Raw genomic sequence first — 56,320 nt, forward strand, 5'->3', positions numbered from 1 at the left:
CCGTGCGCCACTAACCCCGAAGGGTTCGTTCGACTTGCATGTGTTAGGCATGCCGCCAGCGTTCGTTCTGAGCCAGGATCAAACTCTCAAGTTTGTGTCCAATCTCACAACAGCACGGACCATAAGATCCGCAATCTGACGTAAAATTAATTCAGGGTATCAAACCCTGCACATCTAAACGTATGGTTACGTATAAGACATGCAAGCTCGACTAATTTAAACTGCCATACCGCGCCCTAAAGCCACAGCAAGCAGGCGCCGTCGCCCACATGTCCCTTCATCTATTCCTACAATGTCAAAGATCCGCAAACCCGCCACCACAGTGACAGTTTCAGGCGGACAACCAATGCTCCCCGACTTTTGACCGGGGGACTGAGTGTCCGTCTATGTTGGCGACCGGGTGGTGAGAGAGGCGGTGAAGCCGTCGTCCCGTCCGGTGAACGGGCCTATATGGGGGGGGGCTGAGTCGGTCAACACGCTTTTTGCAATTTTATTTCAAATTTGCGGCAAGCCGTTGATTTACCGATAAAATGGATCGACTTTGCGGATCTGGCACCCCACTTCATGGCGATCCGGGCCGATTCTGGTCCGCGATTCACAACCTCCTCGGCGAAGCACTTCATGGGTCCTTGGGGGTAAGCCTATGTTTAAACCTCTGCGCTAACCCGGAGCGATGCAAAGCTGGGACACTTCAAAGTCGTCATCATCGAACGCAACGCCTTCAAAGGACGCAGACAGCCCTGTCCCGGCGGTCAGCGTGGCGATGAGCGTATTCAATGGCGCGCGCTTCCTCGACGCTGCCATCGCTAGCGTTCGGCGGCAGACCTTTGCAGACTTCGAATTTCTCATTCTCGACGACGGATCGACCGACGGCAGCGTTGATATCGTGCGCCATCATGCCGCGCAGGATCCCCGCATCCGTTTGATCGCCCGCGAGAACCGCGGCCTGATCGCCAGCCTCAACGAGCTGCTGGGCCATGCGCGCGCACCGCTATTCGCACGGATGGACGCTGACGACGTCTGCAGGCAGGATCGCCTTGCACGGCAAGTCGCCTTTCTGGATGCCCATCCCGATCACGGCGTCGTCGGGACCTGGACTGAAGACATCGACGAATACGATCGGCCTTTCCGCACGAGCGCGCCCGAACACCCGGTCACCTGCGACGAAGTGCTCGCCGTGATCGAGCAACGCAGCCCTCTCAGCCATCCTACGGTCATGGCCCGGCGCGATATCCTGCGTGCTGTCGGGGGCTATCACGTTGCATACCGTCATTGCGAAGATTACGATCTCTGGCTCCGGTTGGCCTCGGTCACGAAGCTGGCGAACATCCCCGAGCGCCTGTTGAGCTACAGGCATTATGCGAATCAGATCTCGAACCGCCACGCCTTTGCCCAGCAGTATGGCGCGGCAATCGCGCAACTGGCCTATCGCGAACGCCAGCTTGGCCGATCCGACCCTACAGAGACCCTAGACCGGCTTCCCGCTGTCGAGACCCTCGACTCCGTGTTCGGCACGCCGGGCCTTTCACGACAGGTTCGCGACAAGGTTGCGCGCGGCGCTTTATATTCGCGTGACGCCATGCGAGGCGATGGGTTCGCGCTGCTGATCGACCATGTGCGTGACGGCGGAAACGGCCGCGAACTTTGGCGGACCGTCGTCCGACTTGCGCTGTTTGGCGTGCCGGGACGTGCGATGCGGCTCGCCTTCGCGCTGCTGTTCAAGGTCTGAAGCATGGCGACTTCCCCGATCCCTACGGGCGAGGCTGCGCCGCCCGTCATGTCAGTCCGAACTGCGGCCCTCTGGGCGCTGGGCTCCCAATATGCCTCGTTCGCGCTGCAGTTCGTCACTAGCATTGTGCTGGCGCGCTGGTTCATCACGCCCGAACAGCTTGGCCAGTTCTCGATCGCCTTTGCCGCAGTGACACTGGTGGCATTCCTGCAGGACTTCGGCGTAACACGCTACATCAATGGCGAGCGCGATCTGACGCCGGACAAGCTGCGTTCGGCCTTTGCGATATCGGTGCTGTTCGCATGGGGCATTGCCGTGCTGGCGCTGCTGGCGGCATGGCCGATTGCAAAGTTCTACGACGACCCGGGCCTGCTGCCCGTCACGCTTGTCATCGCCGGGTCCTATCTTCTTGTGCCGCTCGCCATCGTCCCCCAGGCGACGTGCCAGCGCCGGATGGACTATCGCTCGAACAGCATGATCGAGGTCGGCTCGTCCATAGCCAATGCGGCGACGGCGGTGACGCTCGCGGTTCTGGGCCATGGTGCGCTGGCCTTGGCGTGGGGCGCTTTCGCCCAGCAGGCAGCGAGGCTGGTCGTCAGCCAGTGGCGGGCGGGCGGCATGTTGCCGTGGCCGCTGCGCATCGGCGATGCGCGACCGATTCTGGCGCTCGGCGGGACAAACACGGTGCAAGTGCTGTGCAGTTCGCTTTCCGCGCGCGCGCCGGAGCTGGTGATCGGCCGGATGATCGATAACGCGGCGGTCGGCCTCTTCGCCCGCGCCTCGGGGCTTGCGCTGCAATTGCGTCTGCTGATCGCAGGCGCGGTGACCGGCGTGTTCTACCCCGCGTTCCGCCGCATTCGCGACAGTGGCGAGCCACTGGGCCCGCCGTACCAGCGCGTGCTCGCCGCCTATACCGGCGTCACCTGGCCCGCGATGGCAGGCATTGCCGTCCTGGCCGAGCCGATGATCCGGCTGCTCTATGGTGAGCGATGGATTGCAGCAGCACCGCTTCTGACATGGGTTGCGCTCTCGCAGATCGGCTATGTTGCCCTGCCACTCTATGCCGATCTGCCCGTGCTGATGGGCCGGTTGAAGCCACTGATGCGCTGCATGATCGTCGAGACCCTCCTCTCGATCCTGCTGATCGCGGCAAGTGCGCCCTTCGGTCTGGAATGGGTTGCGCTTTCACGGGTGGTACATGCCGTTCTGTGGGTTGCGATCTATCTGCCGCTGATGCAGCGCACGCTCGACCTGCGATTTACTGCAGTGGCCAAGGTCTGGTTGCGCAGCGCGGTCGTCACACTGGCGGCGGTGCTGCCGGTTCTGGCAGGCTATGCGCTCGGCAACGGACCTTCCGACCTGGGCTTCGGGCAAGCCGCAGCCACGGTCATTTGCGGCATCGCGCTCTGGTTCGCCACCCTTTGGCTGACCCGCCATCCGCTCCTGCCTGAGATCGTGGAAATGGCGCAGGCAGTGCTGCCAGTGCTACGCCGCAAGAGCGGTCTCGCGGGGGGTTGAGCGCTCTGGCGCAGCGGCTCCAACAGGCGTAAGCTGCGTTCCCGGGAGAACGCCGCCATGCTGCCTGTTCGCGCACCGACCCACAAGCGCTCGGCCTTTGCAAAGGCTGCAGCGCAAGCATGTGCCGCCTGCCTTGCCATCGCATTCCCGTTTCAGCAGGCCGCTGCGCAATCTGCAGCGCCTGCGCCCCTGTCACCGGCAGACGAGCTGGTCCAGATCCAGCGCGATACCCATAACCGCATGACCGTCCCGGTCAAAATCGGCGCCAGCGGACCTTACGAATTCCTGATCGATACCGGGTCCGAACGCACTGTGCTGTCGCGGCAAGTCGCCAACGCGCTTGGCATGCCCATTGCGGGCAACGGCATGGTTGTCGGCGTTGCGGGATCGCAGGCCGTGCAGTTGGTGGACGTTGATGAAATCAGCCTGGGCAAACGTACCTACTATACGCTGTCCGCCCCGCTGCTGGATGCCGATCATATCGGGGCCGATGGCATCGTCGGGCTCGACAGCCTGCAAGACCAGCGGGTGCTGATCGACTTCCATGCCAACCGCATGACCATCGGCGATGCCGCCTCGCTTGGCGGCACGCGCGGGTTCGAGATCGTGGTCAAGGCAAAGCGCCGCTCCGGCCAGCTGATCATGACCAATGCCATCGTCGACGGCGTGGCGACCGACATCGTGCTCGACACCGGCTCCGACAGTTCGATCGGCAATCCCGCACTGCGAAACGCACTGACGCGGCGCCGCAAGGCTGAGCAGACGGTGCTGTTCTCGGTCACCGGTCAGTCGGTGAACGCTGAACTCATCATGGCATCGACCATCGATATCGCAGGCCTGCAACTGAACAACACCTGGCTTGCCTTCGCCGATTCTCCGGCGTTCCATCGGCTCGGACTGGTGAAGCGCCCCGCGATGCTGCTGGGCATGGCGCAACTGCGCATGTTCCGGCGCGTCGCCATCGATTTCGCCACGCGCCGCGTGCTGTTCGACCTGCCTGTCGGCGTTGCAGGGCTGGACCCTCACCGCACGGTGTTCTGAGCGGATCAGGCCGAATTCCGGGCTGAATCCCGGCAAAGCTCTGGCATAGCGCTGCGGGTTCCCTATGTGGGAGCCTATGCCGCCAGAAACCCCGACAAGTCCCAAAGACGCCCGCCACGATGGCTGGGCCACGCTCAAGCGCTTCCTGCCCTACCTTTGGCCGAAGGATAACGCGAGCCTGCGCCGACGGGTGATGGGTGCGGTGCTGATGGTGCTGCTTGGCAAGGCGACAACGCTTGCCCTGCCCTTCGCCTACAAGAAAGCCGTCGACGCGATGACGCTCGACACCGGCAAGTCGCAGGCGGCGCTGACATTGGCGATGGCTTTCGTCCTTGCCTATGCGCTCGGCCGCTTTGCAGGCGTGCTGTTCGACAACCTGCGCAATATCGTGTTCGAGCGCGTCGGCCAGGACGCCACGCGGCATCTGGCAGAGAACGTCTTTGCGCGCCTGCACAAGCTCTCGCTACGGTTCCACCTCGCCCGCCGCACCGGCGAGGTGACCAAGGTGATCGAGCGCGGGACCAAGAGCATCGACACGATGCTCTACTTCCTGCTGTTCAACATCGCGCCGACGGTGATCGAACTCACCGCAGTGATCGTGATCTTCTATCTGAATTTCGGCCTAGGCCTTGTCGGTGCCACGATCCTGGCCGTCATCGCTTATGTCTATGCCACGCGAACCATCACCGAGTGGCGCACGCACCTGCGCGAAAAGATGAACCGGCTCGACGGGCAGGCGCTCTCCCGCGCAGTCGATTCGCTGCTGAACTACGAGACCGTGAAATACTTCGGCGCCGAGGCGCGCGAGGAAGCGCGCTATGCCTCGGCCGCGCGCGCCTATGCCGATGCCGCGGTGAAGAGCGAGAACAGCCTCGGGCTGCTCAACATTGCACAAGCGCTGATCGTCAACCTGCTGATGGCAGGCGCGATGGCGTGGACGGTCTGGGGCTGGTCGCAAGGAAAGCTGACCGTGGGCGACCTCGTCTTCGTCAACACCTACCTCACCCAGCTTTTCCGCCCGCTCGACATGCTCGGCATGGTCTATCGCACGATCCGCCAAGGCCTGATCGACATGGCCGAGATGTTCCGCCTGATCGATACGCACATCGAAGTGGCCGACGCGCCGAACGCGCCTGCGCTGATCGTCAGCCGCCCCTCGGTCACGTTCGACAACGTGATCTTCGGCTATGACCGTGACCGCGAGATCCTGCACGGCCTCTCGTTCGAAGTGCCTGCGGGAAGCCGCGTGGCCATTGTCGGCCCGTCTGGAGCAGGCAAATCGACCATCGCCCGGCTGTTGTTCCGCTTCTACGATCCGTGGGAAGGGCGCATCCTGATCGATGGTCAGGACATCAGGGGCGTGACGCAGACGAGCTTGCGCGCCGCACTCGGCATCGTCCCGCAGGATTCTGTGCTGTTCAACGACACCATCGGCTACAACATCGCCTATGGCCGCGATGGTGCGAGCCAGGCCGAAGTCGATGCTGCGGCAAAAGGCGCGGCGATTGCGGACTTCATTGCTCGTCTGCCGCAGGGATATGACACCGAAGTGGGCGAGCGCGGCCTCAAGCTCTCCGGCGGCGAAAAGCAGCGTGTCGCCATCGCGCGCACCCTCGTGAAGAACCCGCCGATCGTGCTGTTCGATGAAGCGACCAGCGCCCTCGACACCCGCACCGAGCAGGACATCCTGACAACGATGCGCGCGGTCGCCAGCCACCGCACCACGATCTCGATCGCACACCGCCTGTCGACGATCGCGGATTCCGACACGATCCTCGTCCTCGATCAGGGACGGCTGGCAGAGCAAGGCAGCCACGCCGACCTGCTGCGCCGCAACGGGCTGTACGCGGAAATGTGGGCGCGGCAGGCGCAGGAAAGCGCGGAAGTCAGCGAAGCGGCAGAGTAACGCGCTGCATTGCTCTAGATTGCTTCGTCGATGCGCTCCTCGCAATGACGATCCCCTTTTTTTCGTCATTGCGAGCGCAGCGAAGCAATCCAGAGTCGGTCAGCCCGGCGGCGCAATTTCAGCGAAAAGGTCTCGCCAAAGCGGATTCACTGCTTCGATCAGCGCCAACTTGCGTTTGCGAGACCCACCTTTCAGTTACTTCTCGCGCGCAATCGCGTGCTCCATCGTCGCGTGAAGTTCGAACCGCACCAGAAGCTTGCAGTCATGTCGCGAGGTAAACCCCTCGCCCAAACCTTCCCTATGTTGCCAAGCGCGCTGGACCAGATTGCTCGTCACCCCGGCATAGAGCGTGCCGTTGCGCGCCGATGCCATGATGTAGACTGCTGGTTGGAAGTCCCGCTGCATCTCTCTGGATTGCTTCGTCGCTGCACTCCTCGCAATGACGAGTGTTTTCGGAATGGCAGGACTACTTCACCACATCCGCCTCATGCCAGACCACGGCCTGCGCCACCTTGATGCAGTCCATGCCGCCGTCATAGGTCATTGAGGGCGAGCCATAGAGCCGCCATCCCTGCGCCAGCGCCTCGGACACGCGCTCACAAAAGGCGCGATCATCCTTGCCGGTGAGCAGGCGGTAAACCGGGCGGTCTTCGGGAGTCTGATAGGTCATCGCCGCTCCTTACTGCTCGCCCGGAAAGCGCGCAAATTGAGGCAAGGCGTGCGCCTGCGCCATCCAGCCGATACGTTCCGCAGTCTGGATATGCACTTGCGCTGGCAACTGGTCCGGATCGTCGAAGGTCGCAGACTGCACGTCGACAATGCCGGGCAGATTCTCGTCATTGGTGAAGAACACTCCCGTCCCGCATTTCGGGCAGAAGTTGCGAATCGAAGCGCCAGAAGAATTGTGCGCCGTGACCTCGCCCTGCGTAAGCTCGAATTGTCCGGCCTTGAACATGGCCCACGATACCATGGGCGCGCCGGCACTCTTGCGGCAATCCGTGCAATGGCACAGGGCCACGTGCATCGGCGCGCCATTCACCTTGTAACGCACTGCGCCGCAGTGACATCCGCCTGCCAGTTCCATCACCCTACTCCTTTGAGTCGTGATGGAACATTGGCAGAACAGTCATTTGCTCACAATATATACTTCGAAAGGTCCGCATTCCCGGCAAGGTTGGCGAGCTTCTCGGCGACATAAACCTCGTCCACCGTTACCGTCTCGCCGGCACGGTCCTCGGCATCAAAGCTCACTTCCTCGAGCAGCTTTTCCATCACCGTCTGTAAACGCCGCGCGCCGATGTTCTCGACGCTTTCGTTCACTTGCGCTGCGGTCCGGGCAATCGCACGGACGGCTTCGGAGGTGAAGTCCAGCGTCACGTTCTCCGTAGCGATCAGGGCGCGGTACTGCTCGACAAGGTTGGCGCGCGTTTCCGAAAGGATGCGCACGAAGTCATCCTCGGTCAGCGCCTTCAGCTCGACCCTGATTGGCAGGCGGCCCTGCAGTTCGGGCAGCATGTCAGAAGGTTTGGCCACGTGGAATGCGCCCGAAGCGATGAACAGCACGTGGTCGGTCTTCATCGGCCCGTACTTGGTGGCCACGGTCGTACCCTCGATCAGCGGTAGCAGATCGCGTTGCACGCCTTCGCGGGAAACCGATCCGCCGCGCACGTCGGACACGGCGATCTTGTCGATCTCGTCTAGGAAGACGATGCCGTTGGTCTCCGCATTGCGGATTGCCTCGCGCGCCACGTCGTCCTGGTCCATGCGCTTTTCGGCTTCTTCGTCGACCAGCTTGTCCCAGGCATCGGCCACGCGCATCTTGCGGCGCTTGAGGTTCTGCTTGCCGAACGCCTTGCCCATCATGTCCGACAGGTTGATCATGCCGATGCCGCCGGGCATGCCGGGGATTTCCATCGGAGCCGAGGGCGTGTCCTCAACCTCGATCTCGACTTCGACCTCGTTCATCGAGCCATCGGCCAGGCGCTGCTTGAAGCTCTCGCGCGTCGCTTCGCTGGCGCCATCGCCGACCAGCGCCTTGAGCAGGCGGTCCATGGCGGCTTTGCTGGCAGCCTCGCGCACGGCATCGCGGCGGCGCTCCTTTTCAAGCCGGATCGCTTCTTCGACCAGATCGCGGGCAATCTGCTCCACATCGCGGCCGACATAGCCGACCTCGGTGAACTTGGTGGCTTCCACCTTCACGAAGGGCGCATCAGCAAGCTTGGCGAGGCGGCGGCTGATCTCGGTCTTGCCGCAGCCCGTCGGCCCGATCATCAGGATGTTCTTGGGGCTGACCTCGTCGCGCAGATCAGCGGAGAGGCGCTGGCGGCGCCAGCGGTTGCGCAGGGCGACCGCCACGGCCTTCTTGGCATCGGTCTGGCCGACAATGTGTTCGTCCAGCGCGCGGACGATGGCTTTGGGAGTAAGCGAATCGAGCATCAGATTTCCTCGACCGTCACGCGGTCGTTGGTGAAGACACAGACTTCCGCGGCCACCTGCATGGCGCGGCGGGCGATCTTTTCGGCGTCGTCTTCATAGTCGGTGAGCGCCTTGGCAGCGGCGAGTGCATAGTTTCCGCCCGATCCGATCGCGGCGATACCACCTTCGGGTTCGAGCACGTCGCCATTGCCTGTCAGGATCAGCATGGTCTCGGCATCGGCCACGATCATCAGCGCTTCGAGGTTGCGCAGGTACTTGTCCGTGCGCCAGTCCTTGGCAAGCTCGACGGCGGCACGCATCAGCTGGCCGCGATGCTGCTCCAGCTTGCGCTCCAGTCGTTCGAACAGGGTAAAGGCATCGGCAGTTGCACCCGCGAATCCGGCAATGACCTTGCCATCTCCGATCCGGCGGACCTTGCGGGCGTTCGGCTTCATCACCGTGTTGCCCATGGAAACCTGACCGTCACCGGCTATGACGGTGCGGCCGTTCTTCTTCACCCCGATGATGGTGGTGCCGTGCCACTGGATAAGGCCGTGGCTCGCCCTGCTGTCGTCCATCCCCGGGATATGAGGGGCGCGACGGCTATTTCAAGCGGCAGCCGATCAGCTGCCGTTCGGACCGGTGCCGCCCGTAGGCTGACCTGCGCCACCCGGAATCGCACCGACGGCGCCGATGTTGCCGAACAGATCCTGGAAGAACGACCGGTCGCGGCCCAGCGTTGGCGTCTTGTCGCTCTCGGGCGAGAGGCGGACGACCTTTGTCATGCCTTCGCGGTTCAGCGAGGCGACATTGCCCTTGGCGTCAAAGTCGACCACGAGAATGGCCTGATTGTCGGTGCGGGGACGGTTGAACGGGCGCTGCTTGGTGTTCTGCGCGACGTAATACCAGGTCTGCTTGCCATAAGGGCTGGTGAAGGTCGGCCGGCCGAGCGTGCGTTCGACCGAGAGCTTGTTGTCCACGCCCGGCTGGACGGTGGCGACCAGCGCTTCGTCGATGATGTAGCCGCGATGGTCCTTGATGCTGGCGCAGCCAGATGCCGCCACGCCCAGGGCGAGCACTGACGCACCCTGTACCAACAGCCGACTGTTCCGCATTCGCAAACTCCGCTCTTCAATCTTTTGCCGTCATGCCCGTTTGCATCGGGAATGCACAGACTATATCGCCAACACCAATTGCAGGACCCTTAGGGTCCAATCGGAATTACCGCAATGCCGCCCGGCACCACTGCCCGCAAGCAGCCTGCTGGACGGCCCAGATTTAATCGGCCCTGAACGGGTCGAGCCTCAAGGATTGCCGCGATGTCCATTCTTACCAAGCTGTTCGGTCGAAAGCAGGACGACCGTGCCGTGGCCCGCCCCCTGTGGCACCGCACGGTCGAGATCGCGCGCGAAAAGGAGTGGTATCGCGACTGTGGCGTTGCCGACACGGTGGCCGGTCGATTCGACATGATCACGCTGATCCTCTCGGTCGTGCTGATCCGGATGGAGCGTGAGGCCGAACTTATCGAGCCTTCCGTGAGGCTTACCGAACTGTTTGTCGAGGACATGGACGGCCAGTTGCGCGAAAGCGGTGTGGGTGACGTGATCGTCGGCAAGCGGGTGGGCGAACTGATGAGCGTGCTTGGCGGCCGCCTCGGCGCTTATCGCGAAGCGCTGGCCGCGCGGGACGAGGAGATGATGGCGCAGGCGATCACGCGCAACGTTACCTTGCACGAGGGCACCGAACCGCTGCTCATTACCCGCCGCGTGCGGGCCTTTGCCGCCGGGCTGGACCTCGTTCCCGCCCTCCGCGTTCTCGATGCGGAGATCGGGAAATGACCATGGAATCAGAGTTTTCTCGCATAATCGACCTGCGCCAGATCAACGACGAGCTCATCGTGCTAGAGCCCACCGAGGCCGAGCGCAGGCGTCTTGCAGGACGTTTCCAACTCTCGGAGGTGAATGCCATGCAGGCGACCATCTCTCTGAGGCGAGAGGGGGACAAAGTGGAGGCAAAGGGCCATCTGAACGCCTCGATCGTGCAGCTCTGCGCGATCTCGGGCGAGGACTTTCCGGTCACCATCAGCGAACCGATCGCGCTGCGTTTCATCCCCTTCACCGGCGAACACACCCCCGACGAGGAAATCGAGATCACCGCCGACGATTGCGACGAGATCGAATACGAAGGCACCACTTTCGATCTGGGCGAGGCGGTGGCGCAGAGCCTTGCGCTGGCCATCGATCCATTCGCCGAAGGGCCCAATGCCGACAAGGCGCGGGCCGAGCACAATCTGGCCGGTGATACCGGCTCTGGCGCGTTCGCTGCACTTGCCGCGCTGAAGAAGGGCTGAGGTCTTGGCTCCACCACCCGGGCGGGGGCGCGATCTCACAAGCGGGCCGATCCTCAAGACGCTGGTCCTGTTCTCTGCGCCGACGCTGGCTTCCAACATCCTGCAATCGCTCAACGGGTCGATAAATTCGATCTGGGTCGGGCGGATGCTCGGCGAAGGCGCACTGGCGGCGACGGCCAATGCGAACGTGGTGATGTTCCTCGTCTTTGCTGCTGCCTTCGGCTTCGGCATGGCGGCGACGGTGAAAATCGGGCAGGCCTTTGGCGCGCGCGACGTTCTGGCAGCGCGGCGGACGTTCGGCTCTGCGGTCGGCTTCTGCGTTTTGCTGTCGCTGGTCGTGGGCACCATGGGCTGGGTATTCGCGCCCGAACTGCTGACCGCGATGGCCGCGCCGGGCGAGACATATGTCTATGCGTTGACCTACCTGCGGGTGATCTTCGTTGCCATGCCTGCCTCGATGATAACGGTCATGTTGGGCATGGGCCTGCGCGGCGGGGGCGATGCTGCGACACCGCTCAAATTCATGATCCTCTCGTCAATTCTGGACGTGATCCTCAACCCGCTGCTGATCGGTGGCTTCGGCCCGATACCTCCCTTGGGCATCGCAGGCGCGGCGCTCGCGACTGCGATTGCCTCGTTCGTGTCGATGGCGGGGATCGTTGCCTACGTCTATGCCAAGGACCTCCCACTGCGCCTGAAGGGTGCAGAACTCGCGTGGCTCTGGCCCCGTCGCGATGAGCTTGGCTACATCCTGACCAAGGGCCTGCCGATGGGCGCACAGATGCTCGTGATCTCCGCGGCCGGAATTATCGTCATCGGCCTCGTCAACCGCGAGGGCCTGCTGGTCAGCGCAGCCTATGGCGCGGCGCTGCAGCTTTGGACCTATCTTCAGATGCCAGCGATGGCCATCTCGGCAGCGGTCAGCGCCATGGCCGCACAAGCCATCGGTGCGGGACTGGACCAGCGTCTGGGCAAGATTTCGCGCTCGGGTGTCCTTCTCAACCTGTCGGTCACCGGAGCGCTCTGCGCCTTGATCCTGCTGTTCGATCGGCCTGCGCTGGAGCTGTTCCTCGGCTCGGCCAGCCCGTCGGTCGACGAGGCGCGGCACATCCAGTTCCTGGCGAGCTGGAGCTACGTGCTGTTTGGCGTGACCATGGTTCTGTTCGGGACGATGCGCGCAGGCGGCGTGGTCTGGACGCCGCTGATCATCCTTGCGATCGCGATGTATCCGGTGCGGCTGGGCTTCTATTATGCGTTCTATCCGCGGCTTGGTGCCGACGCACTGTGGCTGGCCTTCCCGGTCAGTTCGGCTGTGGCCGTGGTGCTGGCTGTCTATGCCTATCGCCAGCCCGCGTGGCGCGATCGGGCCCGCGCGGTTCCCGACGAAGAGTGCGAAGAGGAAACACATGCGGACGCTGACTGCGCCGGTCGCATGTCTCCAAGCATGTAGAGCGTCAGATCAGCGGCTCTGCGCGCGCCAGCGCTGCACGGTGCGTTCGACTGCCAGTTCCTCGCCGCCGCTCTTGCTCCACAATTCGTAAAACGAGGGGTCGTTCGACGCCGGGCGCTTGATCGCCTCAAGTTCATCGAACGAAACGCGCATGGGGATCGACACGCCTTCGCCCGAGATGATGCATTCGCGATTGCGCAGCGCCGAGATCGTATCGACAAAGCCGCGCGCACCTTCGGGCATGGCGGCCTTGACGAAGGCCTGGTCGCGCTCGTTGTTGAGGCGCATCGCGATGATCGTGCCGCACTGCGACAGCACGCCTTCGGCAAGGTCGGACGGGCGCTGCGTGATCAGGCCGAGCGAGACGCCGTACTTGCGGCCCTCCTTGGCGATGCGCGAAAGGATGCGACCGACCGAGGAGCCATCAGAGTTCTTCTCGCTCGGCACATAGCGGTGCGCTTCCTCGCAGACCAGCAAGACCGGCCGCGTCTCCTCGTCGCGCGCCCAGATCGCATAGTCGAACACGAGGCGGCTGAGCACAGCGACGACGGTAGTGGTGATTTCGGAAGGAACGCCCGAAACGTCGATGATGGAGATCGGCTTGCCATTGGCGGGCATGCGGAAGATCTTCGAAATGAACTCCGCCATCGTATCGCCTACGAGCATGCCCGAAAACATGAACTGGTAACGCGGATCGCTGCGTATTTCCTCGATCTTGGTCTTGAGCCGCATGTAGGGGATCGAGTTGGTGCCCTTGTCGAGCCGGCCCATCTCGTTCTGCAGCACGTTGAGCAGATCGGAGAGCAGATAGGGAATCGGCGAATCGACGGTAATCTTGCCGATCTGTTCGGCGAGGCGATTGCGCTGGCGGGCAGCGAGCAGGCACTTGGCGAGAATATCCTGATCGACCTGCCGTTCGGCCCCTTGCGCGGTCACGAAGACTTCGCAGTGTTCCTCGAAGTTCATCAGCCAGTAGGGCATCTGCAGGTTTGACACGTCAAGCAACTGCCCGGTCACGCGGAAAGCGCTGGCATATTCGCCGTGCGGGTCGATCATCACGATGTGGCCGGCCGGCGCCATCTCGCAAATACGGTGCAGTATCAGCGCAGCGGCGGTGGACTTTCCGGTGCCGGTCGAACCGAGCAGGGCGAAGTGCTTGCCAAGCAGCGCATCGACATAGAGCCCCGCGCGGATGTCGCGGGTGGGAAACACGGTGCCAATGGACATGTTGGTGCGCCCGTCGCTGGCGTATATCTGGCGCAAGTCGTTGCTGGTTGCAGGATAGACCAGCGCTCCGGGTACAGGATAGCGCGTGACGCCGCGACGGAAACCGTAGATCTTGCCGGTCAGGCGCTCCTCTTCACCTTCACCGAGGAAATCGATCTGCGCGACAATGCCGCCATCAACGCTCGTATCCTGCCGCTGCGTGCGCACGCTGGCGAGGAGCCAGGAGTTGCCAACGCGGATCTTTATCTGGCTGCCGACCTTGCCCGAAAGCGAAACCGATGGATCGAGATCGCTGGAGCACTGCTCGAGTCGGCCAAGGTCGAGAGCAATGGCAGAGCTTGAGCCGGCGATTTCGCGGACTTGGCCGATCGGGTGCCGCGCGTTTTCCGACACTACGAAAGCGGTGCGAGGATCGACGCCATCTTCGCCGATCGCCGCGGCAGGGACGAAACTCTGCATACCCATGTCGGACATCACGCTGAAAACCTCTCGGCCGGAACTGGCGAATGGTTACCGATTAGTGCTTTCAGGTTAAAAACGACTGAACCCTCGGAATATTGCCCTTTCGTTCACACCAATGCGAAGAGGCGTCCGGCTATCCAGCCCATGGCGACCGAGACGATCACCGCGAACAGCCCATAGAGCCACCCGTTGCGATCGGCAGCCACGGCAACGAAGCGTTCGAAGCCTTCCTTCTTCACCTCGACCCGGGTGATCGCCGAGGCGACCACCTTGCCGCCGCGGATGGCGAAGGTTTCGGCCGTGTAGGTCCCGGTCTGCACGCTCGAGGGCAGGCTGATCCGTGCCTGATAGAGCACCTGCCCGCTGATCTTCACGCTGCCCTGGTCCTCACGGTAGAGCCCCTGTCGGCGCATGAGATCTACCAACCCTGCGGAAAAGCGCTGCTGTTCACGCGGCTCGATCACGCCGATGGGCGAGAGCTGCAGCCACTTGAGGCCAAGCTCATAGATCGCGGCGGTCTTGTCATCGACGATCTTGGCAATGGGTCGGGACGAGGCGACTGCGAAGTAGCTGGGAGCGGAGCGGAATTCGAGCGAATCGGCATTGATCCACATGCCGGCAATCTTCTGCTTTTCGCGCAGGACAATGGACTGCACCGGGCCTTCGAGCACGACGACGATGTCATAATCCTGCGCCGCGCGGCTGCCTTCGGGACTGAGGACCGCGCCGAACAGCAGCAGATCGGCCCCGGTGAACCCCTGCCGGACCTGAATTTCGTGCTGCGAGATTTCGGGCACAAGGATGGGATCGCGCGCGCCGGTGAGGAGCAGGCACGCCAGCAGGACCAGCAATCGCCATGGGCTGCGACTGGCGACGGTCATAGCGGCACCACCGTGTAGATCTCGTCAGGACGGTAGCCAAGGCCGAGGGCCATGCGCAGGGCAACGGCGAGTACGATCACCGCGAGGATCAAGCGCAATTGTTCCGGCTTGGCCTTCTGCGCGAAGAAGGTGCCGAGTTGGGCCCCGGTAACCGAGCCCACAAGCAGCAGTCCTGCCAGGACGATGTCCACCGCCCGCGTCGTGAGCGCGTGCATCATCGTGGTGACCATGGTGACGAACAGGATCTGGAACAGAGAGGTGCCGACGACCACGTTCACCCCCATGCCGAGGATGTAGAGCATGGCCGGCACAAGGATGAACCCGCCGCCGATACCCATGAGCATGGTGAGAATGCCGGTCGCCATGCCGAGCAGCAGTGGCGCGAGCGGCGAGATATAGAGGCCCGAGCGATAGAACCGCCAGCGCAGGGGCAGGCTTGCCACCAGCGGATGGTGGCGGCGCTTGCGGGCCGGCAGGGGGACGCCCGCCCGTTGCGCGCGAAGGGCAGTGATGCTCTCGTGCGCCATCAGCCCGCCGATCCCGCCGAGCATCAGGACGTAGAGGATGTTGATCACCGTATCGATCTGGCCGAGCGCCTGGAGCAGGCGGAACAGCAGCGAGCCGATCCCGGTGCCGATCACGCCGCCTGCCACCAGCACTGCGCCGATGTGGTAATCGATCCCGCCGCGCCGCGCCTGGGCGAAAGCGCCCGAGACGCTGGCACCGGTGACCTGGCTGGCGGCCGAGGCGGCAGCGACGGTGGGGGGCACGCCGTAGAAGATCAGCAGGGGCGTCGTCAGGAAGCCACCGCCAACGCCGAACATCCCCGAAAGCAGCCCGGTGAGGGCGCCAAGGCCGATGATGACCAGACCGTTGACCGACAGGTTCGCGATGGGGAGATAGACGTCCATTGCCGTGCTGACGCTAGGCCGCGCAGGCCATGCCAGCAACCCCGCACGGGCGCATGAGTTGCAAAAAGCTGTGCCTTCAGAAGGCGGACGTCACGGTTATGGCCGGGCCACTGTCGGGGCGGGCATTTCCGGCAAGGCGGAAACGCCAGTCGAGCGCGACGCGGCTCGGCCCGGCCAAGCGTCCGGGTTCGATGCGGAAAGACAGGCGCGGGCCTGCATCGAGGCGGACAGCGCCCTCCTGTCCGCCTGCCCAGACGCCCGCGCCGACCCTCAGATCGTTGTTGCGCGGCACCACGCCGCGCAAGGGCCGGTCGAGCAGGGCCTGCGCATCGAAGAACGGCGTTGCGCCCCGCCCTCCGGCATAGCCCGCCTGTCCATAGGCTTCGGCGCGAAAGCCGAGCGGCAGGCGTCGCCATGGCAGTTCGGTAATCACTGTCGCCACCGGACGCACCTGCATCGGCGAGGCCTTGGTGTCCTGCAGGCGTGCTTCGACGAGAACCCGCAACGGAAGCTTGCGCACCGGGCGCATGCCGAAGCCTAGAGCTACCTCGCGATCCTGCCCGGGAGCGTTGATGGCGAGCGAGGTGCGCAAGTAGGCGTAGGACGAGCCGACCTCGCCCTTGCCGAGACGGTAGCGCACGATCGCGCCTGCCTGGCTTGCGCCATAGGACGCAGCGCCGGGGGCCTGCGCCGCATCGCCGCTGCCTGCGCGCATGAGCACCCAGTTCTCGCCGCTCCAGCGCGGATCGTCTTTTGCCACGAGGGGCTCGTAGAATTCGTCGTCCGGCTTTGGCGTGGACGCAAGCTGGCGATACGGTGGGATCGCCGGTGCATGTGCGGGCTTCAGCATGTTGGCCTGCAACACGAACTGCTGCGGCCAAGGCATCGCTGGCATTGCCACATACGCGGAATTCTGCGCTTCAGAACGGAGACCGGGCGCGCGTGCTGCGGCCGATCGGCGGGCGGGGGTGAGATGCCTTCGGACGGTGGAGCCGGGTGTTGCAGATGGGGGCGCATCAGCCACTGCAAGCAAAGCGTTGGAAGTGCCTTCGGGCTCAGTCGGAGTTTCCCACATCGCGATCCGCCAGGCAGTCCATCCGACGAAAAGAAGGCCGAGCGCGAGCAGCGGCTGGCCGCGCCGGTTGGACGCGGGCGGTGCCATCAGGAAGGGGCCGGAAGCGGGCGTGGCTCTTCCAGAGGGAGAGCGAGGGGCAAGACTTGCGCAAGGTGCGCGCGGTGAACAGTATGGTCCCAGCGCAAGCGACCGCCCAGCAGGACCCGGACGTAAGCCATGAGCGCGCGGCGTGCGGCCATGATCGCGATGATGTTGCCCACCGGGAAGCGCAGGACGGCAAGCAGACCTTCGCGCAGGCCATATTCGCGCGCGGTGAACAGTGCACGCATCACCAGTCTCCACAAGAGGCTGGCGAAGTTGAACACGAGCAGACCCCGCAACAGCGGCCCGTCGGGGACTGGCTCGGCCAGTCCCACCTGTTGCGCCAGTATGAGCACCGGCCACAGCAGGAGCATGAGGTAGGCTGCGCAGATCACGACGGCGACCAGCGGTCCGCGCCGGTCTCGCAGCCGCATCCACAGGTCGCACAGGCGCAGGTTCCAGCCCAGCCTGTCCCACCCCTGAAAGGCGATGCCATGAACCCAGCGCGCCTTCTGGCGGACAGATTCAGCGATGCTGGCCGGGAAGAATTCGCGCGTGGCGACGAGCGTTCCGTCCTGCGCGCGCATCCGCAGGAAAGCCGATCGTCCACCGGTGGCGTTGACCAGCAATCCACACTCGTAGTCTTCGGTCAGGCATTCGGCGGCAAAGGGCTCATCACTGGCGCGGTGCGCAATGATCCGGTCGATCGCGCGGCGTGAAAACGCACAGCCGACGCCTGCCGAGGGCAGTGCCGCGCCGATGTGATGGCCCACCACCATGTCGCGGGCGTGTGCCTCGGCAAACTCGTCACAATAGTGTCCTGCCACCCAGCGCGAGGTGGATTGGGGTTCCGGACGGACGGGAAGCTGGACGAAATCGACGGTGTCGAGCGCTTGATCCATCGCGCTCAGCGCGGCGGGGTGGACCATGTCCTCGGCATCGTGCAGGATCAGAGCCCGCACCGGCTGGCGCGCACGGCGCTCGTCCTCGCAGATGGCCCGGTACAGACGATTGAGGCAGTCGGCCTTGGTCGTCGGTCCATCACGATCATGGACAACCACGCGCAGACGAGGGTCTGGCTCCGTTCCTGTCAGCGCCTCCAGCGTTGCCGTATCGTTGCGATAGCACCCGACATAAATGCGCAAGTCGCGCTGCGGCCAGCTGCGCAAGGCGTGCGTGACCATTGCGCCGATGACTTGCGATTCATTCCAAGCGGGCACGAGCACCGCAGAAACCCCACCCAGCTCGGCATCGCCGCATCCGGACATCCGCAACGTTCGCCCATGCCCGAGCAGGCGCAACCACAACCACGCCAGATCCACAAGCAGTTCATCAAGCGCGAACAGGGCAAACCAGATGGCGGCAAACAGGAGCAATTCATGCTCCACCACCGCCAGCCACTGCAGCGCTGGATAGGACGGCCATGACAACAAGCCCCTGCCCCCGTTTGACGCACTCCGCCCTCACGGGCACATAGGGAAGGTATGCCCGTTGGAGGGCCTTCAGGAACCAAGGGATGATTCGAAAATGGCAGGCTTGCCGGACTTTAGCCGCTTCTGGCACCGCCTGAGCCATAACGAGGCAGCGCCCGGGATCGTGTTGATGGTCTGCGCTGCGATTGCGCTGGTCATCGCAAATTCGCCGCTTGCGGATGGGTGGCACGACCTTTTCCATCATGCCTTGCCATGGACCCCGGTGGCCAAGCTCGACACGTTGCACCTGTGGATCAACGACGCACTGATGGCGGTGTTCTTCTTTGTCGTGGGACTCGAAATCAAGCGCGAGATCCTGGCAGGCGAACTGTCCGACCCTCGCCGCCGCCGCCTTCCAGTGCTGGCCGCAGTTGCCGGCATGGCCATCCCCGCCATCGTCTACCTCGTGGTCGCTGCAGGCGAGCCGGCCCTACACCGCGGCTGGGCCATTCCATCGGCGACCGACATCGCCTTTGCCCTTGGCGTGCTTGCGCTCGCCGGAAAGGGCCTGCCGCCCTCCCTGCGCCTGTTCCTGCTGACGGTGGCCATCGTCGACGACCTCGGCGCCGTGCTGGTGATCGCCTTCTTCTATACGAGCGGGCTCGACCTCACGTGGCTGGGCGTGGCCGCAGCGATCTTCGCCGCCCTGGTGATCGTCAACCGCCTGGGCATCAGAGCGCTTGCACCATACATCGTCGGAGCGATAGCGCTGTGGTACGCCGTGCTACACTCAGGCATCCATGCCACCATTGCAGGCGTTCTGGCGGCGCTGACCGTGCCGCTGGCGCTGAACCGCAAGCACGACAGTCCGCTGCTGCGGCTCGAGCACGCCCTCGTCGCGCCCAACGGCTTCGTGATCGTGCCCCTGTTCGGCCTTGCCAATGCCGGCGTGGCACTGGGCGCGAACGGAGGGGGATCGCACACGCTGCCGCTGGCCATCGGGCTGGGACTGGTGATCGGCAAGCAGGCCGGAATCCTTGGCAGCATCGTTCTGGCAGAACGCACCGGGCTTGCCCGCAGGCCCGAAGGCGCAAGCCTGCGCCAGCTCTGGGGCCTCGCGCTGCTCTGCGGCATCGGCTTTACCATGAGCCTGTTCATCGCAGGGCTCGCCTTCCCATATGCCCCCGCTCTGGTCGAGGAAGCCAAGATTGGCATTCTCGGCGGCTCGGTCGTTTCGGCGCTGGCCGGTCTTGTCCTGCTTCGAGGGAGCGCAAAAGCGAATTGATCGCCTCAGTCGATCAATATCGCCATGTCTTTGCGTGAAACCTTTCAGTGAGTCCGGCGTATAAGGGGCTCATCCAACCGGACACGAAAGGGGAATGTCATGCCCGGAGACAATGCAAAGAAGGCTTTGATCGACAGCATGAACGGCCTGCTGGCCGACTATTTCACGCTCTATCTCAAGACGAAGAACTATCACTGGCACGTGGCCGGGCCGCAGTTCCGCGACCTGCATCTGATGTTCGACGAACAGGCGGCCGAACTCTTCGCGCTGACCGACATTATTGCCGAACGCGTGCGCAAGAACGGTGGCGATACGCTGACCGGCATCGGCGCGATCGCAGGCAAGGCCTCGATCAAGGACGACGACCGTTCGAAGCTCGATGCCATGGAAATGGTCCGCAACCTGCGCGACGACAACGTGGCGCTGGTGAAGACCATCCGCGCGGTCAAGGAAGCTGCGACCGAGGCAGGCGACAACGCCACCGAAGGCATGGCCGACGACTGGACCGATCAGGCCGAACAGCGCGCCTGGTTCCTTACCCAGACGCTGGCCTGACGCTCAGAAGGTTCCGCTCGTCCCGATGCCGATGCCGCCGGGACGGGCGTCGAACCCGCCTGATTTGAGCGCATCGGCGGTTTCCTGCGGCAGGCCCGTGAGCGTAAGGTCCGCCTGCCAGCGCCCGTCGCCGCCAATCTTCAGCGTCATCCGTTCCATGCCGCGCGGGCCGCGCATCGGCACGAGGAGTGCGCCCTTTTCGCAGCGCGCCTGCCCGGAAAGCGTGATCGCATCGGGAAGCAGCGGCCCGAGCGAAGCCAGCGTGAGGCTGAGCGTGCCATTGGCCTCGCTGCACTGACCGCCATCCATCACGACCGTAAGATCGCCAAAGCCGAGCGACGTGACGGGAAGGCCGCCGAGTCCATCGGGGAGAAGCACCGAACCGTTGGCATTTGCGATCCGCGATGATCCGACGGTTGCCTCAAAACCTTCACGCGCAATGGCAAAGCGCGCCTGTCCGATCAGCAGCGAAAGTGGCTGCAGCCCTGCTTCGACCGTGCCGAGCGGGAGTGGCCCTGCCTTGAGATCGGCAATCCGTCCGTCCCATACGCTGCCTTCAGCGCTGCGCGCGGTCACGCTTTCGGGCATGGTAAGGCCGAGCACCAGTCGCAGCGGCAGTAGGGCTAGCAGCGCGAGGACGAAGAGCGCCGCCAGAACCAGCCTGTCCCGGCGATCGAGCGTCCTCCCGCGCACAAAGATCCACCGTCCGATCATGATCCGGCCTTGCGCAGCGTGGCGTTGACGGAAACCGTGCCATCGGGCGCGGGCGTGATCGTGACCTGCTCGACCGCGAGTCCCTTGGGTCCAAGACCGTCGAGCCATGCCAGCACCGCAGACGGTCGCGCCGTCGGGATGACCAGCACGGCCATGTCACTACCCCGCGACTGTGCTGACTGGACAACGAAGCCTGCATCCTGCGCGCTGGCATTGGCGATCTGGTCCACCGGACCTGCCAGCGCCGCGGCGCGCGCAGCAGGTGCGCGCTTCAAGGCATCGAGACCGGCAACGATCCGTCCGGCCCGCTCGGTCGCCTCGCGATGGCGCACGGCCGCATCGTCGAGCGCGGTGCCAAGCGGCACAATCAATCCGTAGATCAGCAGGACCAGCGCAGCGAGCGACCCCGCGACGCCGACCAGCATCCGTTCGCGCTGCGTCAGCCCGAGAAACCAGGAGGAGACCTGCTGCATCATGGTGCCCTCACCGTGATTGCGGCGACGGTCGCGCCAGTGGGATCGGGAGCCAGCGCGGGCGGCACGGTGACTTTCCAGCCACCGTTCTGCAGCGCGATCAGCACGGCGTTGACGTCTTCAGCCCGCGGCGCGGCGGCGGTGAAGCGCAATGTTCCGTCCGCGCCATAGCCGAGATCGCGCAGCTTTACGCCGGGCACGGGACGCATCGCCTCGAGCAGGGCTGCGGTGGGCGCGGCAAAGCTGGCGCCGCCTTCGCCGCGCTTGCCAAGTTCCGTGGCCAGCAGGCGCTCGGCCGTGTCCAGATCGGTCGCGGCGGGGAAGCGCTTCTGCGCGAGTTCCAGCGCGCGCGATTCAACAGCGGCGCTGTCGCCATTCCACTTCACGATCCACACCAGCATCAACAGCAGGGCGAGCAGCGCCGCAGTGGCTGCCATGCGGGCAAGGCCCACCCAGTCCGCCGTGCGGAACACCGAGACCCGGCGCGGCGCATAGATGCCCTGCCGCAGGTTGAGCGGCGGCGCGGCATGGACTGCGGCAAGGCGCAGGGCGAGCGCGTCTACATCGGGCGCAACCTGCTCCAGCCCCTCTGCCAGTATCGAGACCAACGCTTCTTCAGCGGCAAATGCGGCATCGGGACTGCGTGCCAGAAGCTGCCCGCCTGCCGATGCGAGAACGAGCGCTCCCTCGGTCCGCGGCAGGATCAGTGCAGCCGGAACCAGAGCCTGCGGATCCAGCCCTTCGCTTGCCAGGCTTGCAAGCCAGTGGTCCATCGCCGATGCGGCGACCCGGCATGAGAGCAGGCGTCCATTGTCGATGCCGACGGCGACGTGCGGCTGCGTGATCACACTGCCTTGTGCCAAGGCCAGTCGCTCGGCCGCAAGCGCCTGCGCAGGCGGCATGTCGGGCAGGGCCTTGTCAGTCACCGGCGCATCGGTCGAGGGGACCAAGGCGGTCACCGTCCCTACTTCGCCCCAAGGCGACTGCGCAGTACCGGGCTCGTGATAGTGTTCCGGCCCCAGACCGTGCACACCCACGCGCCACCAGCGCCAGGGCTCTCCGGGCGTGGCTGGCAGCGCGACGATCAGGTCGTCAGCAAGAGGCGGAGTTGAAGCCACTGCCTCTGAGTCACTTCTGTCCGGCGTATATGTCGGCGTTGAGGTCGCTACCGCCCGGCTGGCCATCGGCTCCCAGCGAGAAGATCTCGAACGGACGGCCATCGCGGCCCGGCACCTGATACTGGTAGGGATGCCCCCAGGGATCGTTGGGCACATCCTTCACATAGCCGCCCGAACGGTAGTTCTGCGGCATCGACAGGTTGGCAGGCGGAGACTTGAGCGCGGTAAGGCCCTCGCCCTGTCCGGGGTAGCTGGCCATGTCGAGGCGATACATTTCCATGCCCTGTTCGAGCGTGGCAATGTCGCTGCGCGCCTTTACGACCATGGCCTTGTCCTGGCTTGGCAGCACGTTGATCAGGACGACCGTGGCCAGCAGGCCGATGATGAAGATGACGACCATGAGTTCGACAAGGCTGAAGCCGTTGCGGCGGCGCTTGTCCTCGGGATTGGGGGTCTGGTGCGGGGCGTCTTCGGTCATGATCACAGTCCGGTCAGGTTCTGGAGCTGCAGGATCGGCAGCAGGATGGCGAGGATGATGAGCGCGACCATGGTGCCCATCACCACGATGATCGCGGGTTCGAGCAATGCCATGGCGGCAGCGGTGAAGGCTTCGAACTCGCGCTCGAGATAATCGGCTGCGCGTTCGAGCATGGTGCCAAGTTGGCCTGCCGCCTCGCCACTGGCGGCAAGATAGACGAGCAGCGGCGGGAATGTCCCGGCCTCGCGCAGCGCGGTGGAAAGCGAGCCGCCAGCGCGGACCTTCTCGGATATGCCCGCCAGCGATTGTGCCTGCACCGCGTTGGATACGGTCCGCGTGGCGAGACGCAGACCGTCGACCAGTGGCAACCGCGCCTCGATCATCGTGGCGAGCGTGCGGGCAAGGCTGGCGGCGTGGACGTCGCGGATCAGCTTGCCGATGAAAGGCAGGCGCAGCAGCGCGGCGTCGAAGCGCAGCTTGAAGGCGGGCTGGCGAAGCGCGCGGACGAAGCCGATCACCGCCAGCGCGATCAGCACGAGCAGCGCCCACCACCACGCGCTGAGGAACTGCGAGATGCCGATGACCACGCGCGTCAGCATCGGCAGCTGGCGGCTGGCATTGTCGAACTGCTCGACCACGCGGGGGACGACCGAGATCATCAGGCCGGTGACGACCGCAATCGCCACGAACGACAGGACGATGGGATAAGCGAGCGCGGCAATGATCTTGCCGCGCACCTGAGCCAGCTTCTCGAGCATGTCGGCCAGTCGGTCGGCAATGGCGGGGAGGCTGCCGGAGTTCTCGCCCGCGGCGATCATCGCGCGGTAGATCGGCGGGAAGCTTGGCTCCTCGCGGCGCATTGCCTCGGCCAGCGGCAGGCCTTCGACGATGCCGGCGTGGACGTTGGAGAGGATGGCCTGCGCCTTGGGCTTCTCGGTTTGCCGCGCAATCGTGCGCAGGGTTTCCTCAAGCGGGCTGACAACCATCAGCGAGGACAGCTGGCGGGTGAACAGCGCGAGTTGCTTGGCCGAAAGCTTGGTGGCGAAGAGCGCGATGCCGCTGGTGTTGGTCGCCGCGCGGCGGGCGGAGGCGGCAGCATCGGGTTGCACGCTGACGACGTACCATTCGCGTGCGACAAGCTTTTCGCGCGCAGCGGTTTCGTTCGCAGCCTCAATCGCGCCGCGCCGTTCGGCGCCCTTTGGGTCGATCGCGTGATAGGCAAAGCGCGCCATCAGCCGTCCCGCCGCATGATGCGCGCCGCTTCCTCAGGCGAGGTTGTGCCCTCCTTGACCATCCGCCGTACCGCCTTGGCGAGGGTGGGGGAGTCCGCGAAGGCATGGCGCGCGATGGCCGCTTCGTCGGCGTTGTCATGGATCATCTGGCGGATCGCATCGTCCACCCGCAGCGCCTCGAACACGCCGACGCGGCCCTGATAGCCGGTCTGGCCGCATTCGGCGCAGCCCTTGGCGGCATGGACCATGCGCCCGGCCTTCATGCCCAGCACTTCGGCCATGCCTGCATCGAGCACGCGTTCTTCGCGGCAATGAGGGCACAGGCGGCGGACCAGCCGCTGCGCGATGACGGCACGAAGTGTGGAGGCTAGCAGGAACGGCTCCACCCCCATGTCGCGCATGCGCGTGATCGCTCCCGCAGCGTCGTTGGTGTGGACGGTGGAGAGCACGAGGTGGCCGGTGAGCGAGGCCTGCACCGCGATGTCCGCCGTCTCGCGATCACGGATTTCGCCGACCATCACGACATCCGGGTCCTGGCGCAGGATCGCGCGCAGACCTGCGGCGAAGGTAAGGCCCACCTTGGAATTGACCTGCGTCTGGCCAACGCCATCCACAGCATACTCCACAGGGTCTTCCACAGTCAGGATGTTGCGTGCGCCATCATTCAGACCGCGCAGTGCGGCGTAGAGCGTGGTGGTCTTACCCGAGCCGGTCGGGCCGGTGACGAGCACGATGCCGTTCGGTTCGGCAATGGCCCTGCGCAATGTGTCCTCGGCCTTGGCATCGAGGCCAAGCCCGGCAAGGTCGATCCCGGCGTTCTCCTTGTCGAGCAGACGCATGACCACCCGCTCGCCCGCGCGATTTGGCAGAGTGGAGACGCGCACGTCGACCAGCTTGCCGCCGAGGCTCAAAGAGATGCGCCCGTCCTGCGGTACACGCCGCTCGGCAATGTCGAGCCGCGCCATGACCTTGATGCGGCTGACCAGCACCGGCGCGACATGCGGCGGCATCCGCAGCTTCTCGGTCAGCACGCCGTCAACCCGCATGCGCACGACCAGCGCGGTTTCATACGGTTCGATGTGAATATCGGAAACGCCCTGACGCAGGCTTTCGGCGATCAACCCGTTGATCAGGCGGATCGCAGGCGCATCGTCGGCGCTGTCGAGCAGGTCCTCGGCCGTAGGCAGGCCGAGCGCGAGCGGGTCGAGCCCGTCATTGGCAATGCCCATGTCGCCTGCCACGGCGGCGGCAGCGCCATCCATGGCATAGGCCTGCGCCAGCAACTTCTCGAACTCGCCAGCACTGACGCGGTTCACGGAAAGCTCACGGCCAAGAGCGCTGCGCAGGTCGAGCAGGGCCAACGCCCTTGCGCCCTCGCGCATCGCCACCACCGCGCGATCGGCATCGACGCTTTCGACCAGCAACCCGTTATCCCGCGCGAAGGCATAGGGCACCGGCGCGTGCGGCGCAGGCGTGACGACGGTGACCGCATCGACCAGCGGCTCGTCGATCCCGTCGATGTCCTGCACGCTCTCCATCGCTCAGTTCTGCGCGCTGCTCGGCGGCAGTTCCGACTGTTCGAGCGGACCGGGCGTTGCGCGTGGACGGATCAGCGTATCGCCGGGCGCGACGACTGCGACCTGCGCGGAGGGCGCTGCGGGTAAAGTCGCCCCCATATAGTCGACGATCAGTTCGTCGATGCTCGGCTCCTGCTTGGCATTGAAGTTGATCTGCGCATTGCGCACCACGCCATAGCGCCTCGCTGCCAGTGCCGCCCGATCAGCCGCATTGCGCAGGATCGTCGGCCGGATGAACACCATCAGGTTGGTCTTGACCCGGCTGCGAGCGCGCGACTTGAACACTTCGCCCAGCAGCGGGATGTCGCCGAGGAAAGGCACCTTCTGCAACGTGCGCTGCTCGTTGTCGTCGAGCAGACCGCCGAGCGCCACGATCTCGCGGTCGCCCACGGTTACCGTCGTCTTGATCTCGCGCTTGTTGACGATCAGTTCGTTCGAAGTGCGCGAGACCGTGCCCGCGATGGAGCTGACTTCCTGCCGGAGGTCGAGCCGCACCATGTTGCCCGCGTTGATCTGGGGCGTCACGTCTAGCTCGATGCCGACGTTCTGGCGCTGGATCGTGCGGAAGCGATCGTTGAAATTGCCCTGCGACAGCGCTTCGCCGGTCGAGACCGGGATTTCCTGCCCGAACAGGATGGAGGCTGGCACGTTGTTGTTGGTGGTGATGTGCGGGGTCGACAGGATGTTCGAATTCTTGTCGGTCTGCACCGCATTGATCAGCGCGCCGAGGTAGGTGTCCTTGGACAGTTCGGTGAGAAAGCCGGTGAACGATCCGCTGGCGCTTAGCACCTTGTTGGCGGCATTCTCGCGCAGCAGGTCTCCGGCGGTGCTGTTCGTGGTGGTGGTCACGGTGCTGCCGTTCACCACGGTCGTCGTCTGGTTCAGATTGTCGGCCAGCAACCCGCCCGCGATGTCGATGATGTTGGGCGAAGAGTTGGAGAAATTGGTGACGGCAAAGGGCTTGTCCTTGCCGCCAAACAGCAGCTGGACGCCCAGTTCCTTTGCCACGTTGTTCGAGATTTCGACGATGATCGCCTCGACCAGCACCTGCTCCTGCGGCACGTCGAGTTGGCGGATCACTTCGCTGATCCGGCGCTGATCATCGGCGGGCGCGGCGATGATGATCGCATTTGCTCCCGGATAGCGCGTGATCGTCGCCGTCCCGCGTCCGTTGGCAAGCTTGATCGGCCCGGTGCCGAGCCCGCCAGATGTTGCGCCAATCGGGCTCGTCTGAGCACCGCCGGTCGTCGCGGCCTGCCCGGTTGAGCCTTGCGCGCCCGCGGTCGAGGTCTGGCTGCTGCCGACGCCGCCCAGCGAAACCGGCGCGGCGCTGGCCGAAGCCACTTCGCCCCCGCCCTGCCCGCCGAGCAGGCGTTCCAGCACCGGCACCAGCGCCGCCGAGTCCGCATAATCGAGCCAGACGACCTTTATCTCGCCGCCGAGAGCCGCCTTCGCATCGAGTTGGCGCGCCATCGCCGCCATCTTGGCAAGCGTTGCCGGTTCGCCCCGCATCAGCACGGCATTGGCGCTGTCCACCGCCACGACTGTTGCCAGTGAGCGCGCTCCTTCGCCGCCCGGTGGCACCAACTGGCTCAGCGCGGTCGCGATTTCGCGCGCGCCAGCATGTTCGAGGATCACCGTCTGCGTCGCGGCATTGTCACGATCGATGTCCGCCAGCAGCGCGCGGATGCGGCGCATGTTATCGGCATAGTCGACAACGACGAGCGAATTGCCCGCCTTGTTGGCGGTGATCGCGCCTTCCTTGCTGATCAGCGGGCGCAGCGTTTCAACGGCCTGCGCCGCATCGATCGCGCGCAGGCGGATCACTTCGGTGACCATCTGGCTCTGCGCCGCGCCCCGGCTGCCGATGCGCGAAGGATTGGATGCAGCGCCGTCCGACGGCTGGATGCGGAATGCGCCGTTGCCGGTCGGCACCGCCACAAGTCCGTTGGCACGCAGGGTTGAAAGGAAGACCTCGAAGTATTCCGACCGGCTAAGCGCCCGATCGGACACGACGCTGATCTTGGCCTGCACGCGGCTGTCGACAATGAACGTCCGCCCGGTCACTTCCGCTGCATCGGCCACGAAGGCGCGAATATCCGCCTCGCGCACGTTGAGCGTGTACTGCGCCATGGCAGCCTGCGGCACGGCAAGGGCGAGCGCGGCGGCTCCGAGGAGCATCTGCGGGAAAAGGAGCTTGCGCAAGGTCATGGTGCCAATGTGATAGCAAGAGGAAGCTGGCGGTCACCGCGACTGACGGTGACCGCAATCGAAGTTCCGGCGCGGATCGCACCGGAGAGCATGGCCGCATCGCCGGGACCGGTCACCGGCTTGCCGTTGACCTCGGTGATCACGTCACCGGGCTGGAACCCTGCAGCACGGAAGGCAGAGCCATCGCCCGAGGACAGGACCTCGACGCCTACGACCTTCCCGCCTTCGGCACGCGGACCGAAGTTCACACCGCTCCGCAGCGCATTCACGCTGACGCCTCCGCCTGGCGCGCTTGGGGGCGGTGCCGCAACCGGATTGGCTGCCACCACGCCCTGTGCTGTCGGCGCGGGGCCGGACTGGTCGATATAGAGCAGCTCCTTGGCCCCGTTGCGCGAAAGCTCGACATGGTCGAACGCAACGGCGGCCAGCGTTACGCCTGGCTGGACTTCTGCACCAACGCGATAGACCTGCTGCAGTCCGTCACCACCGGCGATGATCGCGGTGCCGCTGCCTGCCGCCGTGGCACGTGTGGCAAACAGCGTGAGCGCGAGCGAGGTCACCGCGCCCGATTGTTCAGCGGCGGCAGGGCCGGGCACGGTGCGATTGAACGGATCGACGCTGGCAAACAGTGCGGCGCGGGCCGTGGGCGACAGGGTGCGCACGCCCTGCGCAGTCCATGAGCCAAGCGGCGAGACGGGGGTGACTATGGCCCAGAACAGGGCGGCACCAAGCAGCGCTATGATCACCGCCAGCGCCCACCATGCGATCTGATACAACGAAGGCAGCCCGGGACGAGCGCCCGCGATTGCCAGCTTCGTTGCTCCGAGTCTCACGCGCTCAATTCCCCTTCCGAGCCGCAGGCATAACCTTACGGAAGCGATTCACAAACGCCTCCCGTCACTTGATCCACCAAAAGGCCAAGCAGCCGATTGCTACGGTGGTATGACAATCGCTTGGCAATCTCGACGGTTACGAGAACGCGGGTATCTGGCGGGGTGACAGGCGCACTTGTCTGGGCCAAGGATCATGCGTGCTCCGACTGCTTCCCGGTCCTTTCCACCGCAGCCTGCTGCGCAGCGCCCACGCCCTCCGGCTTTGGTGGTGGCGGCGGACCGCACGATTCGTGCGAGGCTGCAATGTAATCGTTGCAAACCCGGCAGGCCACGTGCTTCTGGTTCGCCACAGCTATCACGCCAGGAACAAGTGGATGTTGCCCGGTGGCGGATTGGGTCGTCATGAGAGCCCGCTCGACACGGCCACCCGCGAACTGTTCGAGGAAACGGGGTGCAGGCTGGAGCGGGCCGAACACCTCGGCACGATCCTGCTGGATCGCTCGGGCTGGACCAATGCCATCGAGCTCGTCACAGGCACGACACGCGACACGCCGGTCGCCGATGGGCGCGAGATCGAGGAGGCGCGGTTCTTTCCTCCCGACACTCTGCCGGAATCGGCCACGCAGGCCGTCCGCGCCATGATCGCGCGCTGGCTGGACGCTCAGAATGGCAATTCGGCCTGAAGCACCGGCGGCACAGCACCCTCCTCGGGCTCTTCCGGCTCTTCCCCCTCTAGTGCGGAAAGCGTCAGGCCCATCAGCCGGATCGGCTTGGGCAGCGGCAACTGGGCATCGAGCAATTCACGGGCGAGGGCCTCGAACTCCTGCCTGTCGGCGATCGCGCGGGGCAAGGATCTGGCCCGTGTGCAGGGCGTGAAGTCATTGAACTTCATCTTTAGCGTGACCGTCCGCCCGCTCGCGCCGCTGCGCTCGATCCGCTCCCACACGATCTCGATGATCCGCTCAAGCGTCTCGCGCAGCGCGGAGCCCGAGGATATGTCGCGTTCGAAAGTCCGCTCGCCGCCCACCGACTTGCGCGGGCGGTCTGCCTTGACCTGTCGCAGGTCGATGCCCCGCGCCGCACGATAAAGGTAGTCAGCCGAACTGCCGAAGTGTTCGCGCAGAAAAGCGAGTTCCTTGGCGCGCAGGTCCGCTCCGGTTTCGATGCCCAGCCTGGCCATCTTTTCCGCGCCACGCGGGCCGATGCCATGGAAGCGCCGCACCGGAAGCGAGGCAACGAACTGCGCGCCCTCGCCCGGGCGGATCACGCACAGGCCATCGGGCTTGTTCTGATCGCTTGCGATCTTGGCGAGGAACTTGTTGTAGGAGACTCCGGCGCTTGCCGTCAGCCCGGTCTCGGCGCGGATGCGCTGGCGGATGAGCTCGGCGATGCGCGTTGCCGACCCGATGCCGCGCACGTCGTCTGTCACATCGAGGTAGGCCTCGTCGAGCGAGAGCGGCTCGACGTGCGGGGTGAAGTGCAGGAACACGGCGCGGATCTGCTGCGACACGGCCTTGTAAACATCGAAGCGCGGCCTGCGGAAGATCAGGTCCGGGCACAGTTGCGCCGCCCGCGCCGACGGCATGGCCGAACGGACACCGAACTTGCGCGCCTCATAGCTCGCCGCTGCGACCACGCCGCGCCCGGAAGACCCGCCCACCGCGACCGGCTTCCCGCGTATCGCGGGATCGTCGCGCTGCTCGACGCTGGCAAAGAAGGCATCCATGTCGACATGGATGATCTTGCGCAGGGCGAAAGCCTGTCTGTCTGGTTCGTCATGATCCCGCGCCGCGTCCATGGCGACAAGGCTACTCCGTTTCGCACCGCAACATAAAGGGTGGGATTTCAGGTCGATCTCGTTCAAAGACCATTCATGCCCTCCAACGAATCTGTTAGCCCACCAAAGCATCGCACAATGGGTGAGCGCGAGACCATCGCGATGATGGCGCTTGTCATGGCGCTGCAGGCGCTCGCAGTCGACGCCATGCTCCCAGCGCTTGGCGACATCGCGCGCGATCTCGATGTGGCAGATCCCAACCGCCGCCAGTTGGTGGTGGGCTCGTTCCTGCTGGCCTCGGGCTTTGCATCGCTCGTTCCGGGATCGCTGGCCGATCGTTATGGGCGGCGGCCGGTGCTGCTGGCCTGCGTCGCCATCTACGTGGTGTTTTCGCTCGCCTGCGCGTTGGTCACCTCGTTCGACGCGCTTCTAACGATGCGCGTGGCGCAGGCGATGGGCTGTGGCGGACTTGCCGTTCTGCCCGGCGCCATCATTCGCGACCGATTTTCGGGCGACCAGATGGCCAAGCAGATGTCGGTCATATCGGTCGTGTTCCTTGTCGTGCCGATGCTCGCGCCTAGCATCGGGCAGGTCGTGCTGCTCTTTGCCGGATGGCGGTGGATCTTCGTTTTCCTTGCGGTGATGGCGCTCGGGATGGGTGTCTGGGTGTTCATACGCCTGCCCGAGACGATGCGTCCCGAATACCGCCAACCGATCCGGCCGATGTCCATTGCCATCAACATGGCCGCTGCTGCCACGAACCGCTCGGCCATCGGCTACGTGCTCGGTGGTGCGCTGACCTTCGGCGCGATGATCGGCTACGTGAACTCATCGCAGCAACTGGTCGGCGAGCATTTCGGCGCGGGCACGATGTTCCCGGTCCTATTCGGTTTCTCTGCGCTTATGATGGCAGCGGCAAACTTCTCGAACTCGCGCATCGTAGAGCGCTTCGGGGCGCGCCGCGTTTCGCATGCGGCGGTCATCCTGTTCATCTTCGTCAGCGGATTGCAGACCTGGTTTTCCAGCGATCCGGACGAGACCCTGTGGCAATTCATGCCGCTGATGATTACCAACATGATCCTGATCGGCTTTATCGGAGCGAACTTCGGCTCGATCGCCCTGCAACCGTTCGAGCGCACGGCCGGCACCGCCAATTCGATGCATGCATTCCTGCGCTTGGTGATCGGCTCGGTGATCGGAATCGTCGTCGGGCAGGCCTATGACGGCACCGCCCATCCCCTGGCTCTGGCCTTGCTCATGAGCGGAATTCTCAGCCTGCTGCTCGTGCTGTTCAGCGAAAAGGGCAAACTCTTCCGCCGCCTGCATCCTCCGGGGACCCCGCGCCCCATCGTGCTGGAGCACTGAAACGGTCGGCAAATGTCAGGCCCGCAGGCTGACCACGTTGTCCGAAGGTGCCTTGCCGATCAGCGCCAGTGCTTCGGACGCTGTCTGCGGCCGGCCGAGGTGATAGCCTTGCATAAGCCGGATGCCGAGCCCGCGCGCAGTCGCCGCCTGCGATTCGTCCTCTACGCCTTCAATGGTGCAGTCGATGCCCAGTTGCCACGCCAGCGAGATGATCGTGCCTACTAGCGTCCGTGCCCCCGGATCGGTCGCTAGAGCGCGAGACAGTTCCTGGTCGATCTTGATCATGTCGAGCGGTAGACTGTGCACTTGGCTGAGGCTTGACCAGCCCGCCCCGAAATCATCTAGCGCTATGCGGAAGCCACGGGCACGGAACGCCTGAAGCCGTGCCTCGGCCCGTCGGGGATCTCCGAGCAGGGCCCGTTCGGTCACTTCGAGAATGATCGAATGCGGCGGCGCGCCAAAGTCCTGCACCAGCTGCGCCAAAGCGTCTGCCGTACCCCCACGCATCACGTCGCGCGAGCAGAGGTTGATCGAGAGCCAACGCCCATGCTCCCATGCCGGACACTCGCGCAAGGCGCGTTCCATGACCATGCGAGTCAGTTCGCCAGTCCGCCCGGTTGCTTCGGCAAGCGACATGAACTGTCCTGGCGGCAACCAGCGGTGCCCGTCCGGGCTCCACCGCGCAAAGGCCTCGAAGCCGACGACACCGCCACCCTCCGCGTCAACGATCGGCTGATAGACCAACCTCAGCCTGTCAGCGAGATTGCTGTCGTTGAACAGGCGGGTGACGGCGGCACGATCCTGCAACTCCGCCTCGTCATCCGGGCTGAACACCACCACGGCACCGTCTGAGAGTTCCTTGGCCTTGTAGAGCGCAGCATCGGCCCGTTCGAGGCAATCACGAACGCTCTGGCCATCCAGTCGATGTACCCCGATCGAGCCTGAAAGACGAAGCACTGCGCCGCCATGCAGTACCGGCGCGCGCAGGCGCTCCGACAGCGCCAAGGCCAGCTTGCGCACCGCGTCTTCCTCAAGCGAAGGATCGAGTACCGCCGCAAACTCGTCCCCGCCTAGGCGCCCGAAGCAGCGCACCCGCTCGAGTTCCTCGAGGCGGTTGGCCACGGCCGCAAGCACCGCATCGCCAGCGGCATGGCCATAGGTGTCGTTGATGTGCTTGAACCCGTCGAGATCGATCAGCGCCAGCCAGGCCGGCGGACGCGTCGGATCTGTCTCGGCAAGCTCCTCCTCCAGCCGGGCCAGGATCGCGCGACGGTTGAGGCCGCCGGTAAGCGGATCGACCGTAGCCTGCAGCAGATTCTCTTGTGCCAGCCTTGCCGCTTCGCGCTCTCGCCGGGCAAGCTGCTGGCGGGAGAGTTCGAGGCGAACGAAATCGCGATGGTGGCCGTTGGTAATCAGCAGCAGCAGCGTCGTAACCACGACCTGCACTGCCATGACCGGCACGGCATTGGGATGACCGCCGAACAGGATCTGGCCCGAGGTCGGGATCGTCGTGGCAATCGCGATACGCAGCGCGGTCAGTGGCGAATGGCCGAGCCCGAGAATGCCCGAGAACAGCGTCACCGCCATGATGTAGTGAATGAACGACTGACCTGCCTCGTTGCCGTAGACATATAGCGCCATGCACCACAACGACATCAGGAATCCGGCGACCGAGCCCAGCCAGCTCATGGCTTTCAGATCGTGTCGCAACACATCCACACTGCGCTGACTCACCGCCGACGGGCGCCAGTAATGTGCGCGCCACAGCGAAAAGCTGCCCAGTGCGACCGGCCCCACAGCGACCAGCCAGCCCGGCGCCATCGTGCGAAAACGCGCCGCCACCAGCAGCAGGTCGAACACCACCACCAGATAGAGAAGCGGCAGGCGATGCGAGAGGCTGTGTGCATAGGCGAGCGTAAAGTTGTCGCCCTCGCGCTGTTGCCAGCGTCCGCTCGAGGCACGCGTCAGCCGGGACAGACGGCCAACCAGCCATCCCCGAGCAACCTGCATGCGAGACCCCGTGAACATCGGAACAGGGATAATACGTGCCAGTTAACAGCCGGTTAGGGGGGGTCACGCAACGGGACGAAGCGAAGAAGGCGACAGCCGAAACGACTCTCCCCGATACCTTTCCCGTCAGTCGGAAAGCGCGGCGACCAGTGCCTTGACCTTCTTCTGGCGCCATTGCGGCAGCGGCGCGACGAGCCAATAGCCCCGCCGCGACGTCTCAGGCTCACCCTGCACCACCACGCGGCCCATGCCGATGGCATTGTCGACCAGTTGATACGGCACGTGCGCGCGGCCAAGGCCGGCGCTTGCCGCGCTGATCGCCGTGCCGGCATCACCAACCGAGAACCCCACGTCACCGCCGCCCGGAGCGGGATCGCCCGGCCAGCCGATCCACGGGCAATCGGGCGCCGCATCAGGTGCCGCAACGGTGACCATCAGAGGCTTGCCCAAAGCAATGCCTTCCAGATCGCCCGGTCCTTCGGCCCAGCGCACCGCGAGATCGAGGTTGGCTTCGGTGAAGTCGATATCGGCATCGCCGCCCACCAGCGAGAAGCGCATTTGCGGATTGCCCGCACGAAACGCCGCCAGCCTCGGCGAAAGCCATGCGGCGAAGAAGTCGCGCGGGCAGGCAATGGTGTAGACGTGGCTCGATTGCCCGGCCTGCATCGCCTGCACGCCTTCCTCGAAACGCAGAAATCCCTCGCGGATCGCATCGAGTCCGGCGATCGCCTCGTCGGTCAGTTCCAGGCCCTTGGAGGTGCGGCGGAACAGCACCACGCCCAGCAGATCCTCTAGCGCGCGAATCTGCTGGCCAACCGCAGCGGGCGTCACCGCCAGCTCGTCCGCCGCACGCGTGAACGAGAGGTGCCGGGCCGCTGCGTCAAGCACGCGCAGGCCATTGAGAGGAAGGTGCGTCCGCTTCATTGCGAAACGGCTTTAGTTGGCAGGAGCGGGTGCCGCCAGCGGAAAGAACGGAATCGCGACATCGAACAGCGAACCGTCAGCCCGCTGCATCGTATAGTGGCCCTCCATGCTGCCACTGTGCGTGCCCAACGGGCAACCCGAAACGTAATCGTGGCTCTGTTTCGGTTGCAGCACGGGCTGTTCGCCCACGACGCCATCACCGTCGACGAAATTGACCATGCCCCGGCCATCTGTGATCCGCCAGTGGCGCGAAAGCAATTGCACCGGCTGGTCGCCGTCATTCTCGATACGGATGTGATAGACCCAGAACCATTTGCCCGCCTCCACCCGGGACTGTTCGGGCAGAAAGTTGACGGCGACTCGCACCGTGACCCCATCGGTCATCGCGGCATGCTGGAAAAGCTGCTTCATGTCCCTCAAACTACCGCAGATCGACAGATGTTCCAATGAGCTTATGCATCTTTCCCGTGCTTGCCCTGCGGAATTTTCGGGCGCAGAGCCTCAAGGCCATGCTGATCCGCACCCCGGCCATTCTCTGTTCGGTCCTGCCCAATGGCGAGCATGGCGCTGTGGTGCGGCTGATGACGGCGGATCACGGGCTTGCCGCGGCCTACGTGGCGGGAGCGCGCGGGCGTGAGCTGCGTCCGGTGCTGATCCCCGGCAACCTGCTCGATGTCGAAGTGCGCGGACGTGCGTCCTCGCAATTGCCCTCGGCGCGGGTCGAGCTTGTCGCCAGCCGAGGGCCGTGGCTGTCCGAACCGCTGCCCAGCGCGGGGATCGGCTGGGCTTGCGCGCTGACCGCGTCGACTCTGCCCGAAGGCCATCCCTATCCATTGCTCCACGACTCGCTTGCCTCGCTGCTCGATGCGATCTGCCATGCGCCATCTGCGCGCGGCTGGGCGCGGGTGCTGGCGGGATACGAGGTGCTGCTCCTGCGCGAGGTCGGCTATGGCACCACCCCGGCCCCGCCGCCCGAGGAGCCTTGGCCCGATCTGCTCGCCCGGCTGGACCGCCAGGGCAAGGCCATTGCCAACCGCCTGCTTGCCGATCGGGCGCGCGATGTTATGGGGTCCCGCGCGATTCTGCTCGACCGGCTAAGGCGCATAAGCGGCGAGTAAGCGAACGGACGAAGGGGTATTTCATGAAGATTGCGGTTCTGCCCGGTGATGGCATCGGTCCCGAAGTGACGCGTGAAGCGGTCCGCGTGATCGAAGCGCTCGGCCTGCCCGACATCGAGATGAAGGAAGCCCCGGTCGGCGGCGCCGCCTACAAGGCCTATGGACACCCGCTTCCGGCCGAGACGCTTGAAATCGCCCGCCTTTCGGACGGCATCCTGTTCGGCGCTGTCGGCGATCCCGATTGCGATTCGCTCGAACGCCACCTGCGCCCGGAACAGGCGATCCTGGGACTTCGCAAGGAACTCACCCTTTTCGCCAACCTTCGTCCGGCCAAGGTCTTCGCAGGGCTCGAAGGCCACTCCGCACTGCGTCCCGAAGTGGCAGGCGCGATCGACATGGTGATCGTGCGCGAGCTGAACGGCGACGTCTACTTCGGTGAAAAGGGCTTCCGCACCGCCGCCAACGGCGACCGCGAAGGCTACGACGTGATGTCGTACAACGAAAGCGAAGTGCGCCGCATCGCCCACGTCGGTTTCCGTACCGCCATGGGCCGCAACAAGCGCCTGTGCTCCGTCGACAAGGCCAACGTGCTCGAAACCAGCCAGCTGTGGCGCGACGTGGTTATCGAGGTGGCCAAGGAATATCCCGAAGTCACGCTCGAACACATGTACGTCGACAACGCCGCGATGCAGCTCGTCCGTGCGCCCGGCAAGTTCGACGTGGTGCTGACCGGCAACCTGTTCGGCGACATTCTCTCTGACCAAGCCTCGATGTGCGTCGGCTCTATCGGCCTGCTCGCCTCGGCCTCGCTGGGCGAGCGCCAGACCGCGCACGGCACGTTCGGCCTCTATGAACCGATCCACGGTTCGGCCCCGGACATCGCCGGGCAAGGCCTTGCCAACCCGCTGGCGACGATCCTTTCGGCTGCCATGCTGCTGCGCCATTCGCTCGGCCTCGCAACGGCTGCAGACCGCGTGGAAGCCGCCGTCGCCAAGACTCTGGCCGATGGCGTCCTCGGGCGCGACCTTGGCGGCACCGCCGGGACGACGGAAATTGGTGACGCGGTGCTCGCAAGGCTCTAAGGGCCGCAACCGATGCTCCAGCTAGCTGTAATCCTGCCGACCTATCGCGAGCGTGCCAATATCGCGCCTATGGTCGCACGCCTTGATGCCGCGCTTCAGGGCGTTGCGTGGGAAGCCATCTTCGTCGACGACAACAGCCCCGATGGCACCGCTGACGAAGTGCGCCGCATCGCGCTCGATGATCCGCGCGTCCGCGTGATCGAGCGCATCGGCAGGCGAGGTCTGGCCTCTGCCGCGATCGAGGGCATGTGCGCGACCGCCGCGCCGATCGTCGCGGTGATGGACGCAGACCAGCAGCACGATCCTGAGCTTCTGCCCAAGATGCTGAGCGCGGTGGAAAGCGGCGAATACGACCTCGCCTATGCATCGCGCTTTGCCGAAGGCGCGAGCACCGAGGAATGGGGCCGCCCGGACCGGGTCAAGGCTTCGGGCCTTGCCAACCGTATCGCCAACAAGGTGACCGGCGTCGAGCTGTCGGACCCGATGAGCGGGTACTTCATGCTGCGCGCCGAAACCCTGCGCGCCGATGCGCACCGCCTGTCCGGCGTTGGCTTCAAGATCCTGCTCGATATCCTTGCGACGGTCGACCGCCCGCTCAAGGTCAAGGAATTCCCCCTCAACTTCGTCGCCCGCATCGAGGGCGAGAGCAAGCTGGACCAGACCGTAGTGTTCGAATTCCTCGTTGGTCTTTACGACAAGTGGCTCGGTCGCATCATCCCGACGCGCTTCGCGCTGTTCGGCACCGTGGGCGCACTCGGCGTCGCGGTCCAGTTGGGCGCGCTGTGGGTGCTGCTCAAGCTGATCGCGGGCGAGCGCTTCGTCTATGGCAACTGGTCGGAAAGCGCGACGTTCAACACCGCCAACACCCTGGCGGCGATCATCGCGATGACCTTCAACTTCGTGCTGAACAATGAACTGACCTATTCCGACAAGCGCCTGCGCGGCTTCGGCCCGCTGATGCGCGGGTGGGCACAGTTCGGCCTGACCTGCTCGCTTGGCCTGCTCACCAACATCGGCTCGGCCGCGGTGCTCAAGACCATCGGCTTCCACGCCGTGATCGCGGTGATCGTCGGCATCGTGCTCGGCTCGGTCTGGAACTTCGCGCTGTCCTCGCGCTTCGTCTGGGGCAAGTACTGATTTGCGCGCGGTCGCGGGAGTACCGGGACCGCAAGCACTCTTGCTTGGACTGACCGCAGCGGGCGCGCTGCTCAGCCTGATCGATACGCCCTATCCCGCACTCGCGCCGCTGCAGAACCTGCCGACGCTGGTGATTGTCGCCGCGCTGTGGCTCGCGCTGCGCCGCTGGCCGTTGCCCAACAGCGCGGTCCTTTGCATCGCCCTGTTCATGGCGCTGCACACAATCGGCGGGCGCTATATCTACTCCTATGTTCCTTACGAGCGCTGGCTCGCCGCGCTCGGTCTGCCCTCGGTCGATCACGCCTTTGGCCTGCCGCGCAATTCGTGGGACCGGCTTGTCCATTTCAGCTTCGGCGCGCTCTGGGCTTGGCCCATCGCCTGCTGGCTTTCGCGCCATCGCGGCGTGTCGCTGGGCCTTGCGACCTACATCGCGGTCGAGTTCGTCCTTGCCGGCAGCGCCATATACGAGATCTTCGAATGGCAACTGACGGTCGTCATGGCCGGGCCCGATGCCGAAGCTTACAACGGCCAGCAGGGCGATATCTGGGACCCGCAGAAGGACATGGCACTTGCAGGACTTGGCGCGGTTGCAGCCGCACTCTGGCTACGGCTGCGGTGTTACTTCCAGCTGTCGAGCCAGGTGTAGTCCCTATAGGAATCCTTGGCTGGAAGCTCTGCCGCCGAGAGGATCGGGTAAAATCCTATGAACAGCCCGAAGGCCAGCACCATCGTCACCTTGGCAGGCCAGCGCAAACCAAGGTCCCACCACTCACCCAGCACCAGCGCCAGAGCGGCGAGCAGGAAGCAGCTTGCCAGCATGTAGTGGTAGTAGAACTGCACCGGCTTGCCGTTGATCGCCCAGAAGCCGACCAGCAGGACATAGGCTGCGAAGACCAGCAGGTGCAGCCTCTTGCCCCTGAACCCGTCCCACGCGCAGAACAGCAGCGCTGGCAGGCCTGCCAGCATCGTGAACGGATTGCCCAGCATCAGCACGCCGCGCTGCGCGCCGTCGACGTTCTCGTAGAGGAACCAGATCGGGCGGATGTTGGCCATCCACTGCCACCAGCGGCTCATGTAGGTGTGCGGCTTTTTCACGCTGTCCTGCAACTGCAGCATGTATTGCTGCCAGTGCCACAGCTTACCCACCGAAAGCGGGTCCTTCTCGTAGTAGAATGCAGGCAGGAACGTGGCGAAATAGACCAGCAGCGGCAGCACGCCCAGCCAAATGGCCGCCTCGATCACCGACACGCCTGGCACCGGCCCGGCGTCCTTCGATGCCCACAGCAGCCCTGCGCGCCGACCTTGCAGCGCCTGCCAACGGTTCCACACAAACAGCAGCCCCGGCAGAGGCAGCAGCAGCACGCCGTTCCACTTCGCCCCGAGCGACAGCCCCATGAATAGGCCGGTCAAGAAGAGATGCCACCGCGCCCTCCCGACCTTGCCCGAAGGGTTGCGCCACGCCAGCGCCCATTGCCACACGGCCAGCGCCATGAACCCGCCCATCGCCATGTCGAGAATCGCGATGCGCGACATCATGAACCAGACGAAATCGGTGGCCAGCAATAGCCCGAACAGGATCGTTGCCGTGCGCGAAAGGCTCGCCCACCACAGGCTGCGCATCATTGCCCAGAGCCCGATCCCGCCCAGCACCGCCGAGGGGAAGCGCCAGCCGAACGGGGTATCGCCGATCAGCTCCATCGACCACGCAATCAGCTGCTTGGCGACGAGTGGGTGCTCCGGATTCAATCGCGCCGTAAGGTCGATCAGCCGCCGTGCTGCGGGCAGGTAGTGGATCTCGTCGAACATCGGCTTGGACGGAATGCCCAGCCGGTGGAGCACAACGAAGAAGAACGCCGCGGCAATGACCGCGCACCACATGGCCGGATCTTTGTCTCGCGCAGCGGCAGGATGCGGAACTGTCTGGAACGTGGGCGTCATGCCTCCTGACCGATAGGGCGCTCGCGCCCGCTTCGCAATCCCGCCGCTTGCGCGCACGCGCCTTGAAAACTAAGGCAGCCCCATGAAACGCACGACTGGCCAGGACCGTTCGATCACGCAAAAGTGGCGCCCCGCAACGCAAGCTGTGCGCGGCGGCACTTGGCGTTCCGAAATGGGCGAGACGTCCGAGGCGCTGTTCCTCACCTCCGGCTTCACTTACGACGATGCCGCCACCGTCGCCGCGCGCTTTGCCGGCGAGGCCGAAGGCATGACCTACTCGCGCCTGCAGAACCCTACGGTGCAGATGCTGGAAGAGCGCATCGCCCTGATGGAAGGGGCCGAGGCCTGCCGCACGCAGGCCACCGGCATGGCCGCGATGACCACCGCCCTGCTCTGCCAGCTTTCGGCCGGAGACCATATCGTCGCCGCCAAGGCCGCGTTCGGATCATGCCGCTGGCTGGTCGACAACCTCCTGCCGCGCTTCGGCATCACCGGCACCACGATCGACGCGTCCGACAACGCAGCATGGGAAGCCGCGATCAAGCCGAACACCAAGGTGTTCTTCTTCGAAAGCCCCGCCAACCCGACGATGGACGTGGTCGATCTTGAGTTCGTCTGCGGTCTTGCCAAGCGCCACGGCATTACCACGGTCGTCGATAATGCATTCGCCACCGCCGCGCTCCAGCGCCCGATGGACTTCGGCGCGGATGTCGTCGCCTATTCCGCCACCAAGATGATGGATGGACAGGGCCGCGTGATGGCGGGCGCCGTGTGCGGTTCGGCGGACTGGATCAACAACGTCCTACTCCCGTTCCAGCGCAACACCGGCCCCAACATCGCCGCGTTCAACGCCTGGGTCGTGCTCAAGGGCCTCGAGACGCTCGACCTGCGCATCCACCGCCAGAGCGAGAACGCGCTCAAGGTCGCAAGCTTCGTCGAGCGCCGCGTGCCGCGCCTGCTCTATCCCTATCTGCCCAGCCACCCGCAGTACGAGTTGGCGAAAAAGCAGATGAAGGCCGGCGGCACGATCTTCTCGTTCCATCTCGACGGTGGATTGAAGCAGGCCCACGCCCTGCTCGATGCGCTGCAACTGATCGACATCTCAAACAACATCGGCGATTCGCGCTCGCTGATGTGCCACCCGGCTTCGACCACGCACTACGGCGTCGGACCCGAAACGCGCGCCGACATGGGCGTTGGCGAGGGCATGCTGCGCCTCAATGTCGGTCTCGAGGACCCGGACGACCTGATCGAGGACCTCGACCAGGCCCTGCGCGCCGCCGGTCTCTGATGCCAACTGCCTGATAAAGCACCAATCCGGTTGCATCCTGTCCGCCTTTCCGTAAGAAGGCAGGCGGGTGGGGTCGCAACGGAGCAGGCAAATTGCTGGCCGAGGCGCATCTTTCTGCCATCATCCAATCGTCCGATGACGCGATCATCAGCAAGGACCTGCAAGGCACGGTCCTGAGCTGGAATCCGGCCGCCACGCAGATCTTCGGCTTCACCGAGGCCGAAATGGTCGGCCAGTCGATCCGCCGCCTGATCCCGCCCGGGCGGCAGGCAGAGGAGGATGAGATCCTCGCCCGCATCGCGCGCGGCGAGCGGGTCAAGAGCTTCGACACGATCCGGCAGCGCAAGGACGGCACCGAGATCGCCGTCTCGCTGACCGTCTCGCCGATCTATGACAAGACCGGCCGGATCGTCGGCGCCAGCAAGATCGCCCGCGACATCACCGCACGCGAAAATGGCCAGCAAGCCCTGCGCGACAGCGAAGCGCGCTTTCGCATGCTCGCCGACAACATCTCCCAACTGGCCTGGGTCGCCGACGAGAGCGGAGCTATCGGCTGGTACAACAAGCGCTGGTACGATTACACCGGGGTATCCGAAGGCGAGACCGACGGCTGGGGCTGGAACCGCGTCCACCATCCCGATCACCTTGGGCGCGTCACCGAACATTTCCGCGCCAGCATCGCGGCAGGCAACGAGTGGGAAGACACCTTCCCCTTGCTCGGTAAGGACGGCACCTATCGCTGGTTCCTCTCGCGCGCCAAGCCGATCCGCGACGATCTTGGTCACATCCTCTACTGGTTCGGCACCAATACCGACGTGACCGAAATGCTCGCCAAGGAGGAGCAGATCCGCGTCCTGCTGATGGAGGTGAACCACCGCTCCAAGAACCTGCTCTCGGTCGTTCAGGCTCTAGCCCGACGCTCTGGATGCACCGATGGCGAATTCCTGCGCCGCTTCGAAAGCCGCCTCTCCAGCCTCGCTGCCAACCAGGATCTGCTGGTCCGCCGAGGCTGGTCAACGATCATGATGGACGAACTCGCCGAAGCGCAACTCGCGATACTCGGCCGCGAAGCGCGGATCCAGGTCACGGAGCAGGGAAGTCCGGTGCCGCTAAGTCCGCGCACTGCGGAAATCCTCGGCATGGCATTGCACGAACTGGCAACGAATGCTCTCAAGTACGGAGCGCTGAGCCTGCCCACCGGGCGCGTGGACGTGTCATGGGAGGAGCGGGACGGCAACTTCATGCTCGAATGGCGCGAATCCGCAGGGCCGACCGTTGCTCAGCCTACACATCATGGTTTCGGGACCACGCTGATGCGACACATTCCCGCCCGCAGTCTCAATGCCGACGTCACGCTGGACTACGCACCGACCGGCCTGCGTTGGCGCCTCGCTTGCTCCACAGCAACCGCGCAGGCGCTCGAAAGCTGAGCGTCACGCCAGTGCGCGCCGTTCAGCACAAGATGCCGTCGTAGTGTCCTGCGCATCCTGCGCACCCTGCGCCGCGTCCTGCTTGTCCTTGGTGATCAGCCGGTTTTCGGCCCGCCCCATCGGCCAGTTCTTGCCGAGCAGGTGCAAGGGAATCGTCGGATTGAGTTGCGTAAACACGGATCGCTTCCTGCGGGCGCCAGAGGGCGCAGCACTTATGCGGGATCAATCCGTCAGCCCCGCCCGAGGTTACCGGGCCAAGGGATCACTCCGCCTTGGCAGCAGCCTCGAGCGCAGCAATCCGCGCCTTGAGCGCTTCGACTTCCTCACGCGCGGAAGCGGCCAGTTCCTTCACCGCATCAAACTCTTCGCGGCTGACGAAATCGAGCCCACCAAACACTTCCTTGGCCTTTTCGCGTGCGTTCTCGCTCGCTTCGCGGCCCATGCCGGCAATCGTCCCCGCCGCGCTGTTGAGCAGCTTGACGAAATCGGCGATCATCGGATTTTCACTCTGCATCGGGCTGGTCCTGACTGGCTTTGCTCAGGCGCTATGTGGGCAGCAACGGCGCTGCCCGCAAGTGCCAATCGGTGCAAGGTCAGATCGCGACGCGCACCGTCTTGGCCGTACCGAAGGCGCCATCGGCATCGGGGTTGAGCCGACCGAATTCGAACGTGAGCACCGAGGCGAAGCAGACCCAGGCAAGGTAGGGCAGCAGCAAGGCCCCGGCCACAGGGCGGATTCGCCAGAACAGCACCACCGTCAGCATGATCGCCACGGCCATGGCGACCGTGATCCAGAAGGCGATGGTGATCTGGTGCAAAGCGAAGAACGTGGGCGACCACGCCAGATTGATCAGCAACTGGACCACGAACATGGCCGTTGCCAGCCCTCGCCCCCTCGCGCCGCGCGCGGACAGGATCATCGCCAGCGATATTCCCATCAGCACGTAAAGTACCGACCAGACGATTCCGAAGGCTGCGGGCGGCGGATAGATCGAAGGTTTGACCAGCGCGTCAAACCACGGATTGCCCGGACCGCTGCCCGCTGCCTGACCGGAGAGGAAACCCAGCGCAACGATCAGGGGCACTGTGAACAGCGACCAGCGCAGGAGGCTGGCGCGAAGCTGACCGGAAGAGGCAAGATAGTTCATGTCACCCGCTAGCAATGCGCGAAACGCGCGATTCGTGCGGGATATTGGCGAGGCGACGCCCGCTGCGCAATCGGAACTCCATCCCTTTGCAATCCCGACTGGAGACAATTGCGGAGGAAAACTCAGGTTCGCAGTGCAGAAACAAGGAATTCGACGTTGCCCTCAGGCCCGGTGATCGGGCTGCGCTCGACCCCCTGCACCTCCCAGCCCTCGCCTTCCAGCCAGTCGCGAACTTCCACGCAGACGCGCTCGTGCAGCGCAGGGTCACGCACCACGCCGCCCTTGCCGACCTCGGCCTTGCCCACCTCGAACTGCGGCTTGATCAGCGCAACCAGCCGCGTCGGTCGCGCCGCCAGTCCGAGCGGCACTTCCAGAACTTTGCGCAAGCTGATGAAGCTGGCGTCGCAGACCACCCATGTCGCAGGCCGGTCGATGTGCCCCGGCGTCAGGATCCTCGCGCTGGTCTGCTCGAGCACTGTCACGCGCGGGTCCTGTCGCAGCTTCCAGGCGAGCTGGTTGGTACCGGAATCCACCGCGAAGACATGTTCAGCCCCACCCTGCAGCAGAACGTCGGTAAAGCCGCCGGTCGAACTGCCGATGTCCATCGCGGTCACGCCCGCTGGATCGAGCCCGAAATGCTCGATCGCGTGGGCAAGCTTGATCCCGCCGCGCGAAACCCACGGGTGGTCGCGTCCGCGAACCTCAAGCGCGGCATCTGCGGCCAGCGCTTGTCCCGCCTTGGCGATCTTCGTTTCCCCTGAGAAAACCAGCCCCGCAAGGATAAGCGCCTGTGCCCGCGCCCGGCTTTCGACAAGGCCTCGCTCCACCAGCATCTGGTCGACGCGCAGTTTGGATGCGCTGGGCTGTTTCGGGGAGCGGGTTGAGGTCACGGCGCGTTCCTTCCATAACTGTCCCATGAAGATCAACCGCGCCAAGCTGTTCGGCCCCGCTTTTTCCTGTACGCTTGCGCTGCTGGCCTCGGCTTGCGCCGAACCAACGGTCGTGCCCAAGGCTCCGACTGCTCCCCCGCCGCGCCCCGCGCCGCCGCCTCCACCGCCGCCTGCGCCAGCACCGAGCGTGAAGGACTGGCGCGACGCGCCACAGACTCAGGGCAACTGGCGCTACGAGCCTGGCGTTGCAAGATTCGGCCCTGGCGATGCCACCTTGTTCGCCATGACCTGCAACCGCACGTCGGGAACGATCAGCCTGATCCGCACCGGAACTTCACCTGTCGGCCTGCCGATGACCATCGCCACCACCACAGAAACCCGTCCGCTCTCTGCTGAACCCGCGCCGCAAGGCCAGCCGCAACTGATCACCACGTTGGCGGCACGTGATCCGCTGCTCGACGCCATGGCCTTCAGCAGGGGACGTTTCTCGATCGAGGTCAACGGCTTGCCGACGCTTTACCTGCCCGCCTGGGCCGAGGTCGGTCGCGTGATCGAGGATTGCCGGAGGTAGCGCGCAACCGGTTTCGGGAGACACCATGCTGCAAACGCGAAGCGGATATACTGACGGCAAATTTTTTTCACGCAAGACTTGTTGTTTGGCCCCGAATGAATCACATTCGAATCAAGGACGGCGAGCCAACGCACTCCCGGCCGAGCAGGCCCAAAAGCCTGTGACTTTGGCTCAACAGCGCGAAAGGAGGTGATCCGATGTCTCATGGTTCAGCAGAGAGGTCGGTACAGTCCCGCGCGAGGCATTATCGCTGAGTTTCGATTAAGCGATAAAGGCTTCGTGGGCGGCACTTCCGGCCGCTGACCATGCGAAGGGCCGCTTCGGATTGACCGACGCGGCCCTTCACATTTATTACATTCCGCTTGCCTTTCGCGCAACAATAGTTCACGGCGCTGCATCTTCGATTCTAGCGCAAGGACTGCCGAGATGGCGACTACCGCCGACACCACCTTCACCAAGCACCCGCACCCTTCCCCGGTTGCTGCGGACGTGCGGGCGCAGGTGCTGGCCAACCCCGGCTTCGGCACCGCCTTCACCGATCACATGGTCGAGATCGACTTTGCCGAAGGGAAGGGCTGGCACGATGCCCGCGTCATTCCTTATGGCCCGATCGCGCTCGATCCCGCCGCTGCGGTTCTGCATTATGCGCAGGAGATCTTCGAAGGGCTGAAGGCCTACCGTCTGGCAGACGGCGGCATCGCCCTGTTCCGGCCCGAGGCCAACGCCCAGCGCTTCAACGCCTCGGCCTGCCGCCTTGCCATGCCTGAACTGCCCGAAGACGTCTTCGTCGAAGCCGTGCGCCAGCAGGTCCTCGCCGACAAGGACTGGTTCCCCACGGTCGAGGGCGGATCGATGTATCTGCGCCCGTTCATGTTCGCCAGCGAGGCCTTCCTCGGCGTGCGCCCGGCCAAGCAGTACAAGTTCATGGTCATCGCCAGCCCGGCCGGCAACTACTTCAAGTCTGGCGCACCGGCGGTTTCGATCTGGGTTTCGGACTACACCCGCGCCGCTCCGGGCGGCACCGGCGCTGCCAAGTGCGGCGGCAACTATGCTGCCAGCCTCGTCCCCACCGCCGAGGCCTTCTCGCGAGGGCATGACCAGGTGCTGTTCCTCGACGCGGCCGAGCGCAAGTGGGTGGAAGAACTGGGCGGCATGAACCTGTTCTTCGTGTTCGACGACGGTTCTATCCTCACCCCGGAGCTGACCGGCACGATCCTGCCCGGGATCACCCGCTCGAGCCTCCTGACGCTGGCCGCCGAAGAAGGCCTGACCGTTCGCGAAGGCCGCTACAGCCTCGACCAGTGGAAGGCTGACGCTGCTTCCGGCAAGCTGGTCGAGACGTTCGCCTGCGGTACGGCTGCGGTCGTCACACCGGTCGGCAAGGTTGCCAACCACGAAGGCGAATTCCTGATCGGGTCGGGCGGCCCCGGCCAGCTGACCCAGAAGCTGCGCGCCAAGCTCGTCGGTATCCAGCGCGGCGAAATCGCCGACACGCACGGTTGGGTGACGCGGATCGCCTGATCGCGTCCCATCCGGACAAGCAAAGGCCCGCCGCTCCTGGGGAACGTCGGGCCTTCTTGCATCGGAATCAGAAGTCGAACTGCGCCCGCATGCCGATGACGTCGGCGTTGTAGTTGCGATCCGCGCCGGCAGCGACAGCGGCATCCTTCAGCCAGAGATGGCCGTAGTCGACGATGAAGCGGACATAGTCGGTCGGCACCCACAACAGCGAGGCACCGACAAGCTGCTGGCGGCCACCGAGGACGCCATTGTCGTTGAGGTCGAGCCAGTCGTATCGCGCATTGACCTGCACCGCGCCGATGCCGCCCTTGTCCACGCCGTTCCTGGGCTTGATGCGGGTCCAGGTGCCCTCGCTCGCCTTGTAGGGCAGCGTATCGCCCTTGGTCAGGAACACACCTGCTTCGACATAGCCGCCATTGAAGGTGGGATCGGCGATGCCCGCTGGCCGATTGACCTTCATCCACTGCGATTCGGCGGTGAAGTGCACCGGACCGCCGGTCCAGCCCAGTTCCACGCCATAGTTCGTTTCGGACAGCGCGCTGATCGCCTTGGTATCGACGAAGCGGATGTCGGTAGTGTGTGTGAACGGCCGCGCGCGGTAACGCACCGTGGCGCTGCTGTCGTTGAGGTCATGGTAGTGCGCCGACCCGCCGATGTGCGCCTGTCCACCAAACAGCTTGGGCTGCAACGCAAAGCGGCTGTCGATCGAATAGCTGTTGTCGGTATCGGCATTGAGATCGGTCACGTTGTCGGTGAACACGCCCACCTGCGCCAGCACCATACCCTTCTGGTACTGCGCCGAGAGGCCGAGACGGCGCTCGAAACCGAATGCGGTATTGAACGATGCGCGCTCCATGAAGCTGGTGAACAGGTCGGACTCTGTGTCCTCCATCGATTCGAACGGCTTGTGCTGGCCGATCGTCAGCGTCAGGTTCTTGATGCCGGTGTAGTTGAGATAAACGTCGGTCGGATCGATGCTGCTGTTGGCAATGTCTGCCTCGATGCGATAGCCGAAGTTGCCGGGGATCGTCCCGTCAAAGCCGAAGTAGGCGCGGCGGAACTCGGTGGCGAGGCCAAGGCTCTTGCTGCCAATCGCTGACGGCGCGGAAACCGAGGCAGTGTCGATCTGCAGGCGGCCGCGCGGCTTGAAGCTCCACTTGCCGGCCTTGGGATTCTTCGGGTCCGCCGGCGATTCGATCTTCGGCCCGCCATCCCAGCTGATCGCGACTGGCGGCTTGCCGCTGACGGTCGGCGCAGGGATCGCGGCGACAGCAGTGGCCGTCGCGTCGGTCTTGGCCTTCGCCTCTGCAAGCTGGCCCTGCAAAGTCGCGATCTGCGCCTGCATGGCGTTCATCGCTTCCATCTGGCTCTGCATCTGCGCCTGCATCTGCTGGAGCTGTGCCTGCATCGCGGCAAGGTCTGCATTCGAGGTCGCGGCCTCGGCCGGAACAGCCCAGCCAGCGGCGCAGGCGAGGGCAGTGATCGAGACACGGGTTACGAACTTCATGGCGAATCCTTGATCCATCGGTTTGCGGCCAAATATGTCTGTTGTGTTACATTTTGTTGACGGTGATCTTGCCAATTTGTCGCAAACCCGCGTGAATCCCCTCGAGGTTGCCTTCCCGCCGCCGCCATGGCATCGCTTCTGGCACGAGTTAACCGCCTGGTTAGGCGGCTGATGGAGACTGTTCACATGACCATTTCGTTCGAAGGCCGCGTCGCGATCGTCACCGGTGCGGGCGGTGGCCTCGGCCGCGCCTATGCGCTCGAACTCGCCCGCCGCGGCGCGAAGGTCGTGGTCAACGATCTCGGCGGTTCGCGTGATGGCACCGGCCACTCGGACGCCGCGCTCAAGGTGGTCGAGGAAATCGAGGCCATGGGTGGCGAGGCGATGTCCAACGGCGGCTCGGTCACCGAATACGAGCAGATGGTCGAGATGGTCGCACGCGCCAAGGAACGCTGGGGCGGCGTCCACGTGCTGATCAACAACGCCGGCATCCTGCGCGACAAGAGCTTCACCAAGATGGACCCGGCCGATTTCGAGATGGTCGTGAAAGTCCACCTGATCGGCTCGGCCTTCGCCACCAAGGCCTGCTGGGACACGATGCGCGAACAGAACTACGGCCGCATCCTGATGACCGCCTCGTCCACCGGACTGTTCGGCAACTTCGGCCAGGCCAACTATGGCGCAGCCAAGCTCGGCGTCGCAGGCCTGACCAAGACGCTCTACCTCGAAGGCGCGAAGAACAACATCAAGGTCAACACGCTGGCCCCCGTCGCCGCCACGCGCATGACCGAGGACATCTTCCCCGAAGAGGCCTTCAAGCTGTTCAACCCCGAAAGCGTCGTCCCCGCCGCGCTGTTCCTCGTCTCCGAGGACTCCCCCACCAACGCCATCGTCGGCGCAGGCGCCGGCGGCTACCACTCGTCGTGGGTCACCATGAACAAGGGCGTGCTCCTGCCCCCCGCCGGCCAGACCGTCGAAGGCTTCGCCGCAAACTGGGACAAGATCAGCGACCGCACGGACGACTTCGTGCCGCGTTCCGGGCCCGAACAGGCGCAGGTGATCATCGGGCAACTGCAGGCGGCGATGAAGGGGTGAGGAGATCAGATACTCTCTGACCGAATGACCTTCAGCTCTTCATCAGGAACTCAGCGCGCGCTCTCACGCTGCGAGCGGGATCACCGAGAAATGCCTGGGCGATCAACTTTGCGTCAGTGAATTCGTCGCGATGCTTGATCAAACCCGACATCGCCACTGATCGTACCAACCCCGAACGATCCGTCAGAGCTTCAAGAATCATCTTAAGGGGCCCGCCATTCTCATCGGCAACCAGTGGCCGTGTCGAGAAAGTCGGGTCAAACCGTCCGATACCCATAGACTTGTCGACCCACCTCCATTTGCGACCGTCAGGCCACCTTGCCTCACGTCCAATCACAGTCTGATATGCCACTGCTCGAGTTGCAGGTTGCACCGCTTCTCTCGCAATCTTGAGGAGATGGATATCCAAACCACTATATCGAAGGCTTTCTCGAAGTATCTTAGCGTTTGAACCTGTCGGCAATTTAACCAGTAGCGCAGCTAATGACGACAAGGCATCGTGGCGTCCCAGCGCGCTATCAAGCAACGCCTGTTCCGTCCGCGTCCACCGTCCCCACTCCCCTCGCCGAAGCAGCAGGACGAGAGCCGCCTGCGCAATGATCTCAGGATCAGTGATGGGGAAACAGCGACCAATACACTCCGCAGCAGCGTGCCGTACTTCGGGTACCCAATCGTTGAGACGCCACGCAACCGCCACCATGACAAATGGGCTCGATATTGGGCCCAGAAACTTGTCAAGCGCAGCCTGCCTCAGATGGCCATTGCGATGAAATATAAATAGATTTTCAATTTGAGAGATCTTCTTGAGTTGATACGACGCATTAATCTCACGCAGAATCAGAGCACGCCACAATGGGACCGGCCTTTCAAATCGGTAAAGTTGAGCAGCTTCGATGATGCGGCTCTCTGCAATCGACAAAGCAGAAGGCTCGATAGCATCCAACATTGTCGGGACTGCAAAGAACGCTCGGCTGGCGTCACGTCTAGCAGCCAGATCCTTTCCGACATTCTCTAGCGCGATCTGCAATTCTGAACTGAGTTGGAACTGGCCATTTGAAGACATGATCAGCAACATATCGGTTCAGCGCCTAGAAGTCTTTGTCGCATTGGGGCGAACCGCTTCAGGCATCTGACCGCAAATCCACCACGATCCCACCCTCAGGCACCTCTCCGCCCGCCAGAACCCGCACGGCATCCGCCCTCGCACGCGACAGCACTTCCGGTGCCACGCCAGCATCATGCACCACCACATCCGCCTGCCCGAGCAGCCGCGCGGCGCGTAGCGTAAGGTCTTCAGGATCGTTCGACGTCAGCACGATCTCGAACCGCCCTGACTGTCCTTCGGCCCCAGACGCCAACCACGCCCCAACCTTCGCCTCGCTCCCCACGCGGAACAGGTCGAGCGCTCCGCCTTCGTCCAGTGCCGCGTCCAGTGCGCGGCGGCGGTCGGCTACCGAAGACCAGCGCTTGCGCATCCCCTCGCGCGCTTCTTCCAGCGCACGGGCCAGCGCACCGAGGCCTTGCGGCAGTAGCCGTTCCAGCCGCAGGCGCAGGATCTTGGCCAGGCCCGCCGAGGCCCCGCCGGTGCCCACCGCGATCAGCACCGGGTCGCGATCTAGGATCGAGGGCGTGGTGAAGTCGCACAGTTCGGGCCGGTCGACCACGTTGACCAGCAGGCCGGCACAGCGCAGCCGGATCGCATCGCCCTGCGCCATGTCGGGATTGTCGTGCGCGATGAAGGCGAGGCGCGCGCCGTCGTCGATCCCGGCGTTGATATCGCGGTAGATCACACCGCCCGCGCGCTCGATCAGGCGCTGCTTGGCTGCAGCGGCCTCCCCCTCGCCCAGCAGGATCACAGGCTGGCCCGCGATGCGGTGGAAGAGGGGCAGGGACTGCATCTTACTTGAGGAAGTCCGGCACGCGCTCTGCCGCGAGGATCGTGGCGGGATCGATGCGGTCAGCCACAATGGCCCACTTGTCGCCATCCACCATCACCTCGGGCACCAGGGGCCGCGAGTTGTAGGTGTTGGCCATCGTCGCGCCATAGGCCCCCGCCGTGCGGAACACGGCGAGATCGCCGCGCCCGACCTTGTCGATGGTGCGGGCCATGGCAAAGGTGTCCGAGCTTTCGCAGATCGGGCCGACGATATTGGCAGTGAAGGTCTCGCCCTTCGGCTCAACAGCGGCGAAATCGTGCCAGGCATCGTAGAGCGCAGGCCGCGCCAGATCGTTCATCGCGGCATCGACGACGACCCAGGGGTTGCTCGCCCCTTCCTTCACGCGGATGACCTCGGTCACAAGCACGCCGGTGTTGCCGGTAATCACGCGGCCCGGTTCGAACATCAGCGTCACGCCCCAGTTGCCTGTCACGCGCGCGACCATTGCGGCATATTCGGCAGGCTGCGGGAAGACTTCGCCCGCCTTGTAGGGCACGCCCACGCCGCCGCCCAAGTCCATGTGCGTGACCGAATGGCCCGCCGCGCGGATCTCTTCCATCAACCCGCCAACCTTGTTGAAGGCGGCTTCCAGCGGCTCGAGCTTGGAAAGCTGGCTGCCGATGTGCAGCGTGAGGCCCCGCATGTTGAGGCCGGGCGTGTTGGCCAGACGGCCATAGATCGCGGCTGCACGGTCGAACGGAACGCCGAACTTGTTCTCGGCCTTGCCGGTGGAGATCTTGCCGTGCGTGCCTGCGTCAACGTCGGGGTTCACGCGCAACGCGGCGGAAGCGACCTTGCCCATCGACGCTGCGATCTCGGCAAGCTCGATGCCTTCTTCCTCGCTCTCGAGGTTGAACTGGCCGATCCCGGCTTCGATGCCCCGGCGCATTTCAGCAGCAGTCTTGCCAACGCCCGAAAACACGATGCCATCGGGCAACATGCCCGCGGCCAGCGCGCGCTCCATCTCGCCGCCCGAGACAACATCGGCGCCATAGCCTTCGGCGGCCAGCACCTTGAGCACGGCAAGGTTGGGGTTGGACTTCACCGCAAAGGCGATCTTCACGTCTCGCAGGATGCCCAGCGCATCGCGGAACACGCGAGCGTGGCGGGTCAGCGTGGCGCGCGAATAGACATAGACAGGCGTGCCGACTTCCGCCGCAATCACCGGCAGGGGCACGTTCTCGGCGCAAAGCACGCCGTTGTTCAATTCGAAATGGTCCATCGGAGTAAACTCAGTCTTCGGGTGGCAGGTCGAAAGGATCGTCTTCGCGATCCTGCGAGCGGCGACGCGGCTCGACGTTGCGCGCAGGGGCTGCCTGCGCGGGGGGTTTGAGCAGGTCGTCCGCGCCCGGCTGGACCTCGCGGCCATAGGGGATCGGCGGCGGCGTCTGATCCGGCGCCAGCTTCAGCTCGGCCCGATTGCCACACCCCGCCAGAGCGAGTGCGCCAAATGTGCCGATCAGAAAAGTGCGCGAGAGCTTCAAGCCGATTCCTCCAGCCCCAGCGCCACGCGCGCCTGGGCCACGCGCTTCCTTACCTCGTCCGGCGCGGTTCCGCCATGGCTGCAACGCGCCGCCACGCTCGCTTCGACCGAAAGCGCCGCATAGACGCGGTCGTCGATGCGCTCGTCGATGGCCTTGAGGTCTTCGATCGAAAGCTGGTCGAGCGCGATGCCGCGCGATTCGGCAAGCTTCACCGCACTGCCGGTGATGTGATGTGCTTCGCGGAACGGGATATTAGCCTGCCGCACAAGCCAGTCGGCAAGGTCGGTCGCCGTGGCATAGCCGAGTTCGGCGGCGGCGCGCATCCGCTCGGTGCGGAACTTGGCCTCGGCCACCATCCCGGTCATCGCGGCGATGGACAGGGCGAGCAGCGATGCTGCTTCAAACACCGGCGGCTTGTCGTCCTGCATGTCCTTCGAATAGGCCAGCGGCAGGCCCTTCATCGTGATCATCAGCGCCGTCAGGCACCCGACGATCCGGCCCGAATGGCCGCGCACCAGTTCGGCGGCATCGGGGTTCTTCTTCTGCGGCATGATGCTGCTGCCGGTCGACAAGCTGTCGGGCAGCGTCACGAAGCCGAACGGCTGGCTCGCCCAGATGATGAACTCCTCGGCCAGCCGCGAAAGGTGCAGCGAACACTGCGCGGCGGCCATCAGGTAATCGAGCGCGAAATCGCGGTCCGAGACCGAATCGAGGCTGTTGTCGGTCGGCCCGTCGAAGCCCAGCGCCTCCGCCGTGCGGAAGCGGTCGATTGGGAAGCCCGTGCCGGCCAGCGCCGCGGCACCCAGCGGGCTGCGGTTCATGCGCACGCGGGCATCGGCAAAGCGCGAACGGTCGCGCCCGATCATCTCGTAATAGGCCATCAGGTGATGGCCCAGCGTCACCGGCTGCGCGGTCTGCAGGTGGGTGAAGCCGGGCATGATGCTGCCGGAATGCTCGCCCGCGCGGGAAACCAGCGCGACCTGCAGCTGCTTGAGGCCAAGCTCGGCCTGATCCATCGCATCGCGCACCCACAGGCGGAAGTCGGTTGCCACCTGATCATTGCGGCTGCGTGCGGTGTGGAGGCGCCCCGCCGCTGGGCCGATCAGTTCGGCAAGGCGGCTTTCGGTGGTCATGTGGATGTCTTCGAGGTCCCAGTTCTCAGGCACCCCGCTGGCTTCGTATTCGGCAGCAACCTGATCGAGGCCACCGGCAATCAGCGCCGCATCGTCGGGCGACACGATGCCTTGTGCACCGAGCATGTCCACATGGGCCTTTGACGCGGCGATGTCCTGCCGCCACAAGGCCTTGTCGAAGGGAATCGAGGCATTGATCTCGCGCATGATCGCCGAGGGACCGCCTGCGAAGCGCCCGCCCCACATCTGGTTGGAGCCCGAATTGTCGCCCATGTCCGTCCGTTCACTTAAAGTGCTGATGCTGGTCCCGGCCCTTGCCGTCGCGGGGTGCGATAGGCAAGCGCCGAGCGACTCGCAACCGCAGAGCAGCGCGGCACCTACGGAATCTGCCGCAAAGGGCGAATTCAACGGTACGCTCGACATCGCCAACCGCGGCAAGGACATGCCCGACTTCACCGTGACCGACCCGTCGGGCAAGTCGCTCAAGCTGCACGACCTGAAGGGCACGCCGGTCCTCGTCAACCTCTGGGCCACCTGGTGCGGACCCTGCGTCCTCGAGATGCCGATGCTCGACAAGCTGGCAGCGGACAACGCCGGTAAGCTGCGGGTACTGACAGTCTCGCAGGACATCGAAGGCGGGGCGAAGGTAGCGCCGTTCTATGCCGAGAAGAAATTCGCCAAGCTGGAACCCTGGCTCGACACCGAAAACAACCTCGGCTTCTTCTACGAGACGGGAATGCTGCCGACGACGGTGCTTTACGACGCACAAGGCAAGGAAGTCTGGCGGATGATCGGGGCGCACGACTGGTCCGGACCACGCACCGCTGCGATGCTCGCCGAGACCCTCGAGAAGTAGGGCGTTTGTTCAGGCGAGTTGGCCCTTTGCCCTGAAGAGTTAGGGGAGAGTTGCCCTAGAGTTCAGGAGAGTTGGAAACGGAAAGATTTGACATTCGCCCGCGCCTCACTAGAGCGGCCGGCGGGCCACGCGGTCCCAACGCCGCGCGTGCTCTCTGCAAGGAGAGACTACATGTCTGCTACGATTCCGGCTCGCAAGCCTGCGCGCCCCTACTTCTCGTCCGGTCCCTGCGCAAAGCCGCCCGGATACTCCCCCGAAAAGCTCGCCACCGAATCGCTCGGCCGCTCGCACCGCGCCAAGATCGGCAAGACGCGCCTGCAGTATTGCATCGACCTGATGCGCGAAGTGCTGCAGCTGCCCGATACGCACCGTATCGGCATCGTTCCGGGGTCTGATACCGGTGCCTTCGAAATGGCGATGTGGACGATGCTGGGCGCCCGCCCGGTCACCACGCTGGCCTGGGAATCGTTCGGTGAAGGTTGGGTCACCGATGCCGCCAAGCAGCTCAAGCTCGACCCCACGATCCTGCGCGCCGATTATGGCCAGATCCCCGATCTGAACGCGATCGACTGGTCGAATGACGTGCTGTTCACCTGGAACGGCACCACTTCGGGCGTCCGCGTTCCGAACGCCGATTTCATCCCTGCGGATCGCGAAGGCCTCAGCTTTGCTGACGCCACTTCGGCGGTCTTCGCCTACGACATCGACTGGTCGAAGATCGACGTTGCCACCTTCTCCTGGCAGAAGGTCCTTGGCGGCGAAGGCGGCCACGGCGTGCTGATCCTCGGCCCCCGCGCGGTCGAACGGCTTGAAACCTACACGCCTGCATGGCCGCTGCCCAAGGTGTTCCGCCTTGTTTCCAAGGGCAAGCTTGCCGAAGGCGTGTTCAAGGGCGAGACGATCAACACCCCCTCGATGCTCGCGGTCGAAGACGCGATCTTCGCGCTCGAATGGGCGAAGGATCTGGGTGGGCTGAAGGGCCTGCAGGCGCGCAGCGATGCCAATGCGGCAGCGCTGAACAAGATCGTTGAAGAGCGTTCGTGGCTCTCGCACCTCGCCGCTGACGAAGCGACCCGGTCGAAGACCTCGGTATGCCTCTCGGTCGAAGGCGCGGACGCGGACTTCATCAAGAAGTTCGCAGCCCTCCTCGAAAAGCAGGGCGCGGCCTACGA

At 64.4% G+C, this 56,320-nt stretch carries 55 protein-coding genes, 1 rRNA gene and 1 pseudogene (1 of these 57 cut by a window edge); 22 read left to right on the forward strand and 35 right to left on the reverse strand.

Translation table 11 applies throughout. The features are described from left to right. A 16S ribosomal RNA gene (locus IQ25_RS16620) occupies positions 1 to 94 on the reverse strand; the annotation flags it as partial. A 663-nt stretch (positions 95 to 757) separates the two neighbouring features. On the opposite strand from IQ25_RS16620, the gene IQ25_RS16625 reads away from it, so the two are divergent. From IQ25_RS16625 to atm1, 4 genes are all read left to right on the forward strand, one after another. Continuing rightward, positions 758 to 1,729, forward strand: a complete 972-nt coding sequence (locus IQ25_RS16625) for a glycosyltransferase (protein WP_258537058.1) — start codon at positions 758 to 760, stop codon at positions 1,727 to 1,729. A 3-nt stretch (positions 1,730 to 1,732) separates the two neighbouring features. Continuing rightward, entirely contained in the window at positions 1,733 to 3,247 is a 1,515-nt protein-coding gene (locus tag IQ25_RS16630) for a lipopolysaccharide biosynthesis protein (protein ID WP_144907401.1), read from the forward strand. A gap of 57 nt (positions 3,248 to 3,304) precedes the next feature. Then, positions 3,305 to 4,288: a retropepsin-like aspartic protease gene (locus IQ25_RS16635; RefSeq protein WP_144907402.1), complete on the forward strand. Its 984-nt coding sequence runs from the start codon at positions 3,305 to 3,307 to the stop codon at positions 4,286 to 4,288. A 76-nt stretch (positions 4,289 to 4,364) separates the two neighbouring features. After that, a complete protein-coding gene (atm1, locus tag IQ25_RS16640; RefSeq protein WP_144907403.1) occupies positions 4,365 to 6,194 on the forward strand; it encodes a heavy metal ABC transporter ATP-binding protein/permease Atm1 in 1,830 nt (609 codons plus the stop codon). A gap of 99 nt (positions 6,195 to 6,293) precedes the next feature. On the opposite strand, the pseudogene IQ25_RS16645 reads toward atm1, so the two are convergent. The 6 genes and pseudogenes from IQ25_RS16645 to IQ25_RS16670 form a co-directional block, all read right to left on the reverse strand. Continuing rightward, positions 6,294 to 6,599, reverse strand: a pseudogene (locus tag IQ25_RS16645) (GIY-YIG nuclease family protein). Positions 6,600 to 6,660: 61 nt separating this feature from the next. Further along, on the reverse strand, positions 6,661 to 6,864 hold the full coding sequence (locus IQ25_RS16650; protein WP_144907404.1) for a DUF1737 domain-containing protein: 204 nt from the start codon (positions 6,862 to 6,864) through the stop codon (positions 6,661 to 6,663). A gap of 9 nt (positions 6,865 to 6,873) precedes the next feature. Then, on the reverse strand, positions 6,874 to 7,278 hold the full coding sequence (locus tag IQ25_RS16655) for a GFA family protein (RefSeq protein ID WP_144907405.1): 405 nt from the start codon (positions 7,276 to 7,278) through the stop codon (positions 6,874 to 6,876). 50 nt (positions 7,279 to 7,328) lie between these two features. Beyond that, positions 7,329 to 8,630 carry an ATP-dependent protease ATPase subunit HslU gene (gene hslU / locus IQ25_RS16660; RefSeq protein ID WP_144907406.1) on the reverse strand — a complete coding sequence of 434 codons (1,302 nt, stop codon included), beginning with the start codon at positions 8,628 to 8,630 and terminating at the stop codon, positions 7,329 to 7,331. Next, entirely contained in the window at positions 8,630 to 9,187 is a 558-nt protein-coding gene (gene hslV, locus IQ25_RS16665; RefSeq protein WP_144907407.1) for an ATP-dependent protease subunit HslV, read from the reverse strand. The genes hslU and hslV overlap by 1 nt, the downstream gene beginning before the upstream one ends. A 45-nt stretch (positions 9,188 to 9,232) precedes the next feature. After that, positions 9,233 to 9,724: an outer membrane protein assembly factor BamE gene (locus IQ25_RS16670; protein ID WP_144907408.1), complete on the reverse strand. Its 492-nt coding sequence runs from the start codon at positions 9,722 to 9,724 to the stop codon at positions 9,233 to 9,235. A gap of 204 nt (positions 9,725 to 9,928) precedes the next feature. Between IQ25_RS16670 and IQ25_RS16675 the strand changes: the two genes are divergently transcribed. From IQ25_RS16675 to IQ25_RS16685, 3 genes are read left to right on the forward strand one after another with little or no spacing between them, the layout of a single operon-like run. After that, positions 9,929 to 10,447 carry a ubiquinol-cytochrome C chaperone family protein gene (locus IQ25_RS16675; protein ID WP_144907409.1) on the forward strand — a complete coding sequence of 173 codons (519 nt, stop codon included), beginning with the start codon at positions 9,929 to 9,931 and terminating at the stop codon, positions 10,445 to 10,447. Then, positions 10,444 to 10,959 carry a YceD family protein gene (locus IQ25_RS16680; RefSeq protein ID WP_246415472.1) on the forward strand — a complete coding sequence of 172 codons (516 nt, stop codon included), beginning with the start codon at positions 10,444 to 10,446 and terminating at the stop codon, positions 10,957 to 10,959. Before IQ25_RS16675 ends, IQ25_RS16680 begins: the two co-directional genes overlap by 4 nt. 4 nt (positions 10,960 to 10,963) lie before the next feature. Beyond that, a complete protein-coding gene (locus IQ25_RS16685) occupies positions 10,964 to 12,409 on the forward strand; it encodes an MATE family efflux transporter (protein ID WP_181447267.1) in 1,446 nt (481 codons plus the stop codon). 9 nt (positions 12,410 to 12,418) lie between these two features. Here IQ25_RS16685 and IQ25_RS16690 read toward each other — a convergent pair whose 3' ends face one another. The 5 genes from IQ25_RS16690 to IQ25_RS16710 all read right to left on the reverse strand — a co-directional run bounded on the left by IQ25_RS16690 (position 12,419) and on the right by IQ25_RS16710 (position 18,479). Then, positions 12,419 to 14,101, reverse strand: a complete 1,683-nt coding sequence (locus IQ25_RS16690) for an ATP-binding protein (RefSeq protein ID WP_246415507.1) — start codon at positions 14,099 to 14,101, stop codon at positions 12,419 to 12,421. A gap of 104 nt (positions 14,102 to 14,205) precedes the next feature. Beyond that, positions 14,206 to 14,979, reverse strand: a complete 774-nt coding sequence (locus IQ25_RS16695; protein WP_144907411.1) for a TIGR02186 family protein — start codon at positions 14,977 to 14,979, stop codon at positions 14,206 to 14,208. Beyond that, a complete protein-coding gene (locus tag IQ25_RS16700; protein WP_144907412.1) occupies positions 14,976 to 15,890 on the reverse strand; it encodes a sulfite exporter TauE/SafE family protein in 915 nt (304 codons plus the stop codon). The genes IQ25_RS16695 and IQ25_RS16700 overlap by 4 nt, the downstream gene beginning before the upstream one ends. A 76-nt stretch (positions 15,891 to 15,966) precedes the next feature. Then, on the reverse strand, positions 15,967 to 17,052 hold the full coding sequence (locus IQ25_RS16705; protein ID WP_144907413.1) for a hypothetical protein: 1,086 nt from the start codon (positions 17,050 to 17,052) through the stop codon (positions 15,967 to 15,969). Then, positions 17,052 to 18,479, reverse strand: a complete 1,428-nt coding sequence (locus IQ25_RS16710; RefSeq protein WP_144907414.1) for a glycosyl transferase family protein — start codon at positions 18,477 to 18,479, stop codon at positions 17,052 to 17,054. The genes IQ25_RS16705 and IQ25_RS16710 overlap by 1 nt, the downstream gene beginning before the upstream one ends. 94 nt (positions 18,480 to 18,573) lie before the next feature. Here IQ25_RS16710 and nhaA point away from each other — a divergent pair, with 94 nt between their 5' ends. Beyond that, a complete protein-coding gene (nhaA, locus tag IQ25_RS16715; RefSeq protein WP_144907415.1) occupies positions 18,574 to 19,743 on the forward strand; it encodes a Na+/H+ antiporter NhaA in 1,170 nt (389 codons plus the stop codon). A 99-nt stretch (positions 19,744 to 19,842) separates the two neighbouring features. Then, positions 19,843 to 20,298: a Dps family protein gene (locus IQ25_RS16720; RefSeq protein ID WP_144907416.1), complete on the forward strand. Its 456-nt coding sequence runs from the start codon at positions 19,843 to 19,845 to the stop codon at positions 20,296 to 20,298. A 3-nt stretch (positions 20,299 to 20,301) separates the two neighbouring features. Here the strand turns inward: IQ25_RS16720 and gspN are convergent, their stop codons facing one another. From gspN to IQ25_RS16760, 8 genes are read right to left on the reverse strand one after another with little or no spacing between them, the layout of a single operon-like run. Beyond that, a complete protein-coding gene (gspN, locus tag IQ25_RS16725; RefSeq protein ID WP_158637779.1) occupies positions 20,302 to 21,012 on the reverse strand; it encodes a type II secretion system protein N in 711 nt (236 codons plus the stop codon). Beyond that, entirely contained in the window at positions 21,009 to 21,488 is a 480-nt protein-coding gene (gspM, locus tag IQ25_RS16730) for a type II secretion system protein GspM (RefSeq protein ID WP_144907418.1), read from the reverse strand. The genes gspN and gspM overlap by 4 nt, the downstream gene beginning before the upstream one ends. Next, a complete protein-coding gene (gspL, locus tag IQ25_RS16735; protein ID WP_158637780.1) occupies positions 21,485 to 22,603 on the reverse strand; it encodes a type II secretion system protein GspL in 1,119 nt (372 codons plus the stop codon). The genes gspM and gspL overlap by 4 nt, the downstream gene beginning before the upstream one ends. Before the next feature lie 10 nt (positions 22,604 to 22,613). Next, on the reverse strand, positions 22,614 to 23,081 hold the full coding sequence (gene gspG, locus IQ25_RS16740; RefSeq protein WP_144907420.1) for a type II secretion system major pseudopilin GspG: 468 nt from the start codon (positions 23,079 to 23,081) through the stop codon (positions 22,614 to 22,616). A gap of 2 nt (positions 23,082 to 23,083) precedes the next feature. Beyond that, complete coding sequence (gspF, locus tag IQ25_RS16745) at positions 23,084 to 24,313, reverse strand: type II secretion system inner membrane protein GspF (RefSeq protein WP_144907421.1); 1,230 nt, start codon at positions 24,311 to 24,313, stop codon at positions 23,084 to 23,086. Beyond that, complete coding sequence (gene gspE / locus IQ25_RS16750; RefSeq protein WP_144907422.1) at positions 24,313 to 25,851, reverse strand: type II secretion system ATPase GspE; 1,539 nt, start codon at positions 25,849 to 25,851, stop codon at positions 24,313 to 24,315. The genes gspF and gspE overlap by 1 nt, the downstream gene beginning before the upstream one ends. Before the next feature lie 3 nt (positions 25,852 to 25,854). Further along, positions 25,855 to 28,101 (reverse strand): type II secretion system secretin GspD, encoded by a 2,247-nt coding sequence (gene gspD, locus IQ25_RS16755; protein ID WP_144907423.1) that lies wholly within the window; start codon positions 28,099 to 28,101, stop codon positions 25,855 to 25,857. After that, entirely contained in the window at positions 28,098 to 28,934 is an 837-nt protein-coding gene (locus tag IQ25_RS16760; protein ID WP_144907424.1) for a type II secretion system protein N, read from the reverse strand. The genes gspD and IQ25_RS16760 overlap by 4 nt, the downstream gene beginning before the upstream one ends. A 197-nt stretch (positions 28,935 to 29,131) precedes the next feature. On the opposite strand from IQ25_RS16760, the gene IQ25_RS16765 reads away from it, so the two are divergent. After that, positions 29,132 to 29,617: an NUDIX domain-containing protein gene (locus IQ25_RS16765; protein ID WP_158637781.1), complete on the forward strand. Its 486-nt coding sequence runs from the start codon at positions 29,132 to 29,134 to the stop codon at positions 29,615 to 29,617. On the opposite strand, the gene dinB is transcribed toward IQ25_RS16765, so the two are convergent. Beyond that, on the reverse strand, positions 29,596 to 30,732 hold the full coding sequence (gene dinB, locus IQ25_RS16770) for a DNA polymerase IV (RefSeq protein WP_144907426.1): 1,137 nt from the start codon (positions 30,730 to 30,732) through the stop codon (positions 29,596 to 29,598). The two genes, IQ25_RS16765 and dinB, sit on opposite strands and share 22 nt — an antisense overlap. A 117-nt stretch (positions 30,733 to 30,849) precedes the next feature. Between dinB and IQ25_RS16775 the strand changes: the two genes are divergently transcribed. Next, positions 30,850 to 32,076, forward strand: a complete 1,227-nt coding sequence (locus IQ25_RS16775; RefSeq protein ID WP_246415469.1) for a multidrug effflux MFS transporter — start codon at positions 30,850 to 30,852, stop codon at positions 32,074 to 32,076. A gap of 15 nt (positions 32,077 to 32,091) precedes the next feature. Here the strand turns inward: IQ25_RS16775 and IQ25_RS16780 are convergent, their stop codons facing one another. The 3 genes from IQ25_RS16780 to apaG all read right to left on the reverse strand — a co-directional run bounded on the left by IQ25_RS16780 (position 32,092) and on the right by apaG (position 35,421). Next, positions 32,092 to 34,086, reverse strand: a complete 1,995-nt coding sequence (locus tag IQ25_RS16780; RefSeq protein WP_144907428.1) for a putative bifunctional diguanylate cyclase/phosphodiesterase — start codon at positions 34,084 to 34,086, stop codon at positions 32,092 to 32,094. A 126-nt stretch (positions 34,087 to 34,212) separates the two neighbouring features. Then, complete coding sequence (locus IQ25_RS16785; protein ID WP_144907429.1) at positions 34,213 to 35,010, reverse strand: LysR family transcriptional regulator; 798 nt, start codon at positions 35,008 to 35,010, stop codon at positions 34,213 to 34,215. Between the two features lie 12 nt (positions 35,011 to 35,022). Beyond that, complete coding sequence (gene apaG, locus IQ25_RS16790; RefSeq protein WP_144907430.1) at positions 35,023 to 35,421, reverse strand: Co2+/Mg2+ efflux protein ApaG; 399 nt, start codon at positions 35,419 to 35,421, stop codon at positions 35,023 to 35,025. A gap of 98 nt (positions 35,422 to 35,519) precedes the next feature. On the opposite strand from apaG, the gene recO reads away from it, so the two are divergent. The 4 genes from recO to IQ25_RS16810 are packed head-to-tail and all read left to right on the forward strand — an operon-like array spanning position 35,520 to position 38,993. Next, entirely contained in the window at positions 35,520 to 36,128 is a 609-nt protein-coding gene (gene recO, locus IQ25_RS16795) for a DNA repair protein RecO (protein ID WP_144907517.1), read from the forward strand. Positions 36,129 to 36,151: 23 nt separating this feature from the next. Then, positions 36,152 to 37,210 (forward strand): 3-isopropylmalate dehydrogenase, encoded by a 1,059-nt coding sequence (gene leuB, locus IQ25_RS16800; protein WP_144907431.1) that lies wholly within the window; start codon positions 36,152 to 36,154, stop codon positions 37,208 to 37,210. 12 nt (positions 37,211 to 37,222) lie between these two features. After that, positions 37,223 to 38,347, forward strand: a complete 1,125-nt coding sequence (locus IQ25_RS16805; protein ID WP_144907432.1) for a glycosyltransferase — start codon at positions 37,223 to 37,225, stop codon at positions 38,345 to 38,347. Between the two features lie 40 nt (positions 38,348 to 38,387). Next, entirely contained in the window at positions 38,388 to 38,993 is a 606-nt protein-coding gene (locus IQ25_RS16810; protein ID WP_246415468.1) for a DUF2238 domain-containing protein, read from the forward strand. On the opposite strand, the gene IQ25_RS16815 is transcribed toward IQ25_RS16810, so the two are convergent. Beyond that, on the reverse strand, positions 38,966 to 40,285 hold the full coding sequence (locus IQ25_RS16815) for a phospholipid carrier-dependent glycosyltransferase (RefSeq protein ID WP_144907434.1): 1,320 nt from the start codon (positions 40,283 to 40,285) through the stop codon (positions 38,966 to 38,968). The genes IQ25_RS16810 and IQ25_RS16815 overlap by 28 nt on opposite strands. Before the next feature lie 82 nt (positions 40,286 to 40,367). Between IQ25_RS16815 and IQ25_RS16820 the strand changes: the two genes are divergently transcribed. Beyond that, a complete protein-coding gene (locus IQ25_RS16820; protein WP_144907435.1) occupies positions 40,368 to 41,576 on the forward strand; it encodes a trans-sulfuration enzyme family protein in 1,209 nt (402 codons plus the stop codon). Positions 41,577 to 41,668: 92 nt separating this feature from the next. Next, the gene (locus tag IQ25_RS16825) at positions 41,669 to 43,006 is read left to right on the forward strand and encodes a PAS domain S-box protein (protein ID WP_144907436.1); all 1,338 of its coding nucleotides are present in this window, start codon (positions 41,669 to 41,671) and stop codon (positions 43,004 to 43,006) included. A 3-nt stretch (positions 43,007 to 43,009) separates the two neighbouring features. Here IQ25_RS16825 and IQ25_RS21075 read toward each other — a convergent pair whose 3' ends face one another. The 4 genes from IQ25_RS21075 to IQ25_RS16840 form a co-directional block, all read right to left on the reverse strand. Continuing rightward, entirely contained in the window at positions 43,010 to 43,183 is a 174-nt protein-coding gene (locus IQ25_RS21075) for a hypothetical protein (protein WP_158637782.1), read from the reverse strand. Between the two features lie 85 nt (positions 43,184 to 43,268). Beyond that, positions 43,269 to 43,520: an accessory factor UbiK family protein gene (locus tag IQ25_RS16830; protein WP_144907437.1), complete on the reverse strand. Its 252-nt coding sequence runs from the start codon at positions 43,518 to 43,520 to the stop codon at positions 43,269 to 43,271. Between the two features lie 79 nt (positions 43,521 to 43,599). Further along, the gene (locus tag IQ25_RS16835) at positions 43,600 to 44,154 is read right to left on the reverse strand and encodes a TspO/MBR family protein (protein ID WP_144907438.1); all 555 of its coding nucleotides are present in this window, start codon (positions 44,152 to 44,154) and stop codon (positions 43,600 to 43,602) included. 122 nt (positions 44,155 to 44,276) lie between these two features. Continuing rightward, positions 44,277 to 44,987 carry a TlyA family RNA methyltransferase gene (locus tag IQ25_RS16840; RefSeq protein ID WP_144907518.1) on the reverse strand — a complete coding sequence of 237 codons (711 nt, stop codon included), beginning with the start codon at positions 44,985 to 44,987 and terminating at the stop codon, positions 44,277 to 44,279. Positions 44,988 to 45,069: 82 nt separating this feature from the next. On the opposite strand from IQ25_RS16840, the gene IQ25_RS16845 reads away from it, so the two are divergent. Further along, entirely contained in the window at positions 45,070 to 45,615 is a 546-nt protein-coding gene (locus tag IQ25_RS16845; protein ID WP_221236611.1) for a hypothetical protein, read from the forward strand. Between the two features lie 426 nt (positions 45,616 to 46,041). Then, on the forward strand, positions 46,042 to 47,136 hold the full coding sequence (locus tag IQ25_RS16850) for a branched-chain amino acid aminotransferase (RefSeq protein WP_144907439.1): 1,095 nt from the start codon (positions 46,042 to 46,044) through the stop codon (positions 47,134 to 47,136). A gap of 67 nt (positions 47,137 to 47,203) precedes the next feature. Here the strand turns inward: IQ25_RS16850 and IQ25_RS16855 are convergent, their stop codons facing one another. Beyond that, positions 47,204 to 48,643 carry an OprO/OprP family phosphate-selective porin gene (locus IQ25_RS16855; protein ID WP_144907440.1) on the reverse strand — a complete coding sequence of 480 codons (1,440 nt, stop codon included), beginning with the start codon at positions 48,641 to 48,643 and terminating at the stop codon, positions 47,204 to 47,206. Positions 48,644 to 48,829: 186 nt separating this feature from the next. Between IQ25_RS16855 and IQ25_RS16860 the strand changes: the two genes are divergently transcribed. Beyond that, positions 48,830 to 49,738 carry an SDR family NAD(P)-dependent oxidoreductase gene (locus tag IQ25_RS16860; protein ID WP_144907441.1) on the forward strand — a complete coding sequence of 303 codons (909 nt, stop codon included), beginning with the start codon at positions 48,830 to 48,832 and terminating at the stop codon, positions 49,736 to 49,738. A gap of 31 nt (positions 49,739 to 49,769) precedes the next feature. Here IQ25_RS16860 and IQ25_RS16865 read toward each other — a convergent pair whose 3' ends face one another. From IQ25_RS16865 to argH, 5 genes are read right to left on the reverse strand one after another with little or no spacing between them, the layout of a single operon-like run. Next, on the reverse strand, positions 49,770 to 50,813 hold the full coding sequence (locus tag IQ25_RS16865) for a hypothetical protein (RefSeq protein ID WP_144907442.1): 1,044 nt from the start codon (positions 50,811 to 50,813) through the stop codon (positions 49,770 to 49,772). A gap of 46 nt (positions 50,814 to 50,859) precedes the next feature. Continuing rightward, entirely contained in the window at positions 50,860 to 51,636 is a 777-nt protein-coding gene (locus IQ25_RS16870) for a precorrin-2 dehydrogenase/sirohydrochlorin ferrochelatase family protein (RefSeq protein ID WP_144907443.1), read from the reverse strand. A 1-nt stretch (position 51,637) separates the two neighbouring features. Further along, positions 51,638 to 52,897, reverse strand: coding sequence for a diaminopimelate decarboxylase (lysA, locus tag IQ25_RS16875; RefSeq protein ID WP_144907444.1), 1,260 nt, complete (start codon positions 52,895 to 52,897; stop codon positions 51,638 to 51,640). A 10-nt stretch (positions 52,898 to 52,907) separates the two neighbouring features. Beyond that, the gene (locus IQ25_RS16880; RefSeq protein WP_144907445.1) at positions 52,908 to 53,159 is read right to left on the reverse strand and encodes a hypothetical protein; all 252 of its coding nucleotides are present in this window, start codon (positions 53,157 to 53,159) and stop codon (positions 52,908 to 52,910) included. Then, positions 53,156 to 54,538 (reverse strand): argininosuccinate lyase, encoded by a 1,383-nt coding sequence (gene argH, locus IQ25_RS16885; protein WP_144907521.1) that lies wholly within the window; start codon positions 54,536 to 54,538, stop codon positions 53,156 to 53,158. Before argH ends, IQ25_RS16880 begins: the two co-directional genes overlap by 4 nt. Positions 54,539 to 54,563: 25 nt before the next feature. Between argH and IQ25_RS16890 the strand changes: the two genes are divergently transcribed. Next, positions 54,564 to 55,148, forward strand: coding sequence for a TlpA family protein disulfide reductase (locus IQ25_RS16890; protein ID WP_246415466.1), 585 nt, complete (start codon positions 54,564 to 54,566; stop codon positions 55,146 to 55,148). Positions 55,149 to 55,319: 171 nt separating this feature from the next. Beyond that, on the forward strand, positions 55,320 to 56,320 hold the 5' portion of the coding sequence (locus IQ25_RS16895) for a phosphoserine transaminase (RefSeq protein WP_144907446.1). It continues 139 nt past the right edge of the window; only the first 1,001 of its 1,140 coding nucleotides appear in the window; its start codon is at positions 55,320 to 55,322; the stop codon falls past the right edge of the window.

The organism is Novosphingobium taihuense (assembly GCF_007830315.1).
In the GTDB taxonomy this organism is placed as follows: Bacteria; Pseudomonadota; Alphaproteobacteria; order Sphingomonadales; family Sphingomonadaceae; genus Novosphingobium; species Novosphingobium taihuense.

Coding starts and splice junctions, on each gene's coding strand:
- gspF (WP_144907421.1), bottom strand. CDS start 24,313: ATGGCGCGCTTTGCCTATCACGCGATCGACCCAAAGGGCGCCGAACGG.
- IQ25_RS16705 (WP_144907413.1), bottom strand. CDS start 17,052: ATGGCACCGCCCGCGTCCAACCGGCGCGGCCAGCCGCTGCTCGCGCTC.
- IQ25_RS16635 (WP_144907402.1), top strand. CDS start 3,305: ATGCTGCCTGTTCGCGCACCGACCCACAAGCGCTCGGCCTTTGCAAAG.
- IQ25_RS16805 (WP_144907432.1), top strand. CDS start 37,223: ATGCTCCAGCTAGCTGTAATCCTGCCGACCTATCGCGAGCGTGCCAAT.
- gspE (WP_144907422.1), bottom strand. CDS start 25,851: ATGGAGAGCGTGCAGGACATCGACGGGATCGACGAGCCGCTGGTCGAT.
- IQ25_RS16850 (WP_144907439.1), top strand. CDS start 46,042: ATGGCGACTACCGCCGACACCACCTTCACCAAGCACCCGCACCCTTCC.
- hslV (WP_144907407.1), bottom strand. CDS start 9,187: ATGGACGACAGCAGGGCGAGCCACGGCCTTATCCAGTGGCACGGCACC.
- hslU (WP_144907406.1), bottom strand. CDS start 8,630: ATGCTCGATTCGCTTACTCCCAAAGCCATCGTCCGCGCGCTGGACGAA.
- IQ25_RS16845 (WP_221236611.1), top strand. CDS start 45,070: ATGAAGATCAACCGCGCCAAGCTGTTCGGCCCCGCTTTTTCCTGTACG.
- gspD (WP_144907423.1), bottom strand. CDS start 28,101: ATGACCTTGCGCAAGCTCCTTTTCCCGCAGATGCTCCTCGGAGCCGCC.
- IQ25_RS16865 (WP_144907442.1), bottom strand. CDS start 50,813: ATGTTGCTGATCATGTCTTCAAATGGCCAGTTCCAACTCAGTTCAGAA.
- gspG (WP_144907420.1), bottom strand. CDS start 23,081: ATGACCGAAGACGCCCCGCACCAGACCCCCAATCCCGAGGACAAGCGC.
- IQ25_RS16785 (WP_144907429.1), bottom strand. CDS start 35,010: ATGAAGCGGACGCACCTTCCTCTCAATGGCCTGCGCGTGCTTGACGCA.
- IQ25_RS16700 (WP_144907412.1), bottom strand. CDS start 15,890: ATGGACGTCTATCTCCCCATCGCGAACCTGTCGGTCAACGGTCTGGTC.
- IQ25_RS16820 (WP_144907435.1), top strand. CDS start 40,368: ATGAAACGCACGACTGGCCAGGACCGTTCGATCACGCAAAAGTGGCGC.
- argH (WP_144907521.1), bottom strand. CDS start 54,538: ATGTGGGGCGGGCGCTTCGCAGGCGGTCCCTCGGCGATCATGCGCGAG.
- IQ25_RS16630 (WP_144907401.1), top strand. CDS start 1,733: ATGGCGACTTCCCCGATCCCTACGGGCGAGGCTGCGCCGCCCGTCATG.
- IQ25_RS16655 (WP_144907405.1), bottom strand. CDS start 7,278: ATGGAACTGGCAGGCGGATGTCACTGCGGCGCAGTGCGTTACAAGGTG.
- nhaA (WP_144907415.1), top strand. CDS start 18,574: ATGGCAGGCTTGCCGGACTTTAGCCGCTTCTGGCACCGCCTGAGCCAT.
- IQ25_RS16650 (WP_144907404.1), bottom strand. CDS start 6,864: ATGACCTATCAGACTCCCGAAGACCGCCCGGTTTACCGCCTGCTCACC.
- IQ25_RS16835 (WP_144907438.1), bottom strand. CDS start 44,154: ATGAACTATCTTGCCTCTTCCGGTCAGCTTCGCGCCAGCCTCCTGCGC.
- IQ25_RS16775 (WP_246415469.1), top strand. CDS start 30,850: ATGGGTGAGCGCGAGACCATCGCGATGATGGCGCTTGTCATGGCGCTG.
- gspN (WP_158637779.1), bottom strand. CDS start 21,012: ATGATCGGACGGTGGATCTTTGTGCGCGGGAGGACGCTCGATCGCCGG.
- IQ25_RS16890 (WP_246415466.1), top strand. CDS start 54,564: ATGTCCGTCCGTTCACTTAAAGTGCTGATGCTGGTCCCGGCCCTTGCC.
- IQ25_RS16720 (WP_144907416.1), top strand. CDS start 19,843: ATGCCCGGAGACAATGCAAAGAAGGCTTTGATCGACAGCATGAACGGC.
- dinB (WP_144907426.1), bottom strand. CDS start 30,732: ATGGACGCGGCGCGGGATCATGACGAACCAGACAGACAGGCTTTCGCC.
- leuB (WP_144907431.1), top strand. CDS start 36,152: ATGAAGATTGCGGTTCTGCCCGGTGATGGCATCGGTCCCGAAGTGACG.
- IQ25_RS16860 (WP_144907441.1), top strand. CDS start 48,830: ATGACCATTTCGTTCGAAGGCCGCGTCGCGATCGTCACCGGTGCGGGC.
- recO (WP_144907517.1), top strand. CDS start 35,520: ATGCTGATCCGCACCCCGGCCATTCTCTGTTCGGTCCTGCCCAATGGC.
- atm1 (WP_144907403.1), top strand. CDS start 4,365: ATGCCGCCAGAAACCCCGACAAGTCCCAAAGACGCCCGCCACGATGGC.
- IQ25_RS16830 (WP_144907437.1), bottom strand. CDS start 43,520: ATGCAGAGTGAAAATCCGATGATCGCCGATTTCGTCAAGCTGCTCAAC.
- IQ25_RS16680 (WP_246415472.1), top strand. CDS start 10,444: ATGACCATGGAATCAGAGTTTTCTCGCATAATCGACCTGCGCCAGATC.
- IQ25_RS16670 (WP_144907408.1), bottom strand. CDS start 9,724: ATGCGGAACAGTCGGCTGTTGGTACAGGGTGCGTCAGTGCTCGCCCTG.
- IQ25_RS16690 (WP_246415507.1), bottom strand. CDS start 14,101: ATGGGTATGCAGAGTTTCGTCCCTGCCGCGGCGATCGGCGAAGATGGC.
- IQ25_RS16695 (WP_144907411.1), bottom strand. CDS start 14,979: ATGACCGTCGCCAGTCGCAGCCCATGGCGATTGCTGGTCCTGCTGGCG.
- IQ25_RS16840 (WP_144907518.1), bottom strand. CDS start 44,987: ATGCTGGTGGAGCGAGGCCTTGTCGAAAGCCGGGCGCGGGCACAGGCG.
- gspM (WP_144907418.1), bottom strand. CDS start 21,488: ATGATGCAGCAGGTCTCCTCCTGGTTTCTCGGGCTGACGCAGCGCGAA.
- IQ25_RS16675 (WP_144907409.1), top strand. CDS start 9,929: ATGTCCATTCTTACCAAGCTGTTCGGTCGAAAGCAGGACGACCGTGCC.
- IQ25_RS16870 (WP_144907443.1), bottom strand. CDS start 51,636: ATGCAGTCCCTGCCCCTCTTCCACCGCATCGCGGGCCAGCCTGTGATC.
- lysA (WP_144907444.1), bottom strand. CDS start 52,897: ATGGACCATTTCGAATTGAACAACGGCGTGCTTTGCGCCGAGAACGTG.
- IQ25_RS16780 (WP_144907428.1), bottom strand. CDS start 34,086: ATGCAGGTTGCTCGGGGATGGCTGGTTGGCCGTCTGTCCCGGCTGACG.
- IQ25_RS16855 (WP_144907440.1), bottom strand. CDS start 48,643: ATGAAGTTCGTAACCCGTGTCTCGATCACTGCCCTCGCCTGCGCCGCT.
- IQ25_RS16815 (WP_144907434.1), bottom strand. CDS start 40,285: ATGACGCCCACGTTCCAGACAGTTCCGCATCCTGCCGCTGCGCGAGAC.
- apaG (WP_144907430.1), bottom strand. CDS start 35,421: ATGAAGCAGCTTTTCCAGCATGCCGCGATGACCGATGGGGTCACGGTG.